54 protein-coding genes (2 of these 54 cut by a window edge) are annotated in these 56,320 nt (G+C 63.3%); 37 read left to right on the top strand and 17 right to left on the bottom strand.

Going from position 1 to position 56,320, the window contains the following annotated elements:
* On the top strand, positions 1-349 hold the 3' portion of the coding sequence (locus F753_RS27180; protein ID WP_013721842.1) for a LysR family transcriptional regulator. Its footprint begins 563 nt before the window's first position; the window shows 349 of its 912 coding nt (coding positions 564-912); the start codon falls outside the window, past its left edge; its stop codon occupies positions 347-349.
* Here F753_RS27180 and F753_RS49455 read toward each other — a convergent pair.
* Positions 319-561 (bottom strand): hypothetical protein, encoded by a 243-nt coding sequence (locus F753_RS49455; RefSeq protein WP_134586898.1) that lies wholly within the window; start codon positions 559-561, stop codon positions 319-321. The genes F753_RS27180 and F753_RS49455 overlap by 31 nt on opposite strands.
* A 342-nt stretch (positions 562-903) precedes the next feature.
* On the opposite strand from F753_RS49455, the gene F753_RS27175 reads away from it, so the two are divergent.
* The 7 genes from F753_RS27175 to F753_RS27145 all read left to right on the top strand — a co-directional run bounded on the left by F753_RS27175 (position 904) and on the right by F753_RS27145 (position 6,549).
* A complete protein-coding gene (locus F753_RS27175; protein WP_023443926.1) occupies positions 904-1,659 on the top strand; it encodes a hypothetical protein in 756 nt (251 codons plus the stop codon).
* A gap of 124 nt (positions 1,660-1,783) precedes the next feature.
* Positions 1,784-2,002 carry an AlpA family transcriptional regulator gene (locus F753_RS27170; protein ID WP_004255100.1) on the top strand — a complete coding sequence of 73 codons (219 nt, stop codon included), beginning with the start codon at positions 1,784-1,786 and terminating at the stop codon, positions 2,000-2,002.
* A 40-nt stretch (positions 2,003-2,042) separates the two neighbouring features.
* On the top strand, positions 2,043-2,909 hold the full coding sequence (locus F753_RS27165; protein WP_023443925.1) for a ParA family protein: 867 nt from the start codon (positions 2,043-2,045) through the stop codon (positions 2,907-2,909).
* On the top strand, positions 2,893-3,129 hold the full coding sequence (locus F753_RS27160) for a hypothetical protein (protein WP_023443924.1): 237 nt from the start codon (positions 2,893-2,895) through the stop codon (positions 3,127-3,129). The genes F753_RS27165 and F753_RS27160 overlap by 17 nt, the downstream gene beginning before the upstream one ends.
* Positions 3,122-4,765, top strand: coding sequence for a ParB family protein (locus F753_RS27155; RefSeq protein ID WP_023125208.1), 1,644 nt, complete (start codon positions 3,122-3,124; stop codon positions 4,763-4,765). The genes F753_RS27160 and F753_RS27155 overlap by 8 nt, the downstream gene beginning before the upstream one ends.
* A gap of 17 nt (positions 4,766-4,782) precedes the next feature.
* Positions 4,783-5,343 (top strand): DUF2857 domain-containing protein, encoded by a 561-nt coding sequence (locus tag F753_RS27150; RefSeq protein WP_010792177.1) that lies wholly within the window; start codon positions 4,783-4,785, stop codon positions 5,341-5,343.
* Between the two features lie 3 nt (positions 5,344-5,346).
* Positions 5,347-6,549, top strand: coding sequence for an STY4528 family pathogenicity island replication protein (locus F753_RS27145; RefSeq protein ID WP_023125207.1), 1,203 nt, complete (start codon positions 5,347-5,349; stop codon positions 6,547-6,549).
* Positions 6,550-6,600: 51 nt separating this feature from the next.
* On the opposite strand, the gene F753_RS27140 is transcribed toward F753_RS27145, so the two are convergent.
* Positions 6,601-7,818: a phospholipase D family protein gene (locus tag F753_RS27140; protein WP_023443923.1), complete on the bottom strand. Its 1,218-nt coding sequence runs from the start codon at positions 7,816-7,818 to the stop codon at positions 6,601-6,603.
* Positions 7,819-8,054: 236 nt separating this feature from the next.
* Between F753_RS27140 and F753_RS27135 the strand changes: the two genes are divergently transcribed.
* The 4 genes from F753_RS27135 to F753_RS27120 all read left to right on the top strand — a co-directional run bounded on the left by F753_RS27135 (position 8,055) and on the right by F753_RS27120 (position 12,078).
* A complete protein-coding gene (locus F753_RS27135) occupies positions 8,055-8,843 on the top strand; it encodes a PFL_4669 family integrating conjugative element protein (RefSeq protein WP_023125206.1) in 789 nt (262 codons plus the stop codon).
* Positions 8,840-9,388 carry a DUF3158 family protein gene (locus F753_RS27130; RefSeq protein ID WP_004362273.1) on the top strand — a complete coding sequence of 183 codons (549 nt, stop codon included), beginning with the start codon at positions 8,840-8,842 and terminating at the stop codon, positions 9,386-9,388. The genes F753_RS27135 and F753_RS27130 overlap by 4 nt, the downstream gene beginning before the upstream one ends.
* Positions 9,385-9,768 (top strand): single-stranded DNA-binding protein, encoded by a 384-nt coding sequence (locus tag F753_RS27125; RefSeq protein ID WP_004362284.1) that lies wholly within the window; start codon positions 9,385-9,387, stop codon positions 9,766-9,768. Before F753_RS27130 ends, F753_RS27125 begins: the two co-directional genes overlap by 4 nt.
* A gap of 294 nt (positions 9,769-10,062) precedes the next feature.
* Positions 10,063-12,078, top strand: a complete 2,016-nt coding sequence (locus F753_RS27120; protein WP_023443922.1) for a DNA topoisomerase III — start codon at positions 10,063-10,065, stop codon at positions 12,076-12,078.
* Between the two features lie 545 nt (positions 12,079-12,623).
* On the opposite strand, the gene F753_RS27115 is transcribed toward F753_RS27120, so the two are convergent.
* A complete protein-coding gene (locus F753_RS27115; RefSeq protein ID WP_162839967.1) occupies positions 12,624-13,682 on the bottom strand; it encodes a hypothetical protein in 1,059 nt (352 codons plus the stop codon).
* Positions 13,683-14,162: 480 nt separating this feature from the next.
* Here F753_RS27115 and F753_RS27110 point away from each other — a divergent pair, with 480 nt between their 5' ends.
* From F753_RS27110 to F753_RS27020, 19 genes are all read left to right on the top strand, one after another.
* Positions 14,163-14,414 carry a hypothetical protein gene (locus tag F753_RS27110; protein ID WP_023443920.1) on the top strand — a complete coding sequence of 84 codons (252 nt, stop codon included), beginning with the start codon at positions 14,163-14,165 and terminating at the stop codon, positions 14,412-14,414.
* 24 nt (positions 14,415-14,438) lie between these two features.
* On the top strand, positions 14,439-14,831 hold the full coding sequence (locus F753_RS27105) for a hypothetical protein (RefSeq protein WP_023443919.1): 393 nt from the start codon (positions 14,439-14,441) through the stop codon (positions 14,829-14,831).
* Positions 14,832-15,081: 250 nt separating this feature from the next.
* A complete protein-coding gene (locus F753_RS27100) occupies positions 15,082-15,798 on the top strand; it encodes a DUF5983 family protein (protein WP_023443918.1) in 717 nt (238 codons plus the stop codon).
* A 290-nt stretch (positions 15,799-16,088) separates the two neighbouring features.
* The gene (locus tag F753_RS27095) at positions 16,089-16,886 is read left to right on the top strand and encodes a hypothetical protein (protein WP_023443917.1); all 798 of its coding nucleotides are present in this window, start codon (positions 16,089-16,091) and stop codon (positions 16,884-16,886) included.
* Between the two features lie 65 nt (positions 16,887-16,951).
* The gene (locus tag F753_RS27090; RefSeq protein WP_023443916.1) at positions 16,952-17,317 is read left to right on the top strand and encodes a DUF3085 domain-containing protein; all 366 of its coding nucleotides are present in this window, start codon (positions 16,952-16,954) and stop codon (positions 17,315-17,317) included.
* Positions 17,318-17,660: 343 nt separating this feature from the next.
* Entirely contained in the window at positions 17,661-18,212 is a 552-nt protein-coding gene (locus F753_RS27085; RefSeq protein ID WP_019751268.1) for an STY4534 family ICE replication protein, read from the top strand.
* A gap of 55 nt (positions 18,213-18,267) precedes the next feature.
* Positions 18,268-18,879 (top strand): DUF3275 family protein, encoded by a 612-nt coding sequence (locus F753_RS27080; protein ID WP_023443915.1) that lies wholly within the window; start codon positions 18,268-18,270, stop codon positions 18,877-18,879.
* Between the two features lie 89 nt (positions 18,880-18,968).
* Entirely contained in the window at positions 18,969-19,334 is a 366-nt protein-coding gene (locus tag F753_RS27075) for a hypothetical protein (protein ID WP_020308045.1), read from the top strand.
* Positions 19,335-19,418: 84 nt separating this feature from the next.
* Entirely contained in the window at positions 19,419-20,069 is a 651-nt protein-coding gene (locus F753_RS27070; protein ID WP_023443914.1) for a hypothetical protein, read from the top strand.
* A gap of 65 nt (positions 20,070-20,134) precedes the next feature.
* Positions 20,135-21,244: a DUF6094 domain-containing protein gene (locus F753_RS27065; protein ID WP_016851995.1), complete on the top strand. Its 1,110-nt coding sequence runs from the start codon at positions 20,135-20,137 to the stop codon at positions 21,242-21,244.
* Positions 21,245-21,345: 101 nt separating this feature from the next.
* Positions 21,346-21,651: a hypothetical protein gene (locus F753_RS27060; RefSeq protein WP_023443913.1), complete on the top strand. Its 306-nt coding sequence runs from the start codon at positions 21,346-21,348 to the stop codon at positions 21,649-21,651.
* 99 nt (positions 21,652-21,750) lie between these two features.
* The gene (locus tag F753_RS27055) at positions 21,751-24,024 is read left to right on the top strand and encodes a helicase-related protein (RefSeq protein WP_023443912.1); all 2,274 of its coding nucleotides are present in this window, start codon (positions 21,751-21,753) and stop codon (positions 24,022-24,024) included.
* 198 nt (positions 24,025-24,222) lie between these two features.
* The gene (pilL2, locus tag F753_RS27050) at positions 24,223-24,792 is read left to right on the top strand and encodes a PFGI-1 class ICE element type IV pilus protein PilL2 (RefSeq protein ID WP_023443911.1); all 570 of its coding nucleotides are present in this window, start codon (positions 24,223-24,225) and stop codon (positions 24,790-24,792) included.
* Complete coding sequence (locus tag F753_RS27045) at positions 24,789-25,436, top strand: hypothetical protein (protein WP_023443910.1); 648 nt, start codon at positions 24,789-24,791, stop codon at positions 25,434-25,436. The genes pilL2 and F753_RS27045 overlap by 4 nt, the downstream gene beginning before the upstream one ends.
* Before the next feature lie 9 nt (positions 25,437-25,445).
* Entirely contained in the window at positions 25,446-26,165 is a 720-nt protein-coding gene (locus F753_RS27040; protein WP_023443909.1) for a TIGR03759 family integrating conjugative element protein, read from the top strand.
* Complete coding sequence (locus F753_RS27035) at positions 26,150-26,770, top strand: lysozyme family protein (RefSeq protein WP_023443908.1); 621 nt, start codon at positions 26,150-26,152, stop codon at positions 26,768-26,770. The genes F753_RS27040 and F753_RS27035 overlap by 16 nt, the downstream gene beginning before the upstream one ends.
* On the top strand, positions 26,767-27,300 hold the full coding sequence (locus F753_RS27030) for an integrating conjugative element protein (RefSeq protein ID WP_023443907.1): 534 nt from the start codon (positions 26,767-26,769) through the stop codon (positions 27,298-27,300). Before F753_RS27035 ends, F753_RS27030 begins: the two co-directional genes overlap by 4 nt.
* 8 nt (positions 27,301-27,308) lie before the next feature.
* Positions 27,309-29,465, top strand: coding sequence for a type IV conjugative transfer system coupling protein TraD (traD, locus tag F753_RS27025; protein WP_023443906.1), 2,157 nt, complete (start codon positions 27,309-27,311; stop codon positions 29,463-29,465).
* Positions 29,462-30,211, top strand: a complete 750-nt coding sequence (locus F753_RS27020) for a TIGR03747 family integrating conjugative element membrane protein (RefSeq protein ID WP_023443905.1) — start codon at positions 29,462-29,464, stop codon at positions 30,209-30,211. Before traD ends, F753_RS27020 begins: the two co-directional genes overlap by 4 nt.
* Positions 30,212-30,268: 57 nt before the next feature.
* On the opposite strand, the gene F753_RS27015 is transcribed toward F753_RS27020, so the two are convergent.
* Together F753_RS27015 and F753_RS27010 are read right to left on the bottom strand one after the other, a co-directional pair.
* Entirely contained in the window at positions 30,269-31,138 is an 870-nt protein-coding gene (locus tag F753_RS27015) for an ImmA/IrrE family metallo-endopeptidase (RefSeq protein WP_023443904.1), read from the bottom strand.
* Positions 31,139-31,140: 2 nt separating this feature from the next.
* Positions 31,141-31,530, bottom strand: a complete 390-nt coding sequence (locus F753_RS27010; RefSeq protein WP_017462926.1) for a helix-turn-helix domain-containing protein — start codon at positions 31,528-31,530, stop codon at positions 31,141-31,143.
* Between the two features lie 286 nt (positions 31,531-31,816).
* Between F753_RS27010 and F753_RS27005 the strand changes: the two genes are divergently transcribed.
* From F753_RS27005 to F753_RS26985, 5 genes are read left to right on the top strand one after another with little or no spacing between them, the layout of a single operon-like run.
* Positions 31,817-32,041 carry a DUF2188 domain-containing protein gene (locus tag F753_RS27005; protein ID WP_010792149.1) on the top strand — a complete coding sequence of 75 codons (225 nt, stop codon included), beginning with the start codon at positions 31,817-31,819 and terminating at the stop codon, positions 32,039-32,041.
* A 6-nt stretch (positions 32,042-32,047) separates the two neighbouring features.
* Positions 32,048-33,049, top strand: a complete 1,002-nt coding sequence (locus tag F753_RS27000; protein ID WP_023443903.1) for a CBASS cGAMP-activated phospholipase — start codon at positions 32,048-32,050, stop codon at positions 33,047-33,049.
* A complete protein-coding gene (locus tag F753_RS26995) occupies positions 33,043-34,185 on the top strand; it encodes a CBASS cGAMP synthase (RefSeq protein WP_023443902.1) in 1,143 nt (380 codons plus the stop codon). Before F753_RS27000 ends, F753_RS26995 begins: the two co-directional genes overlap by 7 nt.
* On the top strand, positions 34,182-35,813 hold the full coding sequence (locus F753_RS26990) for a ThiF family adenylyltransferase (RefSeq protein ID WP_023443901.1): 1,632 nt from the start codon (positions 34,182-34,184) through the stop codon (positions 35,811-35,813). Before F753_RS26995 ends, F753_RS26990 begins: the two co-directional genes overlap by 4 nt.
* Positions 35,801-36,277, top strand: coding sequence for a Mov34/MPN/PAD-1 family protein (locus tag F753_RS26985; protein WP_023443900.1), 477 nt, complete (start codon positions 35,801-35,803; stop codon positions 36,275-36,277). Before F753_RS26990 ends, F753_RS26985 begins: the two co-directional genes overlap by 13 nt.
* Positions 36,278-36,393: 116 nt before the next feature.
* Here F753_RS26985 and brxL read toward each other — a convergent pair whose 3' ends face one another.
* From brxL to F753_RS0124595, 4 genes are read right to left on the bottom strand one after another with little or no spacing between them, the layout of a single operon-like run.
* Complete coding sequence (gene brxL, locus F753_RS26980) at positions 36,394-38,487, bottom strand: BREX system Lon protease-like protein BrxL (RefSeq protein WP_023443899.1); 2,094 nt, start codon at positions 38,485-38,487, stop codon at positions 36,394-36,396.
* 5 nt (positions 38,488-38,492) lie between these two features.
* On the bottom strand, positions 38,493-41,102 hold the full coding sequence (locus tag F753_RS26975; protein WP_245218614.1) for a PglZ domain-containing protein: 2,610 nt from the start codon (positions 41,100-41,102) through the stop codon (positions 38,493-38,495).
* Positions 41,018-42,826: a DUF262 domain-containing protein gene (locus F753_RS26970; RefSeq protein WP_023443897.1), complete on the bottom strand. Its 1,809-nt coding sequence runs from the start codon at positions 42,824-42,826 to the stop codon at positions 41,018-41,020. Before F753_RS26970 ends, F753_RS26975 begins: the two co-directional genes overlap by 85 nt.
* Positions 42,823-44,739: a BREX-1 system adenine-specific DNA-methyltransferase PglX gene (locus tag F753_RS0124595; RefSeq protein ID WP_031297138.1), complete on the bottom strand. Its 1,917-nt coding sequence runs from the start codon at positions 44,737-44,739 to the stop codon at positions 42,823-42,825. Before F753_RS0124595 ends, F753_RS26970 begins: the two co-directional genes overlap by 4 nt.
* Positions 44,740-44,885: 146 nt before the next feature.
* Between F753_RS0124595 and F753_RS26965 the strand changes: the two genes are divergently transcribed.
* Positions 44,886-45,866 (top strand): IS5-like element ISPa52 family transposase, encoded by a 981-nt coding sequence (locus tag F753_RS26965; protein WP_021209969.1) that lies wholly within the window; start codon positions 44,886-44,888, stop codon positions 45,864-45,866.
* 129 nt (positions 45,867-45,995) lie between these two features.
* Here the strand turns inward: F753_RS26965 and F753_RS26960 are convergent, their stop codons facing one another.
* From F753_RS26960 to F753_RS26930, 8 genes are all read right to left on the bottom strand, one after another.
* On the bottom strand, positions 45,996-47,822 hold the full coding sequence (locus F753_RS26960; protein ID WP_023443894.1) for an Eco57I restriction-modification methylase domain-containing protein: 1,827 nt from the start codon (positions 47,820-47,822) through the stop codon (positions 45,996-45,998).
* Positions 47,823-47,832: 10 nt separating this feature from the next.
* A complete protein-coding gene (locus F753_RS49905) occupies positions 47,833-48,384 on the bottom strand; it encodes an ATP-binding domain-containing protein (protein ID WP_245218616.1) in 552 nt (183 codons plus the stop codon).
* Positions 48,385-50,020: 1,636 nt separating this feature from the next.
* Positions 50,021-50,572 (bottom strand): hypothetical protein, encoded by a 552-nt coding sequence (locus F753_RS49800; protein WP_209320141.1) that lies wholly within the window; start codon positions 50,570-50,572, stop codon positions 50,021-50,023.
* Positions 50,573-50,574: 2 nt separating this feature from the next.
* Positions 50,575-54,216 (bottom strand): BREX system P-loop protein BrxC, encoded by a 3,642-nt coding sequence (gene brxC / locus F753_RS26950; protein ID WP_023443891.1) that lies wholly within the window; start codon positions 54,214-54,216, stop codon positions 50,575-50,577.
* A gap of 28 nt (positions 54,217-54,244) precedes the next feature.
* Positions 54,245-54,820 (bottom strand): BREX protein BrxB domain-containing protein, encoded by a 576-nt coding sequence (locus tag F753_RS26945; RefSeq protein WP_021263471.1) that lies wholly within the window; start codon positions 54,818-54,820, stop codon positions 54,245-54,247.
* On the bottom strand, positions 54,801-55,589 hold the full coding sequence (locus F753_RS26940) for a DUF1819 family protein (protein ID WP_031297134.1): 789 nt from the start codon (positions 55,587-55,589) through the stop codon (positions 54,801-54,803). Before F753_RS26940 ends, F753_RS26945 begins: the two co-directional genes overlap by 20 nt.
* A gap of 2 nt (positions 55,590-55,591) precedes the next feature.
* A complete protein-coding gene (locus F753_RS26935; RefSeq protein WP_041207022.1) occupies positions 55,592-56,092 on the bottom strand; it encodes a BrxE family protein in 501 nt (166 codons plus the stop codon).
* Between the two features lie 62 nt (positions 56,093-56,154).
* A protein-coding gene (locus F753_RS26930) for a WYL domain-containing protein (protein WP_021263474.1) crosses the window boundary here: on the bottom strand, positions 56,155-56,320 show its 3' end. It continues 764 nt past the right edge of the window; the window shows 166 of its 930 coding nt (coding positions 765-930); its start codon lies beyond the right edge, outside the window; it ends in the stop codon at positions 56,155-56,157.

Here is a 56,320-nt window from a genome sequence, read left to right as displayed (position 1 = left end):
CTATCCGCTGGTACTTTGTGATCCACGGGCATGCCAAGGTTGCGGTCGGCAGAGCGAACGACTGTTCCGCTCTGTCGATGTCCAACCGATCGTGGCTGAGTATGCCGCTTCTCACGGGCTGATGCTGACGTTGGTGGCCGCAGGGTACGGGCTAAGTTTTTCCACTGCCGCGCACTTGGCAACTTGCCAGCCGGCGGATGTTGTTGTCCGCCCGTTGGCCGGTCAGAGCGCATCGATAACCACCTATCTGTTACGAACCGAGGGTGGCATGACGGAGCCGTTGCAGCGGTTCATCGAACGCGCCGAACGTGTATGTCATCAGGACGCAAGCACATCACGCGCGATCTGACGCAGATCTATCGAAAGGTGCGCGGCTAGTTTTCTCGGATTGCGCGATTCATCTTTGGTCTTGCGGCTGACCCGATCTGCATGGCTCATGCGCTGTACTGATTCCAGTTTCGACGCAATTGCTGCGCCCTTCCGTACTCCGGCACTCGCCTGCGGGCTCGCCGCCGCGGTCATTTCACTGACGCGGAACGCATGAGCTTTTGCTGGTTGCAAACCGGCTCATCCTGTTGACGCATTGGCACTTTACGCCGTTGGAATTCCTACGGAAAACTTTGGCCAGGTTTCGGGTAAAGCGCGGCACCCATGCTTGACCCCAGGGGAGCGCGACCACCAAGCCGCGTGCCGGTCCAAAGGCAAAGCGCCCGCATCATGGTTGAGGAGTTTCAAGCGTAGCAAGATGTAGTTCGCCCTTAGCCGGCCGTCAGCGCCGATGCAACGCTTCCTTCCACGATCCCGGCCGGTCCTGCGCTTCATCCGGATTTCTGGGCAATCGCCTCGCCCACTTGGGCGGTGCGCGTCTGCCAGAGTTCGATCCGACGATGGGACGCACGCGACATGGAGAAATCGAGTTGCCTTGCCTTTGGCGCCAGGATCTACTACCGCCCGATCGAGGCGGCCGTCCGTTGGGCGGGACTGTTGCGCTTTGAGCCGCGGATTCTGGAAACGCTCGGGCCACGTGCCATGCCTGAGCCGAACGACTTTCCGCGCTGGCCCTTGCTGCGCCTTTTCTCCGAGCGCATCTTCGACGCATTGGCACACGATGAGCTTTCTTACGGCAAGGCAGGCATGGCGCAGGAACCTCAGCGCCCCGCACTCGACGATCCTGCGTTGATCGTGCGCCACGTCGACCTGAAGGCGTGGATGTCGCATTACTACCCCGGTGAGCGGCCTCCATTCCTGTTCGACGGCATCGAGCGCGAACTGCATCCTTCGGTGAGCGTCGCCATGCTGAACGTGTTGCTGGCCGATCGCGAGGCCGCCAAGCTGCAGCTTGCCGAACTCGCACAACTACATGCGGCGCTGAAGGCACAGCACGAAGCGTTGGCGAAGGAGCATGCCAGTAGCATTCGTGAGGGCGATGCGAGTGAACCGGGCCTGCGCAGCGAATCGACTTACCTGAACATCATTGGCGGCCTGCTGACATTGCTGTTGGGCAAGTCCCCCGCGGGCTCTGCCTACTCGTCCTTCCGCAACATGGATGCGGTGATCAGTGCGCTACTGGCCCACCATGAAGGGCGGCCCGGCATCAGCGAGCGAACGCTGTGGAGCAAGCTGGCACAGGCGCGTCGCCACCTGGATGCATCGCGCTGAGCCTGTAACAGCAGACTGCAATTGCAGTTGCGTGTTCTGCAGTTGCAGTGAATCTCGCAGCAGCAGCATATGGAATGCGAGGCACTTTCTGAACAACGCCATCGAGCGTCAAGGAGTGCCTCTCATGTCTTCGCAGACCATCGCGCCGGCCTTGCCGCCCGAGCACCGCATCCTGCGCCGCGCCGAGGTCGAAGCCAAGACCGGCTTCAAGCGCGCGCACATCTACAGCCTCATGAAGGAAGGCAAGTTCCCCAAGGCGCTGCGCCTGGGCGTGCGCGCGGTGGGCTGGGACTCGGTGGAGATCGAACAGTGGATCGCCGATCGCCTCAAAGAACGCGCCTGACGCTTCTTCTCGGTTCATGCCATTCGACGAGGAGAAGCCCATGCAGGTGGTGTCCATCATTTCGACCAAGGGCGGCGTGGGCAAGACCACGACGGCGGCCAACCTGGGCGGCTTCATCGCCGATGCCGGGCTGCGCGTGCTGCTGCTGGACCTGGACGTGCAGCCCACGCTGTCGAGCTACTTCACGCTGGACGTTCGCGCGCCCGGCGGCATCTACCAGATGCTGGCCTTCAACGAGCGGCGCATCGAGCAACTGGTGTCGCGTACCGTGATCGCGGGCCTGGACCTGGTGCTCTCCAACGACGACAGCGGCGAACTGAACACGCTGCTGCTGCACGCTCCGGATGGGCGCCTGCGACTGCGCCATCTGCTTCCCGTCTTCCGCACGCACTACGACTTGCTGCTGATCGACACCCAGGGCGCGCGCAGCGTGCTGCTGGAGATGGCGGTGCTGGCGTCCGACCTGGCGCTGTCGCCGGTGACGCCGGAAATCCTCGCGGCGCGCGAGCTGCGGCGCGGCACGCTGCAACTGATCGAGGACATCGCGCCGTATCGGCACCTGGGCATCGAGCCGCCGCCGCTGCGTCTGCTCATCAACCGTGTGCATCCTGTGTCGTCGAATGCGCGGCTGGTCCAGCAGGCGCTGCGACAGGTGTTTCAGGAACAGGCCGGCGTGCAGGTGCTGGGCACCGACGTACCGGCCATCGAAGCCTATCCGCGCGCTGCGACACGAGGATTGCCGGTGCACCGGGTGGAGTACCGGCAGCCGGCTGGGCGCACGGCGCCCGCGGCGTTGGAGACCATGCGCACGCTGGCCGGCGAGCTGTTCCCCGTGTGGCGGGAGCGCTTCGCGCTGGTCACCGGTCGGGCCGACGCGGGAGGGGCCGGCCATGGCGAGCGCGCATGAACTGGCGCGCGGCCGCGAACGGCTGCGCGCGCTGATCGAGTTCGCGCTGGGCGAAGGCTGGCGCGTGGTTCGCACGTCCGGCGGGCACCTGAAATTCACGAAGCAAGGCTGCGCGTCGATCTACACCAGCTCGACGGCGAGCGACCACCGTGCCGACCGCAATGCCCACTCACAGCTTCGCCGCGCCGACCGGCAAGCGCAGGAGAATGGCCGTGGCTGAGCTGACGCCGCAGGACATGGCTGCCAAGCTGCTGGCCACCGGCTTCGAGCGCAGCGGCCCTTCGGCCGCGACCTTGAGCGACCCCATCGCCGACACGCCGATGGTGGTGACGCTGGACCAGTTGCGGCCCTACGACCACGACCCACGCGTGACGCGCAACCCGGCCTATGCGGAGATCAAGGCGTCCATCCGCGAACGTGGGCTGGACGCGCCCCCCGCGATCACGCGCAGGCCGGGCGAGGCGCACTACATCATTCGCAACGGCGGCAACACGCGGCTGGCGATCCTGCGCGAGTTGTGGAGCGAGACCAAGGAGGAACGCTTCTTCCGCATTGCGTGCCTGTTCCGCCCGTGGCCGGCGCGCGGCGAAATCGTGGCGCTGACCGGGCATCTGGCCGAGAACGAGCTGCGCGGCGGCCTGACCTTTATCGAGCGGGCCTTGGGCATCGAGAAGGCGCGCGAGTTCTACGAGCAGGAAAGCGGCCAGGCGCTGTCGCAAAGCGAACTCGCGCGGCGACTGACGGCCGACGGCTATCCGGTGCCGCAGTCACACATCAGCCGCATGAACGATGCGGTGCGCTATCTGCTGCCGGCGATCCCGACGCTGTTGTACGGCGGATTGGGCCGGCATCAGGTGGACCGGCTCGCAGTGCTGCGCAAGGCGTGCGAGCGCACCTGGGAGCGGCGTGCGCTGGGCCGGCCGCTGACCGTGGACTTCGCTTCGCTGTTTCAGGATGTGCTGTCGCAGTTCGACACGCAGCCGGAGGGCTTCTCGCCCCAGCGCGTGCAGGACGAACTGGTGGGTCAGATGGCCGAGCTGCTGGAAGCGGACTACGACACGCTGGCATTGGAGGTCGATGACAGCGAAAGCCGTCAGCGAGTATTGACCAGCGAGCCGGCCGCGCCGAACCCGGCAACGCCTGTCGCACCTGCGGCGCCAGCCATCACGCCGCAACTGTCGCCCGCGGCGCCAACGCCACGGGACACCTCGCCCGTCGCGCCACCGGCAGAGACACCCTCGGCACCACCTGCCGCTGCACCAAACGCCCGGGACGGGCAGCGCGACGAGCGCCTGCAGGGGCACATCGTGACGCCGGCCCCAACCACCGAGCGCCTGCAGTCCATCCAGAGGATGGTCGCGGATCAGCTCGGCGACAAGCTACCCGACTTCGAGGCCGACGCGCTGCGTGCGATCCCGGTGCAGGTTGGCGGGCTCTTTCCCATCTCGGATGTCTGGTACATCGAGCCGGGCCTGGACGTGCCGGATCGCCTGCGCGTGCATATCGCGCAGTTCGCTCGCGAGATCGCGGGGGAAGCGGCGGTGGGCGACCACATCGAAGCCAGCGATGGCGGCATCGGCTTCGTCTGCGTGACGCCGGCCGTGGGCCAGGCGAAGGCGCTCCCGGCGTTCGCGCGTGCGATGCTGACCCTGCTGCACGCGCTGAGCACCGCGCCGGCACCCGCGACCGGGCTGGACAGCGCGCGGCTGGCCGATGACCTTGGGCCGCTGCTGCATGGTCACGGCGGCTTGGTCACGCGCCTGAGCGATGCCGGGCTGGTAAAGCTGTTCCGTCTGCTGCGCCTGGCGCGCCGGCTGCTGGATCTGGAAGCCGGCGTAGCGAGCCAGGATTCCTGAGCGCAGGAGGCTCCCGTATGTCGGCACCGCACCCGCTCAACCAGGCCGTGATCGCCCAGGCCCTGCATGACCTGCGCAACGGCCAGTTGCGCCGCTGCAAGGCCATGGGCTTCGGTGAGGAGGAGCTGGATGCGCTGAAGCACCCAGAACTCGTGAGCATGCTGGTGAATGCCACGGTGTCGTGGTGTTCGGTGTCGGTGAACCGGGAAGTGTTGAAGCGGCTGCTGAGCCAGGTGCACGACGTGGAGCGGGAGATCGCCACGGTGGACCGCATGCTGCGCCTGGGGGCGAGCACGGAGATGGTCAGCAAGTTCTACGGCCTCACGCATCAGGAAGTGGCGCTGCGCCGCGACATCCTCGGGCTGCCCAAGCGTAAGGGTCGGCATCCGGTGCTCGACGAGGCGCAGGACGTGGCCCTGTGGGAACGCTGGAAGGCCGGCATCACGGAGCGGCACATCGCACTGAACGACGACATGGCGATGCTGGCGCTGACCATGGACCTGGCCGAGGCCATGACCCTGCCCATGTCGGTGATCTGGTCGGCGATACGGAACTGGGTCGACCAGGGGCTGGTGTAGGTCATGACGACGGGCGACGCTCCACGGCGTGATGGCCCGGTTGCGCTGTCGGCGTTGTTCGACGAGGCGCTGCGGCACCTTGAGCCGAAGGAACCGGCGCAGGGCACGGCGCCGAGCCAGGACGGCTTTCTCTACAGCGGCAACCGGCACGAGAGCGTGCCGCGCGCGTTGTTCCTCGACCGGCGCCTGACGCCGCTGGAGCGCAATGCCTGGCAGGTGTTCCGCCTGCAGCTCAACGACGACGGCGTGACCGCCTTTCCCACCTACGACCAGCTCCGCCCATATCTGGCGTCCATGCCCTGTGCGGCGCAAGCCTCGCACGAGACCGTGGCGCGCGCCTTGACGCTGCTGCGGCTGACGCGCTGGCTCAGCCTGGTGCGGCGGCGGCGCGATCCCAAGACCGGCCGTATCCAAGGCAACCTCTACGTGCTGCACGACGAACCGCTGTCACCCTTCGAGGCGATGCAGCTCGACCCGGACTACCTGGGCCTGGTGAGCCAGGCGCTCACGCACGCGGCGAAGGCGGTGCAGGTCGTGGGCATGAACACGCTGCGGGAGATCGCCGAAGACCCGCTGCTCAGCGGGCGCACACTGCCGACCCGTCTGCAAGTGCTGGCGCAGCGCATGGCGCGGCATGGCTGGACGACGCCAGGTTATCCACAGGAGGGTGCGGACCACGAATCCGAAGAAGGCCAGGAAGCCCTTCTTCGGAATGCTGCGCGCCCGTCTTCGGAATCCGAAGCAGGGCCGAAACCCGCGCCGGACAGCTCTCTTCGGATTCCGAAGGAGGACCGTACAGTACGTAATGATCGTATAAATGAAGTACGTACAGTACCGCGCGCGAGGGCCTTGCAGAACCTGCGACTGCCCGAGCGTTTCCTGCGCTTGAAGGACGAGCAGCAGGCCGGCGCGCTGGTGGCGCTGCAGCAGGTGGACGAGGCGCAGCGGCAGGCCGTTCTCGACGAGTGGGCGGCACGCTGCCACAACAGCGCGGTGCGCAACCCGGCCGGCTACCTGTTTGGCATCATCCAGAAGGCGATCCGCGGGGAGTTCAAGGCGTGGGCGGGCACCGACGCAGGAGCGCCGCCCGCGCCGCGAGCTGCGGGGCCCGCGTCATCGTCGTCGCCTTCGGCCTCCCGCCCAGCCGACCCCGAGGTGGCGCGCGCCTACCTCGCACGGCTGCGTTCAGCCTTGCGCGATCCCTGAGCTATCCCCAGGGGATAGACGGAACAGGTCGCCTTCCGTGGGGTGATCCAGTCAGGTCGCGGCTTCGTCTTCTTCCGTTTCCCGCCAATAGGCGTAGTTGAACAGTGCATCCAGCTCCGCGAAGTCGTCCAGGCCCAACGATCGTCTGACCGTATCGGCATGCCCGCAGTACCTTGCGTAGCTTTCCGCACTGACGTTCTGCTTGGTTGGATGCAGTGGGTAGTCCCGGATGCCGGCGAGCGCCAGTCCCGACACCGCGTTCTGGTTCATCACGGCGAACCGCTTGTTGTCCAGCGCGTGCAGAATCTCAGTCAGCAGGTTGATGCCTGCTCCGGTGATGGCGCCGAAATGTCGATGTAGAACGGTAAACGCTTCGGCAGGCGAGAGGTTGCGCCGGTCAAGGATGTCCGCCACTGCGGCCACGAACTGCCCTGGGTGGTTGGCGATCCGGCTCTTGCCGCGGTGCAGCCCGCCGGAATGGAACAGGCCGATCAGCGCGTCGTACTTACTCGGAAAGTCCCGCCTGGCATTGCTGCTCAGGGCCGCCAGCTCTGCCAGCCTGCGCCTTGCCTGGCGCAGGTTTCCCTTGCGGCCGGTCTTCTGCGCGGTGAATCCATGCGCTGAATCGTCGCTTTTCATCAGCTCCAGGAGGTCGGCCAGGATCGTGAAGTCCGGCCCCTCGGTTCGGCTCGCCTTCTGCGCACGCTTCTTGGCCACCTTCCGGCAAGTGTCGTGGATGATGTACTCCCGCTCGTAGGCATCAATCCGGGGCTTGGTCGCTGGCACGAGAATCCTGTCCGCGACCAGCGCATCGAGGTGTCGCGTGACAGATGCCATCAGCGCGCCGCTCGCGTCGTCGATGAGGGCCGATGCCTCGTAGTTTCCGTAGAAGCCTCCGTGGGTGAGGTTGGCCGAGCCGACGATCACCGAGCATTGCTTGCCATTCTGGAAGGCGTAGATCTTCGGGTGGAAGGTGTCGCTGGCGTTGCTGAGGTACAGGACGAGCGCGTGCTTCTCGGCGAGCGCAAAGAGCTGTCGGAGTGCTTCGGGTTCGGTCAGGTAGAAGTCCAGACCTATCGCAAACCTGGCCTTCAATCCCCCTTCCAGCGCCTTGCGCAAGGGCTTCAACAAGTCGCCGATGGCCGAGATCTTCGCGAAGGCCACCAAGCATTCCAGGCGTTCCGCCCGCTTCAGCAGCTTCTCGACTACGTGGCCGTGCCCGTGCTCTTCCCCGTTCAACAGCAACTGAACGGCTTTCCCATCCTGCATGTTTTCCCCTCGTTCTTCTGCGCAGCAACCCAGGTGCGATGCACCCCCAGTCATTGTCATGGTTCACGCCCAGACATCAAGCATCGCGGGCTCAAGACCTATCCCCAGGGGATAGCCGGCACACACAGCCTTCCGTGCGGAACAATCCGGGCACGCATGGGCTGCGGTTTGTTGACTGACAGCCTTCCGGCCGATGCCGATGCTGGCGACTCGCCCCTTCACCGCGAGTCGCTCACATGGCCAACGAACGCACAGAACCCCTGCAACTGAATCTGGGATCGCTGCGCAGCGCGATGTCGCTGACGCTGCACACGCACCACGCTTCGCGCATCTGGCACGGCCGCGCGCCGACCGAGGGGCGCCCCGGCATCATCGGTCTCAACGGCTTCATCGGCGCCATGAACAAGATGAAGCGCGGCGCCGAGCAGGACGACCCGTACTCGGACTGGTGGATGTTGCGGATCGAGGACAAGCTCGCCGACACCAAGACCCGCTTGCAGACCCTGCGCGAACAGGTGGATCAGGCCCTGGCCGACGTGCCAGCGGCGCTGTCCCTGGGCGAGAACATGAATGTGCAGCCGGTGAAGCTGCCGCTGTTCGTGAATGCACAACTCGGCTTCATGGCGGTGTACCTGCTGGCCGACTACGACGACCTGGCACGCAAGCTCATCCTGGCCCACCACACGGCGCTGATCGACCGCAGCACCTTGGAGCGCTGGCTCAATGATGGCGCGCACGCGCTGCGCAGCCTGTTCTCGCTGGCCCAGCAGTACCGCTACTCGGGCACGACGCGCGACGACTTCGCGGCGAAGAACGCGGCGGCGCGAGCGGCGCTGGAGAAGTTCGGCGAGTTGCCGCAGGACGTGCTGGAAGGCGCGCGCCGCTCGCGCTTCGCGCCACCCATCGCGCGGCGGTCGAACAAGCCCGGCACGCCGCCTGCTGCGCCTGCCATCGTGCCCGATGCGCAGGCTCCCACGGGTGGCGCAGCCGATGGTGCCGCGGGCGATGAGGGTGTTGGCGCATGACAGCATCACCCCCTATCAGCCACTCCACGCGCTTCGTGGCGCTGGAACAGGCGGACTTCCAGCGGCTGGAACACGCAGGCTACCTAAAAGGCCTTTTACAGCCTTTTAAGGGTAAGGGGAGTCTGGAGACCTGGGCCAGCCAGTGCGCAGCGCTGCGCGACGACGTGATTGGCCTGGCGCAGCGGCGCGTGCTGCCCCAGGCGCGCGCCTATCCATTCAGTCTGCTCGACGTGCAACTGGCCCAGCAGGCCACTGGCGCAGGGACGACCTTCCTGCGCTGGCGCAACCTCGACCGTTCCTCCATGGGCGTGGCGTTGTGGGAGGCCCTGCTGGCCAACCCCGCGACGCCGGCCTCGCTGATCGACGAGCTGTACGCGATCGAATTGCAGCGCATCGTGCTGAACATGCAGATCAGCCTGACCCACAGCATCGCTCGCCAAGCCCTGGAATGCGCCAACAAGGCCGCGCAGGCCGAAGCGGCTTACCTGCGGCGCGTCCACGGGCATACCGCGTCCGTTCCACCCACCACCAAGGAGTCACCATGAGCACGCACTTCGTCGGCGAGGGCAACATCGGTTCTGCGCCGGACTACCGCGAATTTCCGAACGGCAACGACGAGCCGCGCCGGCTGCTTCGCCTGAACGTCTACTTCGACAACCCGATCCCGAAGAAGGACGGCGAGTACGAAGATCGCGGCGGCTTTTGGGCGCCCGTGGAGCTGTGGCACCGCGACGCCGAGCACTGGAAGACGCTGTACCAGAAAGGTATGCGGGTGCTGGTCGAGGGCCGCACCGTGCGCGACGAATGGGAGGACGCCGACGAGAACGAACGGGTGACCTTCAAGGTCGAGGCCCGGCGCGTGGGCATCCTGCCGTACCGCATCGAGTCGGTGGCGCTGAGCGCTAAGCCGGCCGGAGGACAGTAGTTCACCCATCGCCGCTCCCCCGAGGGCGGCTGTAGCAACCGTCATACGCCCGCGATGCACCAGCGAGCTATCCCCGGGGGATAGCTCCAAGGTCGTCCACGGAGTTCCAGCCACCCTCCCCAAACGACGCTCTTGCTGCGCCAGCTCCTGCGGTCCATGCGCACCGCTGCGGCAACGGCCCGCCTGCCGATCACAAAGCGGTGTCTGCATCAATCGGCTTCCTTGCTGTCGGCATCTCCTGGCGCCGCCAAGCTGACGCCCATCCGATGAACCGCACATTTCCAAGGAGGCTTCATGCGCGTGTTCCTGTGCGAGAAGCCGTCCCAGGGCAAGGACATCGCCCGTGTGCTGGGCGCCGTTCAACGCGGCAACGGCTGCTACAGCGGCGCGGGTGTCGTCGTGACCTGGTGCATCGGTCATCTGGTGGAGGCGGTTCCGCCCGAAGGCTACGGCGAGCAATACAAGCGCTGGGCCATCGAGCAACTGCCCATTCTTCCTGAGCGTTGGCGTGTCGAGCCCAAGGCGGCGACCGCAGCGCAATTCAAGGTCGTGCAGCAGCTCGTCGCCAAGGCGGGTGAGCTGGTGATTGCGACCGACGCCGACCGCGAGGGCGAGATGATCGCCCGCGAGATCATCGACCTATGCGACTACCGCGGGCCGATTCAGCGCCTGTGGCTGTCGGCGCTCAACGATTCGTCGATCCGCAAGGCGCTGGGCGCGCTCAAACCGTCCGCCGAGACGCTGCCGCTGTATTTCTCCGCACTCGCCCGTTCGCGTGCCGACTGGCTGATCGGGATGAACCTGAGCCGCTTGTTCACCCTGCTGGGGCGCCAGGCCGGCTATACGGGCGTGCTGTCGGTGGGGCGCGTGCAGACGCCGACGCTGAAGTTGGTCGTGGATCGTGATCGCGAGATCGCGCGATTCGTCTCCATGCCGTATTGGGCCGTGGATGTGCTGCTATCCCATGCCGGCCAATCCTTCACCGCGAGCTGGATACCGCCCGAAGGCAGCACGGATGCAGCGGGTCGCTGCCTTCAGCAGCCGGTGGCGCAGCAGGCTGCGGATCGCATTCGCGCGGCACGCGATGCGCAGGTCGTGTCGGTGGACACCGAGCGCGTGCGCGAGGCACCGCCGCTGCCGTTCGACCTGGGCACGCTGCAGGAGGTGTGCTCCAAGCAGTTGGGCCTCGACGTGCAGGAGACGCTGGACATTGCCCAGGCGCTGTACGAGACACACAAGGCGACAACGTATCCGCGCTCGGATTCGGGCTACCTACCCGAGAGCATGCTGGCCGAGGTGCCGACCGTACTCGACAGCCTGGTCAAGACCGACCCCAGCCTGCGGCCGCTGATCGACCGCCTGGATCGCCAACAGCGCTCGGGTGCATGGAACGACGGCAAGGTGTCGGCTCACCACGGCATCATCCCGACGCTGGAGCCCGCCAACCTGTCGGCCATGAACGAGAAGGAACTGGCCGTCTACCGGCTGATCCGCGCCCATTACCTCGCGCAGTTCCTCCCGCACCATGAGTTCGACCGGACGGTAGCGCAGTTCTCGTGCGGCAGTCAGTCGCTGGCGGCCGTGGGCAAGCAGATCGCCGTCACCGGCTGGCGTGAGGTGCTGGCGACGCCGGGGCCGGACGATGCCGATGGCGAGGATGCGCAGCGCAGCCAGGTGCTGCCCGCCCTGCATGCGGGCCTGTCCTGCCCGGTCGGAAAGGTGGATCTCAAGGCGCTGAAGACGCTGCCGCCCAAACCCTACACGCAGGGCGAGCTGATCAAGGCCATGAAGACCGTCGCCAAGTTCGTGACCGACCCGCGCCTGAAACAGAAGCTGCGAGATACCACCGGCATCGGCACCGAGGCGACACGCGCCAACATCATCAACGGTCTGATCGGTCGCGGCTACCTGGTCAAGAAAGGCCGCGCCGTCCGCGCTTCCGACGCGGCATTCACGCTCATCGACGCGGTGCCCTCGGCCATCGCCGACCCCGGCACCACGGCGGTGTGGGAGCAGGCGCTCGACATGATCGAGGCCGGCCAAATGGCGCTGGACACCTTCATCGAGAAGCAGTCCGTGTGGGTCGGCCAGCTCGTGCAGCAGTACCGCGGCGCAACGCTCTCGCTCAAGCTGCCGCCGGCGCCGGCCTGCCCGCAGTGCGGCGCACCGATGCAGCAGCGCACGGGCAAGAGCGGCGCGTTCTGGTCCTGCTCGCGCTACCCGGACTGCAAGGGTACGTTGCCGATCGAGTCCCCGACGGGCCGGCGCAGCGCACCGCGCAAGCGGCGCGCTGCCTCCAAGGCGTCCTGATCCTCGCTTTCCCCCTGCCGCGCCGGCCACTTCACTGGCGGCGAGGCAAACGTCCCGCACCGCGCGGGACTCCAAAGCGCGCGCCTCCTTCTGCAACGGTGTGCGCGCCCCGTCTGCCCGCCATCGGGCGACGGGGCGAGAAGGTCATTGCTCCCACGAATCGCGCCCGCCGCCATTCCCTTGATCGGTGTGCCTTGCCTCGGTCACGAGGGGCTTCCTGACGCCTTGCCGCCGCGCGAGCCGTGAGGAGGCCCCTTGGGCCGAGGGTACTCCGTGCCGGTGCCCGCCGGCGGAACAACGGGCTCCCTTTGTGCGCGTATGCGTGCCAAAGGATTTCGGCCCCAACCACGACACGGGTCGGGTGTGAATGCTGCGACAGCGGACGGCTCCGACGACGGCCAGGCGCTGTGCCAGCCCACGGGTGGTTTCTTGTTCGATAGCCGAAGACCTGCAGGTCTTCGGCGCCTTTTTCCAGCCTTCCCGAAACCCGAACAGGAAACACCATGACCTCAACGACTCATGGAGATCTGCCGACCTGCCAGCTTTCACTCAAGCGTGCCGGGCTGCTTCTTCAGCAGCAGGCATTTCGCCAGATAGCTGTCCGAGAACGCTCGCAGGTTCGCGCGACGCACCGACTGCTCCGCCACAGTTCCAGGCCCCGCGCGTTTGGGTAGACAGCGGGCGACGACTTCGCCTAGTCGCGCATGGATATGACCGGTTGGATTCAACTCCCAAGCGCCATTGGCTCGACCACCTGGGATCGCCACGACGGCACGGCAACGGATTTCCCCCAGGAAATCCTGCAACAAGTAGTCGCGGGTGGCGATGTATGGAAACACGATCGTGCCCTCGACACCGGCAGGAAAAATCGCTACCGCAGGCAGCATCACATCGTGCGCAAGATTCAGCACCGCCTTCTTCTGCTCCTCAAGGCTGGCCATCAACTTGGTGTCACTCTTCACCTTGCGGATGACCTTGTTGCGGAACAGCGCAGGTTGTTCCTTCACGAGAAACAACAACGCAGCAAGATAGAAGGGCAATTGCAGGAATGGCAGATCCACCGCCTGGATCAGGCCACTCAACCACTCCAGCTTGGATTCCGCACTGCCAGGCTGGTGGTAGATGTACAGAATGGCTGGCAGGTAGCCCGACAGCAGGGCTATGTTCTGCGCAAGCTCAGGCTTGCCGTCCTCCAGCAACCTGTCGAAGTATCCGGCATTTTGCTTGGCCGCCCAGGCACCAAAGCGCTGCCCCAGCAACTCGGCAAAATCATGCAGTGCCTGGCTGGCGCCTCCAAACTTCTGCCGCTGTTCGAGCATGGCCATCACCGGGTTCAGCTCCAACGGCTTCGAGCGCAGAAGGTTCTCCAGATAGTCGGTGTTGGCCGAACGACGGCCTTCGACCATGTCGGTCAGCACATTGTTGTCGAGCACCAGTGAATGCAGCACCTTCGAGCCCGATGGCACCGATCCCCATTGGTGCAGCATCGGCCGGATATACAGCGCATCGATCTCGCCAGGTGGTGAGGCCGCCACCTTCCCATCCACCACCCATGTCTCGCCGATCAGCGGCTCCACTAAGTCGAAGTCTCTCGTTGTGTCCATTCCGCTCCATGTGCCCCCATCGCCGTAATGGTGCAACGCTCGCAGTGTAGCCATCTCATCCCGTCAGGCAGTGACTTTTCGGTGCATTCAAGCACTGGAGCATCTGGCGCAGCCTTCATACGCAATACGCAATACGCCATCGCTTCGTCGCAGCACCAGTCGTACCCAACCGGGTCCTGGTGCATAGGGCACTAGCCGGATTCGGCGGCATTGCGGTGATGACGGATTTCTGTTTCTTGGACCACAGCGACCCTCCTCGCGCCGATCCTCCCATCATGCGTCGCTGACTCGTCAGCACCATGCCAGCAGCCAGGGTCATCCGGCTGCCGCGGAGCTCCTCCGTGCGACCCGCCCAGTCCGCTTCGCATCGACCACCGCGGACGCACGCCCTCGCGGCGCCGATGCCTGCTTTGTTCCATCCACCGGGAGGTTTCCGCTCCCGTTCGGGATGTGGCCTCCGACCTTCGCCAGGAGATTGCCATGCCCCGTCCGCCCCCAGCGGTGCTTCCCAGCCCCGCACAGGCCTGTGCCGATTCCATCGGCCATCTGGCCCTGGTCCACATCGGCAAGCGCCTGCCCCTGCAGGTCTGCCACAGCGCCGCCGGCCACTACATCGGCACCACCGATGCAGAAGGTCCGGTCTCGCGTGAGTCCGTCCAGTACTTCCGTTCGTACCAGGCCGCCCGCCATGCCCTGGAGACAGGCCACTGGCAACAGCGGCTTAAGCCTTGAAACCCTCTCGCCAGGAGATTCCTCATGAACCAGTCCTTGCCCCAAGACGTACTCGACCTGATCGCTCTGGAGGATCTGCATTTTTCCCAAGCGCCCGAAGCGTTCTTCCAAGCATGGAAGCGCGGCGCCGAAATCGCCGGCCACGAGTGGTTCGGCGACGGCACACGCGAAGGTCTGCAGCGTGCCACCACCAAGTGGGACCTGCGGCCCAACATGCTGATGCTCAACGACGCCCTGGGCGTGCTGAGCAGCGGTCAACGCATGTTCCTGTCCGCGATGGTGAGCTTCTACAACTCCCGCGAGGGCGGCGCGATGCTCAAGCGTTGCGGCTTCGAGGGGCTGTCCGACTTCGGCGGCCTCGATCTGGAACGGCGCCAGGTCATCGCTGACCTCACGCTGCACTACAACGGCTGGTGAGCCGCGCCTGGCAACCCACCGTCTTTTCATCCCACCCCACGAGGGACATGCGTCCTCGTTCGGGGCCATGTCCCTCCTTCTTTTCGCAGGAGCGGCCATGTCCCGAATCACCATCTTCCACTGACCTGCACCGCCCGCCACCAGGGCGGCCCGACGCCGCGGCCGGCTGACCGGTTGCCACTTCATCCACTCGCTGGGGTTCAATCCCCGGCAGGGGATTGCCTCGGCCATCCTCTGCTGGAGGAATCCCATGTCCCATTCCAACAATCCCTTCGCCCGCGGCTACGATGGCCTGTCCGTGCAGCGGCTGCTGGCGATTTCCTACGACGACGACTGCCCGCTGAGCTACCTGCCGCTGCACGTCTCGCAGTCGCACCTGCCGGACAGCCAGGTCGAGCGCCATGCCTGCGTCTTCTGCGACGACTTCGCGCTGATCACCGAGGGCCAGAACGTGCCGCCCGAGCTGGACGCGCAGTGCCCCAGCCACGGTATCGCCCGAAACCTCGTCTACGCCGTCATGGCCGAAGAAGCCGGCCAGCCGCTGCACGTCGGCGATACCTACTCCGAGGAAGCCGCGCGCGAGGTGGTGCGGCGCCTGCGCTTCGAGACCGGCTTCTACAGCCGTGCCTGGGAAATCAGTTCGGCGCACATCACCGAGGAGGCCGGCCGCTTCCTCGCCGAACTGGCGGACGTCGCCACGCCGAGCGGCTTTCTGTTCGTCGCCTTCCGCATTCCCTACAGCCCGGCGGTCGGCGTGAAGCTGATCGCCACCCCCTGGACGGATGCGAACCTGCAGCATGTCGAGGGCATCACCGCCGAAGAGCTGCGGCAGGAGCACCGGGCCAAGGGCGTGCCGGAGTCCCTCGTGGAAGTGTTGCACCTGGCTGCGCTCGCCGACGTTCGCATGTTGGTGTTCGATGCCGACGCGCCCGTGCTGGACGGGCTGACGCTCTACGACGACGAGTAACCCGCAACCCATTCGAGCCCCCACGTCGGGGCTCTTCTTTTTCGCGGAACGCGGTGCCGGCGCATTGCCGATTCCCAACGGACGGTCGCCGCCATGTGCCGCACGCTGGCCGCATGTTCGCTGGCGTTGCCGGCAGCATGCCCAGGCAGTCGAGACCTTCAAGACTGCGGCGCGGTTCGCCGTGCTGGTTGCTTCGTTCTCCGGGCGCACCCGCGTCCATCCACCTCACCCTCAAGGGACAGACCTCCCTTGCGGGCGGGAGTCCCTTGGTTGCCACAAGGAGTCTCCCCATGGATACCCAAGCCATCCGCGCACAGATGCCGACGCTCGTTGTCGGTCATGTGCCTTCCAACGTCCGTTCGTTCAAATTCAACATCTTCGACGGCCAGCCCAAGGTTTCGACGCTGGGCTTTCACATCGACCCGAAGCCTTTCGAGGGCAAGGTCATCGCCACCACCGACGAGGCCATCGTCGTCAAGACGGGACGGGCCGAGTTCGCGGTACTCGATCGCACGCTCGTGACCGAAGTGCCCGACGAGGGCGCCAAGGTGCAGGTCGAACCCTATGTCAGACGCCGCTTCGACGGTCAGCGGGCGGACACGCCCGAGGAGCAGACCGAGTTCACCGCCGACGGCCAGCCCTACACGGTGAAGCGGTTCGTGCTCGGTTCCGCACCGGCGAAGCTGCCGATTCCCAAGCCCCGCTGCCCCGAGCTGCAGGAACTGGTCGACCAACTGGAGCAGTTGCCCGCTCCCGACGGTTTCCGGCGCGTCACCCACATGCTGGTGGATGCCGGCGCGCGGGACATCACCTGGGTCGATCCGCTGCCCGCCGACATCATCCGCACGCCGCCGGCCATCGGCTTCACCGTCGCCACGACGAAGTTCCAGGGTCGCGTCACCGTGCTGTATGAGCGTGGCCTCGACCTCTACGCGGTGGAGCTGCGCCGCGACGGCGAGCTGGTCGAACGGGTCGATGAGGTGTTCTTCGACACCCTCGGCGAGACGCTGGAACGGCTGATCGACGACGGGAGTTGGCGGCGCATCCGCGTGCAGTGCCTGTCGTGTCGTAAGGCTATCCGGCACTGATCTCACAGCAGCTTCCCGCCCTCGCGGCGGGAAGCCTCTTTTCCTGCCCCCTGGAGATCACACTCATGACTGTTCGATTCAAAGGCACGGAGCTGCGGCCCGTGCTCGCCGAAGCGGTGGCGAATCAATGCCGCGTCATCCTGGTCAAGGATCAGGGCGTGTACTTTCTGGCCGAGTGCGGCGAGCGCCGACCCGATGGTCGCCAGAAGACCATCGCCTATGCCGCCGGTTGCAACCCGGATGTCGAGGCCTTCGACGACTGGTGGGAACTGGCGCGTGCCGAGTTCGGTGGCGACGACTTCGGCGAGTTCTTCGATCCGCAGGAGGGCGTGTTTGCGCGCATCCTGCGCAGCGAGGACGACCTCGACGTGTCCGCCACCGCGACACACCTGTCGCTGCAGGCGGTTCCTCCCACGCCCAGCGGTAACTGACCGCCCATCCCTGGCCCCCGCTCCGGGGGCCTCTTTCTTCCCGGCAATGCGGACAGCCGCGAGTGCCGATTGCCGCTCGCCTGCGCGCCGTCCCGGCGCCACGCTTCCGGCCATGTTCCGCTGACGTCCGTCAGCGACATGCCCAGGCAGCCACGATCTTCAAGGCTGCGACGCGGTTCCGACCGCGTTGATCACTCCAGTTCGCACCGGCATCCATGCGCGAACGGCCATCGGTTCTCGATGGCGATGCCACCAAGCTGTTCCATCAACCCACGCGGGGGTTCCACACCTTCCCCGCCTGGGTCGGGTGTGTCTCCGCCTCATTGTTCTCAGGAGATTCACCATGACCACTTCCACCGAAAAGTCCTACTTCGATCTGCACATCACCGGCCTCGGGTATCTCAATCGCATCCGCGAAGTGAAGCCCAAGAAAGGCGATGCGTTCCTGGCCTGCGACATCGCGGCTCTGAACGGTCCCAGCGACGACGTCTCGTATGTGCGTTTCGACACGCGCGTATCGGGTTCGGAAGCGCAGCACCTGGTGCGCCGCTGCATTCAGGCGGTCGACGCCGAGAAGAAGGTGATGATCGGCTTCCGCTTGGGCGACCTGTGGACCGACACCTTCACCTACTCCAAGGGCAAGCGTGCCGGCGAGCAGGGTGTGAGCCTCAAGGCCCGCCTGCTGTTCGTCAGTTGGATCAAGGTCGACGGCAAGCTCGTCTACAAGGCCGAACCCAAGCCGACCGAGACCGACGAGCGCGACCCGGAAGTCCCTGTGACGTCCGACGCGCCCGCTGCGCAGCAAGCCTCGGCACCGGAGCCTTCCGAGCCCGTCGCCGATGCTGCCGACGACGCAGCCGATGCCCCCGCATTGGCCGTTGCCGAGTCGTTCTGATCCGCAAGGCCCCATCCCCGGGGCCTTGTCTTCTCTTCGTCAGCAGGAGACCTTCATGATCACCATCCCCGGCCAACTGGCCATCAAGACCATCCACGGCAGGAACGGCGACTTCAACGTCGGCCGCCTGGCGACCTCGATCGGCGAGTTCGTCGTGAAGAACGCCGAACTCGATCAGTACCGCGAGGGCAAGTACGACGGTGATTTCGCCATCGTCGAGATTCGCCCCTCCACGTACAACGCCAACGGCCGCATGGTCATCGAGATCCGCGCCCATCTGGGCGGGATGACGCTGTCCAACATCGACGCCCTGAGCCGCGACGAAGCCCGCCGGCTGAGTCCGCAGGAAGTCGATCCAATCGACGAGGAAGCGCAGGCGCCCGCGCCGGCAACGCCCCCGGCCAAGCCGAAGGCGAAGCCGCGCAGTCCGCGCGATCCCCTGGTCGATACCACGCCGTTCGGCAGCGAACCGGCTCCCGTGTCCGCTGCGGCCTCGGCCGAGGCAGACGACGCGGCGCTGTTCGGTGCCTTGTGGCCCCTGGGCGAGACCGTGAAGCTCGATGCGACCGTGGATCGTCGTGTGCTGCGTCAGCAGCGCGACCGTCTTGACAAGCTGGGCTACGAGTTCGCTCCGTTGTCCCAGGACTGGCACCTCAAAGCTGCCTGATCCATCCGCCGCCTTGCGCGGCATTCCGCCACCCGCCGGGGTTCTCCCCCGACGGGGAGGGCTCCGGCCATTTCTTCAAGGAGACCTTCATGGGCTGGACCTTCGTTCGTCAGACGCGCGATCAGTTGATCCGCGAGCTGATCGCTCCGCAGGCGTCCGAACGCGCTTGCTGCGAAGTCATCGACCACACGCTGGACGGCGACGTTCTGTGGACCGTGGTTCGCGTCACCGCCAGGCAGGCGGGCGTCATGGGCCTCGCGGCCGGTGAGTCCGTCTGCTACATCGGCTGCCACCTGCTGGAAAGCTCGGGCGGCGATTGGGGCTACAAGTCCCTCGATGAGTCCGTGCATCCGTACTACTACTCGTGCCCGCTGCGCTATCTCGACATGGCGCCGGTGCAAAGCTCCGAGTGGCGCGAGCGGGTTCACCGCTTCCACGCGGGACGCGCTGTCTAGCGGCACGCATCTTCCTTCACCCAACCGGGGCGAGCATGGCCCCGCGGGCTGTGGTTGCTCCTTCATTTTCAAGAGGACATCACCATGCCTGCACCTTCTTCCGCGAAACCGCTGTACCGCATCGACGAATGCCCCGACCTCATGGCCGACGGTTGCGTCGGTGACGAGCAGGGCAATCTCGTCTTTCTCTCGATCTGGGCGCGCGACACCGCCGTTCAGGAGTTCCTCGCCCGCCTGACCCTCGGCCGGGATGAACAGGGACTGGATCAGTTCCACGTCATCACCGAGCAGGGCGCATCCATCCCGGTCTTCGTCGGCAACGTCGAGAACCTGGAAAAGCGCATCACCCGCGCCTATCGGCGAACGCTGTTCGGTTCGCTGACGAATGTGTGGCTGTTCGATCGTCGCTGCGTGAAGCCAGACAAGGCCAACGCCAGCGCGCTGGCGCTTCTGCCCAGGGATTCCGCTCACCGGCTCGACCGGCTGTGGACGCTGGTGCAGGACACCTGCCCGCTGCCACTGCTCGACCACTGGCGCGGCACCGTGCTGGAGCTGTTGCAGACACGGCGGATGCTGACCGGTCTTCCCTTGGCCCTCGGGCCGCTGGAAGGCCATCGGCTGGCCCTCGATGTCCCGGCGCTGACGAAGGCGTTGGGCGAGCTGATCCGCAACGGCACCCTCGGCGCCACGCAGTACGAACTGGCCGCGAACGCACCGCTTCGGCGTGTGGCGTGAGCCATCCCCACGGGCATGCGCGCCGCGCGTGCCCGCCTTCCCTCATCCATCACCAGGAGAAATCCATGGCACTCATGTTTCCGCGCCTGGCGCGCAATTTCATTCGTAACGGCTACTTCCCCACCGACGAGCCGACGCTGGAGCGGGCCTTGTCCGCACTGGCGCCGTCTCCCGGCTCCATGTCCATCCTCGATCCCTGCGCCGGCGAAGGCGTGGCGATTGCCGAAGCCGCCCACGCCCTCGGGCGCGAGCAGGTCCAGGCCTTCGTCGTCGAGTACGACGCCGAGCGTGCCCGCCACGCACGGCAACTGGTCGATCGCTGCATCCACGGTGACCTGATGGACACGCTGATCTCGCGCCAGTCCTTCGGGCTGCTGTGGCTGAACCCGCCGTATGGCGACCTGAGCAAGGACGTGAACGGCAACATCGGCTATCAGGGCCAGGGCCGTGCGCGGCTGGAAAAGCTGTTCTATCAGCGCGCGCTGCCGCTGCTGCAGTACGGCGGCGTGCTGATCTTCATCGTGCCGTCCTACGTGCTCGACGCCGAGCTGGTCGGATGGCTGACGCGCCACTTCGCCGACCTGCGCATCTACCGTGCGGTGGAAACGCAGTTCAAGCAGGTGGTGATCTTCGGTCGCAGGATTCGTCAGCGCGACCAGGCATCGGATTCGGTCAAGGCCACCCGCGGTCTGCTGCTGCAGATTGGACAGGGTGACGCCGAAGCCGAGGAACTGCCGCTCGAATGGCCGTTCCTGCCGTACACCGTCCCTGCCAGCCCGGCCGAGCCGGAGCACTTCTATCGCGTGACGATGGAGCCCGAGCAGTTCGCCGATGAAGTCGGCCGGCTGCAAGGACTCTGGCCGGCGCTCGATACGCACCTGGGGGCCGCGCAGCAGTCGCTGCGTCCGCCCGCGCGGGCCTTGTCGCACTGGCATCTCGCCCTGGCCCTGGCCGCGGGCGCGATTTCCGGCGTAGTGACGTCCAAGACCGGGCGCGTGCTGGTAGTCAAAGGTGACACCCACAAGGAGAAGACGCTCCAGACGGAATACACCGAACGCGACGACGGCTCCGTGGCCGAGACGCGCATCCTCACCGACAAGTTCGTGCCGGTCATTCGTGCATGGGACTTGACGCTGGGATCGCCCACGTGGGGCGAAGTGCTGACCATCCGCTGATCGCTGTTCCCTGACGGTTCGCCGTCGCTTTCATCCACCCACCGGGGTCACGTTGCCCCGATGGGGTGCCGTGGCCCCTTCTTCCAGAAGGAGAAACCACCATGGCACTCGCAGTCCTCAACCTCGGGTCACAAGCACGCTTTTCGCCAGGGCAGGTGGTCATGACCGCCGGCGTCGACGAGCTGGTCCGACAGGGCCGGCTCAACCCCTCGCCGTACCTGCGCCGCCATCTTCATGGCGATTGGGGCGACCTGAGCGACAGCGATCGGCGGCAGAACGACGCCGCGCTGAAGTCCGGCGAGGATCGTCTGTTCTCGTCCTACCAGGTCACGCCCGGCCTGAAGCTCTGGATCATCACCGAATGGGATCGCAGCGTCACCACGCTGCTGTTGCCCAGCGAATACTGATCCGCATCCAGCGGCCTCGCGCCGCTTCTTTCTTCCCACCCAGGGGCATGTCACCGCCCCGTGGGGGAGGTGCATGCCCCATTGCTTTGGAGCATCACCATGTCCCTCGATCTCGAAACCGTTCCCGAAACCGCTGTGCAGGGCGACCTGCTCGAAACGGCTGCTTCACCCCTCACGCTCAGCCTGCAGGACTTCGTATCGGAGTTCGGCGACGAGTTGCTCGATTCGCTGAACCGCGCCAATCCTCCGGTCTACACCGGCCAGGTGCGGGTGCATAGGCAACTGATCCTCGCCGCGCTCAAGCGCAAGCTGTTCCCGGCGCAAGCCGATGTGGTCCACGCCGTCACCGAGCTGTTGGTCGATCGCGGCGAACGCGCCGCGATCGTCAATGGCGAGATGGGCTGCGGCAAGACGACCGTCGGCATCGCCACGGCCGCCGTGCTCAACGCCGAGGGCTACCGCCGCACCCTGGTGCTCTCGCCACCCCACTTGGTCTACAAGTGGCGGCGCGAAATCCAGGAGACGGTGGCCGGTGCCAAGGTCTGGGTGCTCAATGGCCCGGACACGCTGGTCAAGCTGCTGAAACTGCGCGAGCAGTTGGGCGTGCCGGCCCAGGGCCAGGAGTTCTTCGTCCTGGGCCGCGTGCGGATGCGGATGGGGTTCCACTGGAAGCCTGTCTTCGTTCGGCGGCGCACGCCTCACGGCGACGTGGGGGCCTGCCCGGATTGCGGGCATGTCATCACCGACCTCGACGGCGAGCCGATCAACCCGGTCGAACTCGAAGCCGAGGAGTCCCGCCGCAAGTGCAGCCACTGCCGTGCACCGCTGTGGTCGTTGATCCGTCCCAGAGGGCTGTCCGCCAGCGACCAGTCCTCGACGGTGCTCAAGGCACTGAAGCGTATTCCAACCATTGGCGAAGTCACCGCGCAGAAGCTGATGCAGAAGTTCGGTGACGCCTTCCTCGCGTCGATGCTCGGGGACAACATCCACGAGTTCATCAACCTGATGGATGGCAACGGCGAGCTGGTCTTCTCGGACCGGCAAGCCCATCGCATGGAACGTGCGATGGCCAACATGGAGTTCGGCTTCGGCGAGGGCGGCTACCAGCCGTCCGAGTTCATCAAGAGGCAGCTTCCCCAAGGCACGTTCGACCTGCTCATCGCCGACGAGGCGCACGAGTACAAGAACGGCGGCTCCGCACAGGGCCAGGCCATGGGGGTGTTGGCGGCCAAGGCGCGCAAGACGCTATTGCTCACCGGCACGCTGATGGGCGGCTACGGCGACGACCTGTTCCACCTGCTGTTCCGCGCCCTGCCGGGGCGGATGATCGAAGACGGCTACCGGCCGACGAAGAGCGGCAGCATGACCTCGGCCGCGATGGCGTTCATGCGCGATCACGGTGTCTTGAAGGACATCTACTCCGAGAGCACCGGCACGGCGCACAAGACGGCCAAGGGCACCAAGGTATCGGTGCGCACGGTCAAGGCGCCGGGTTTCGGTCCCAAGGGCGTACTGCGTTGCGTCCTGCCGTTCACGGTCTTCCTCAAGTTGAAGGACATCGGTGGCAACGTGCTGCCGCCCTACGACGAGGAGTTCCGCGAAGTCGCGATGGACACGGCGCAAGCCGCGGCCTACCGCGATCTGGCGGGTCGCCTGACCCAGGAGCTGAAGCAGGCCCTGGCGAAGCGCGACACGACGCTGCTCGGTGTGGTCCTCAACGTGCTGCTGGCCTGGCCGGACTGCTGCTTCCGGTCGGAAACCGTGGTGCATCCGCGCACGCGCAACACCTTGGCGTTCGTACCGGCTCAGTTCAACGAGCTGGAGGTGATGCCCAAGGAGCGCGAGCTGATCGAGATCTGCAAGCAAGAGAAGGCGGAAGGTCGCAAGACCCTGGTCTATTCGGTCTACACCGGCACGCGCGATACCACGTCGCGTTTGAAGGTGCTGCTGGAGCAGGAAGGCTTCAAGGTTGCGGTACTGCGCGCGAGCGTGGATGCCTCCCGCCGCGAGGACTGGATCGCCGAGCAGTTGGACCGTGGCATCGACGTGCTCATCACCAATCCCGAGCTGGTGAAAACCGGCCTGGACCTGCTGGAGTTCCCGACCATCGTGTTCCTCCAGTCCGGCTACAACGTGTATTCGCTGCAGCAGGCCGCCCGGCGCTCATGGCGCATCGGCCAGAAGCAGCCGGTGCGCGTGATCTACCTGGGCTATGCCAACTCCTCGCAGATGACCTGCCTGGGGTTGATGGCCAGGAAGATCATGGTCTCGCAAAGCACGTCGGGAGACGTACCCGAGTCGGGCCTGGATGTTCTGAACCAGGATGGTGATTCCGTCGAGGTCGCACTGGCCCGGCAGCTTGTCACGGTCTGATCCATGTGCCCATGCCGGTGGCCCCTCGGGGTCGCCGGCTTCTTTCCACGGCCCTTCGGGGCCGTTTTTCTTGGGCGTATGACAGTCCATGGCGCTGCCCAGCCATGTATTCGGGCGGGCGTCAGTGCGTTTTGTTTGCTGCCCGCAGGCCAAGCGGCGGCGATGGTGAGCGCTCCGTGTTCCAGGGAAGCGCCCTCCATGCAACCATCCATCCGCGCTGTTCACCGCCTGGCCCTCGCCGCTGGCTTGCTGGCCGGCAGCCTGTTGGCCGCCGGCTGCGCCACGACCGCCGCGTCGTCTGCGCCAGCGGTGCCGGCCGCATCGCCAACCGCCGTCGCGCCGGAGCCGGGTTTCGTTCCGGTGGCCCGCTACGGCCGCTACACCCTGGTCGAGCTGGTGCCGGAACCTGCGCAGCGTGATCTCTTGCAGCAGGCGGTGGAGGTCTCGATTCCGCCCATGTTCGATGCCAGCGTGGGCGATGCCATGCGCCATGTGTTGCTACGCTCCGGCTATCGGCTCTGCGATGCGGCCGAGGCCGCCACGCTCTACGCGCTGCCGCTGCCCGCCGCACACCTGCGCCTTGGCCCGCTGATGCTGCGCGATGCCTTGCTGACCCTTGCCGGCCCCGCCTGGGAGCTGTCGGTCGATGGCTTGACCCGCCAGGTCTGCTTCAGCCGGCACGGTACTCCCACCTTCCTTTCCGCCAACCCGCCCGGCGCCGCCACGCCCGTGCCGGACGCCGACCGGCCCGAGGAGATGCAGCCATGACTTTTCCCCAGGCGCCATCCGAGCGCAATTCCCGCACGCGCTGGCTCAAGATCGCCGCGGCCTTCTGGCTGCTGCTCATCAGTGCCGTGGCACTCATCAACAGCGTCGGCCTGTCGCGGCTCGCCGAACAGACCCAGAGCAGCGCACAGGATGCGCAGGTCAGGGCGCTGGGCCTGCGCGTGGCCGATCTCGAACAACAGGCCGATGCGGACAAGCGCCGGCCGGTGCCGGTCAGCCAGCCCGAATTCGCCACCGCGCGGCAGGCGCTGGACGAACGGATGACGCGCCTTGAAGAGGCCGATGAGGCGAGGGCCTTGGCGATCGACCTGCAGACGCTGCAGGCGCGCGTGAACGGAATCGAGACCCGTCTGGAGAAGACCCGGCAGGTGGCATCCGCCGCTCGCCCGCGCGCTCCGGTTGCGACGAAGCCCAAGGTGCCGGAGCCGCCGTTCCGGGTGCTCGGCGTGGAGCTGCGGGGAGGCGAGCGCTTTCTGTCGATCACCTCCACCGCCGCGGCCTCGCTCGCGGGCGCCCGGCTGCTGCGCGAGGGCGATGCCGAGGGCGGCTGGCAACTGCAGTCCATCGAGGCGCAGGCGGGCGTGTTCCAGGTGAACGGTCAGACGCAGCGCGTTGCGGTGCCGTAGGAGGTCGCCATGAACCTGCGGCCGTCGCTCGCTGCCGTCGTCCTGTTCGCCGCTTTCGGCGCATCCGCCCAGCCGGCCCCGGTGACGAACTCGCGCATGGTGCCCGCCCAGGTGCAGCCGGACGCCGAGGCCGCGCTCGACGAGAGGCAGGCGCGGGAGTGGGGGCTTCGCCCCGAGGAGTGGGCGCGTTACCGGCAACTGATGGAGGGGCCGCTCGGAGTCTATTCGCCCCAGCTCGATCCGCTCACGGCGCTGGGCATCGAGGCCCGCAGCGAGGAGGAGCGCAGGCGCTACGCGGAGTTGCAGGTGCAGGCCGAGGCCCGGCGCGTCGGCAAGACGCTGGCCTACCAGCGGGCCTACGACGCGGCGTGGCAGCGCCTGTTTCCCGGCCAGCCGCGCGTGAGCCTGCTCGGCGCCAAGGCGCAGGGTGCCGGCAACACCGGCTCCGGGCGCCTGGCGGTCTTCGTCAAGGCCGACTGCGCGCCGTGCGCGCAGCGCGTGCAGCAGTTGCAGGCGGCCGGCACGGCCTTCGATCTCTACATGGTCGGCAGCCGTCAGGACGACGCGCGCATCCGGCAGTGGGCCACCCAGGCGGGCATCGACCCGACCAGGGTGCGCGCCCGCACCATCACGCTCAACCACGATGCGGGGCGCTGGCTGTCGCTCGGCCTCCCCGGCGATCTGCCGGCCGTGGTGCGCGAGGTGAACGGCCAATGGCAGCGGCAGTAGGTACGCCGGGCCGGGAGCGTCGGCCGTCCCGCGTCGCCATCCGCTGCGCCAGCGCCGCGCTGCTGCTCGCCACCGGCGGCTGGGCGTTGGCCGCTCTGGCGCGGGAAGTGCCGCCGCCGGCCTATCAACTGGCGGCGCATCGTGCAGACGTGCCGGCGGCGGTGCTGTACGCGGTGGCCTTGCAGGAGAGCGGCGCCAAGCTGCGCGGGCGTCTGATCCCCTGGCCGTGGACGCTCAACGTCGCCGGCACGCCGCAGCGCTATGCCACCCGCGCCGAGGCCTGCGCGGGGCTGCATCGTGCGCTCGCCCACACGCCGGCCAATCGCATCGACGCCGGCCTCGGCCAGGTCAATCTCGGCTACCACACGCATCGCTACACGCAGCCCTGCGAGCTGCTGGACCCGTACCGCAACCTCGCCATCGCTGCGGAAATCCTGCGCGAACAGCACACGCCGGGCGAGGACTGGCTGCTTGCCATCGGCCGCTACCACCGGCCCGCCGGCGGGGCACCCGCGGCGCGCTACCGGCGCAGTGTGCATCGGCACCTGACCCGCGTGCTCGACCCCGGCGTTCCCGTTCCCACCCTCCAGGCCACCACGCCATGAACCACATCGTTCTCATCGCCGCCATCGGGCTGCTGCCCACGACCACCGTCTTCGCCCAGACCGTCTCCGCGCCGCTGATCGTCGTCGAAGACCGCGGCGGCGACTCCGCGCTGCCGTACTACCAGTCGCTGAATCCTCAGCCGGATCAGGCCACGCCGCCGGCCCAGATGCCAGCCCTTCGCGCGGGCAACGCGGCCGACGCCGAAGCCGCCATGCTGCCGGTGCGCTCGACGCAACTGTCGCCGGGCGAGGTGCAGCGCCGCGTCATCCGGGCGCCGGGCCTGACGGCGCTGTTCCTGATCGGCGACGACGAGCGTTCGCGCGCCTGGCTGCGGCAGCGGCAGGCGGCGCTGCGCGAGCTGGGGGCCGTGGGCCTGGTGGTCAACGTGGAGTCGATGGCCGCGCTGACGGCGCTGCGCAGGCTGGCGCCCGGCCTGATCCTGTCGCCGGCCTCCGGCGATGACCTGGCCCAGCGCCTGGGCCTGCGCCACTACCCGGTGCTCATCACGGCCACCGGTGTCGAGCAGTAGGTGCGCAAATGGCCCAACCGCATGCGGTCGAGGTCTTGCTGCGGCCAGCGGTGGAGCTTTATACCGTGGCGGTCTGCACCGGCGCCGCGATTCTGTGCCTGGTGGCACCGTGGTCGCTCGCGCTGAACCCGCTGCTCGGCCTGGGCTCGGCGCTGGCCTTCCTGACCTTCGGCGCGATTCGCCTGCGCGATGCCTGGGCGATCCTGCGCTATCGCCGCAACATCCGCCGCCTGCCGCGCTACGTGATGACAAGTCGCGACGTGCCGGTGAGTCAGCAACGGCTGTTCGTCGGCCAGGGCTTTCGCTGGGAACAGCGGCACACGCACCGGCTGATGCAGACCTATCGGCCGGAGTTCCGCCGCTACGTCGAGCCGACGGCGACCTACCGGGCCGCCCGGCGGCTGGAGGAGCGGCTTGAGTTCGCGCCGTTTCCCGTCTCGACGCTGGCGCGCGCGTTGGCCTGGGACAGCCCGCTCAACCCGGCGCGACCACTGCCGTCGGTCGGCGGACTGCCACGCCTGCATGGCATCGAGCCGCACGAGGTCGACGTCACCCTGCCGCTGGGCGAGCGCGTCGGCCACACCCTGGTGCTGGGCACCACGCGCGTGGGCAAGACGCGGCTGGCCGAGCTGTTCATCACCCAGGACATCCGCCGCAAGGTCCGCGGCGAGCACGAGGTGGTGATCGTCTTCGACCCCAAGGGCGACGCCGACCTGTTGAAGCGCATGTACGTCGAGGCCAAGCGCGCCGGGCGCGAAGGCGAGTTCTACGTGTTCCATCTGGGCTGGCCCGACATCTCGGCGCGCTACAACGCCGTGGGCCGGTTCGGGCGGATCTCCGAGGTGGCCACGCGCATCGCCGGACAGCTCTCGGGCGAGGGCAACAGCGCGGCGTTCCGCGAGTTCGCCTGGCGCTTCGTCAACATCATCGCGCGCGCCCTGGTCGAGCTGGGGCAGCGTCCGGACTACCTGCTGATCCAGCGCCACGTCATCAACATCGACGCGCTGTTCATCGAGTACGCCCAGCACTACTTCGCCAAGAACGAGCCGAAGGCCTGGGAGGTCATCGTCCAGCTCGAAGGCAAGCTCAACGAGAAGAACATCCCGCGCAACATGATCGGGCGCGAGAAGCGCGTGGTGGCCCTCGAACAGTACCTGTCCCAGGTGCGCATCTATGACCCGGTGCTCGACGGCCTGCGCAGCGCCGTGCGCTACGACCGGACGTACTTCGACAAGATCGTCGCTTCGCTGCTGCCGCTGCTGGAGAAGCTCACCACCGGCAAGATCGCGCAACTGCTCGCACCGAACTATTCCGACCTGTCCGACCCGCGGCCGATCTTCGACTGGATGCAGGTCATCCGCAAACGCGCGGTGGTCTACGTGGGGCTGGATGCGCTGTCCGACGCCGAAGTCGCGGCGGCGGTGGGCAACTCGATGTTCAGCGATCTGGTCTCGGTCGCCGGCCACATCTACAAGTTCGGCATCGACGACGGGCTGCCCGGCGCCGCGGCGGGCGCCAAGATTCCGATCAACGTCCACGCCGACGAATTCAATGAACTCATGGGCGACGAGTTCATCCCGATGGTCAACAAGGGCGGCGGTGCCGGCGTGCAGGTGACGGCCTACACGCAGACCTTGAGCGACATCGAGGCGCGCATCGGCAACCGCGCCAAGGCCGGCCAGGTGGTCGGGAACTTCAACAATCTGTTCATGCTGCGCGTGCGCGAGACCGCCACCGCCGAGCTGCTGACGCGACAACTGCCCAAGGTCGAGGTTTACGCCACGGCACTGATGAGCGGCGCCACCGACAGCTCCGACCCGCACGGCAATACCGCGTTCACGTCCAACACCCAGGACCGCATCAGCAGCAACAGCGTGCCGCTGATCGAGCCCGCGCATGTGGTGGCGCTGCCCAAGGGCCAGTGCTTCGCGCTGATCGAGGGCGGCAACCTCTGGAAAGTCCGCATGCCGCTGCCGGCACCCGATCCCGACGAAGCCATGCCGAAGGATCTGCAGGAGCTGGCCGGCTACATGCGGCAGCACTACGTCGAGGCAGGAGACTGGTGGGAGAACCAAGGCATCCCCGGCCTGCAGGACAAGGCGCTGCCCGACGACCTGCTGGACGACTTCAGGCAGATGGCCGCCGCTGAAGAGGCCGAAGCATGAGCGATCCGGCCGTCGCAGCACAGCGCCAGCAGCAACGACAGCAAGGCCTGATCGCCGGCCTGGTCACGCTGCCGTTCCGCTTCTTCGGCGTGCTGTGCGGCGCGCTGCTGCTGTGCATCCTGATCGAATGCGTCGGCATGCACTTCTTCTGGCCCGAGCAGGGCTGGCGCCACGCGCAGGGCATGCTGCACTACGAGCTGGACCAGCTCTCCACGCATTTCACGCGCAGCGCGCTGGTGCAGGAGCCGGGGCGCACCGCGCACCAGCTGGTCGAGCAGGGCTACGACTGGCTGTTCGTGAAAAGCGGTCTGCTGGACTGGATACGCGACGCCTCGGCGCAGGCCAGCGCCGGCAGCCATCGCCCGACCAAAGACTTCCGTTACTACATCGGCCTGGTCTACGTGAGCATGGAGAGCTACCTGATCGCCTCGGCCTACACGACGTTGGTCTTCCTCGTTCGGCTGCTGGTGCTGTGCCTGACCCTGCCACTGTTCCTGATGGCCGCCTTCGTCGGGCTGGTGGACGGTCTGGTGCGCCGTGACATCCGCCGCTTCGGCGCGGGGCGTGAATCGGGGTTCATCTATCACCGCGCCAGGGCCAGCCTGATCCCGCTGGCCGTGCTGCCGTGGGTGACTTACCTGGCACTGCCGGTCAGCGTGAACCCGCTGCTGATCCTGTTGCCCAGTGCCGCGCTGCTCGGCGTGGCGGTGTGCATTGCGGCGGCGACGTTCAAGAAGTACCTGTAAGAACGCGCAAATGGCGCATAAGAGTCACCTCCTTGCGGTCGTGGCCGTGATCGCTTTTCAGCGGCGCCTGCTTCGCCCCGGCCATGGCAGTTCTCCCGTCAATTCTGCCAAGCCTCCATCGTCTTCGACACGTGCGCCGAAGCGGTTCACCTCAACCTCCGGCAAATCGTCGCTGTCGAACCATAGCAAGGAGATGGTGGTATCGGTGCGCTGGTAATGTCTTGAAAGTTCCCAGAGGTCAAGGCCCTTTTCCCAGTTGTCGAACCAGACGTCCTGTGAAACTTCCCCCGTCTCAGTAGCGCTATTCCCTGAAGAGCGGATTCGGTGAGCCACGGAGCCTGCTGGAATGACCGACCTGGGAGGTATCCAGGCCCCTGCTTGCCGCAAGGCCGTTGAGCGTGCGGCATACCGCACCGCACCGCGCTCCATGGTGACGAATGCGCACGGCATATCGCTAAGACTGGCAAACCTTGACGCCGCTGCAGGGAATGATGTGCCGAACAAGTCGGCCATGTGTTGGATGAGATCCAGGGAGGGCTCTTCCTTGGGAACAGCGGAGAGCCATTGCTGATAGGGCATCAGCAGTTCAGCGGCAAACGTGTCGCAGGCGATCTCGTTCGGATGTCGCTTTGCATAGGACCATGACGGCACCTCGTCGTGACTTGATTCCAAGCCAAGCACGATATGAGCTATTTCGTGGCAGACAGTGAAGCGCTGGCGCTCTTCGGTTTCCAGCGAATTCACAGTGATGATGTGCTTTCCGTTCGGCTTGGTAACGGTATAGCCAGACTCCCCCTCGTCAAGCTCATCCTTCTTGACCTTGGCGTTAGCCGCGGTCACATACGGGGACAGGTCTTCTCGGATGTTCGAAACATCGACTCTCGCGGCAAACGCGCGCGCTCTCTGCCTGACATCCGCCTCGTCCATGTTCAGTCGTCCTCGTCGTCGTCGAAGGCCTTCTTGATTCGGGCGATGAGCGTCGCGGGGTCAGGCCTCGCATTTCCCCGATGCCTGACTCCAGCCGCGGCCGAAAAAACATCGATGCTGATCGAGGGATCTTGTAGCACGAATTCAACAAGGCTTGGATCAGCGTCTGCGTGGTCAACCAGCCACATCACGAGTGCGGCATCTCTTTCTCCCGGCTTGAGAACCTTCAACAGCTTCTCAACCAAGTCTTGGGATGGGTTTGTCTTCTCGCCTGTTTCGAGGCGGTGGACATAAGCATGATCAACTGACGATAGCTGGCCGATCTCACGCAGGGAAAGGGTTCTGCGTTCGCGTAGCGTCTTGAGGGCGACGCCTAGGCCTGTTTGCGGCATGAGTTCTGATCCTTGCGGTTGCGGGAAGAAGGGCCAAGCCCTCTGTTGCCCTCCACGTCCGGTTGATGTTCAGAGGTGCACGCCGCACGCAAGTTGCACCGGCACACGCGCTCTGATACATTGTTGTCCAGCCAGACAACGGATGCAGGTTTTACGCCTGCTCCAGGTTGGATTGGCTTGGCCTTCCTGTTGTCTGCGTGAGCAACGAATTGTGCTACAGCGGGCGGCCGTTGACAACCCAGTCGAGCGGCTGGGTCTTCGATAGTTCCACTGTAGGAGAGCCATCATGGCAGGCAAGAATCAGCATGTTGTTCCTCATCAGGACGGTTGGGCCGTCAAGGGAGCCGGCAATCAGCGGGCGACCTCCGTGCACGACACGCAGCAACAGGCCATTGACGCAGCGAGGGGTATCGCACGCAACCAGCAGTCCGAACTCGTCATCCATCGTCCGGATGGACGTATCCGTGACAAGGACAGCCACGGCAACGACCCCTTCCCGCCGAAGGGTTGAAGCGCCATGACGGGCATCCCTACCTACCATGTGCTCGCCCTGTCAGGGGGCGGTTATCGCGGCCTGTACACCGCCACGGTTCTCGCCGAACTCGAAACCGCGCTGGGTCGTCCGATCGCTTCGCACTTTGATCTGATTTGCGGCACATCGGCAGGAGGGATGCTCGCTTTGGGGCTGGCTGCGGAAATTCCGGCCCACGAACTCAAGGCACTGTTTGAAGAACAGGGCAGCCGCATCTTTGGTTGCCGCAGCCTTCCACGGCAGCTTCTTGGATTCTGGTTGACCGCAAAGCATGACCCAGCGGGATTGAAGGAAGTGCTGACCGAGCGCTTCCAAGGGACCACGATAGGCGACCTGAAACATCGTGTTCTTGTGCCGGCAGTCAACTACTCGACGGGACGTGGGCAGTTCTTCAAGACACCGCACCATCCATCCTTTGAGCTGGATCACCGCATGAAGGTCGTTGATGTGGCATTGGCGACTGCTGCCGCGCCGGTCTATTTCCCTCTGGCGCGCAACGACCGCGGTGTCTTCGCGGACGGGGGGCTGGTGGGCAATGCCCCGGGCCTCTTCGGGTTGCACGAAGTCAAGACGTTCCTGGCGCCGAAACAGGATGCGCTGGTTCGGGTCCTCGCCATCGGCACGATGACCATCGGTGCGACCGTTCGCGGCGGCGCCAGCCTCGACCGCGGATTCGGCAAGTGGCGTGGGGGACTCTTCGACCTCGTGATCTCCGCCCAGGAGTCGTCGGTGGACTACATGCTGCGGCAGGCGCTGGGCAACAACTACTTCCAGATCGACGACAAGGCGACACCGGATCAAAGCAAGGACGTGAAGGCGCTGGATCGGGTTTCCATTGGCGCCACGAACACGCTCAAGGATCGCGGCAACCACGCGGCGCAGCGTGCGCTCGGCGATCCTCTTTTCCAACCATTTCGAGCGCACCAGGCCGGCGCTCCCATCTTCTATCACGGCCCCAACAAGAATGTTCCGGAGGCCGCATGCTGAACTTGAGCCCACTCTTCTTCACCACCCTTGATGACGAATCCTGCATGCACGACGAGCTGGATCTGACGCCTGGGCAGCGCGCCTGGATCGCCAGCGCACGCACTGACGTCAGGGACTGCCTGCGCACAGGCATCCCCCGCGTGCTTAGGGCAAACGGATACACGGAAGACGTGCCACAGCCGCGCTTCTTCACGCAAGGGTCGTGGGCATACAAGACGCTGAACGCCCCGGCACAACACCCTCAGCAGGCGGATGTCGATGATGGCTGCTATCTGCCAATGAGTTTCGTCTCGCAGACGAAGCGTCCCAGCACTGCGGCGACGGTGTTCTTTGCCGCTGCGGAAGAAGCATTGAAGCCGCTGGTCGAGGAAAGGCGGTGGAAGCTTGTCACCGACAAGCCGACATGCATCCGCATCGTCATTGCTGCGTATGCCCACATTGATATTCCTCTGTACGCCATTCCCGACGAGGAATTTGTCACGCTCGCAAAGGCTTCGATGGAGCGATATGGCTACGACTCGCTGACGGAAGCGGTGAACATGGCAGAGCGCGATGCCTGGACCGCGCTGCCGGCTGACAAGGTTCTCCTGGCCCATCGTGAATGCAACTGGATGTCCTCTGACCCGAGGCCCGTGAAGGAATGGTTCCTGGGCGAAGTGGAGGCCAAGGGGGAGCAGTTCCGCCGCGTGGTTCGTTACTTGAAGGCGTTCCGCGATTGGAAGTGGTCCAGCGGAGGACCTGCCTCGATCCTGTTGATGGCCGCCGCGGCCCCGCTCTTTGAGAAACGCGATAGGCGCGACGACCTCGCTCTGCTGGATGTCGTCGCGGCACTGCCAGCCCGGTTGCGTGGGGGAGTGAACAACCCCGTGGAAGAGTCCGAATCGCTCACGGAGCGACTTGGCCAAGCGGGTGTCGAAGATGCGGCCATAGCATTCGAAGAGTTTGAGAAGGTGCTTCGCGGAGCAACCGGCGCCGGCAGTCCTTCACAGGCCTGCATCTGGATGCGAGGCGAATTCGGCCCGCGTTTTCCGAACGAGCCGGATCGGGTCAAGGTGGTGTCCGTTGCCGCCACCATTGCCGCGGCTCCCGCTACTGCTGGTCCTAGCGAACTCATCGGACGAACGAAAGCTGGATGAGCAGCGCCGCAGCGGTCGCAGACGTGATCGAGGCCTTCAAGCAGCGAGGCTTCGCGTTTGTTGGCAAGACGGATGACGGCTGGTTCAGGCTGCACGGGCGGTTGACCTCGCCCCAAGCGGACAAGGGTTGTCCGTGCGAAGTCCAGCTCGACCCCACGTTCTTCGACTTGCCTCGCATCCGGCTGCTGGAAATCCCTCCTGAGCTGCCCGCAGCGGTTCCTCATCTTGGCGCAGATGGCGGGCTTTGCTATCTCGCCAAGGGCACCGTCGTTCTGGACATCTACGATCCTGTCGGACAGTCGCTGGCGTGCCTGCAACGCGCGGCCGTCGTGTTCGGGCAGATCATGCAGGGGGAGATGATCGAAGACCTCGCGGAAGAGTTCTTCGCCTATTGGCGCGGCTGGCATTGTTTCGTGGACATGCAAGGCGAGGATCTAGGGCGACAGAACTGCATCGTCGCGCATGCCAATGGGTGCCCCTTGTGGTTCATCACCGACAACGAAGATCGAACAACTGAAAAGCTGAAGTCGCTCGGCTACCAGGTCACCGATAGAACGGTGCTGACTTACCGAGTAAAGACCGGTGCTCAACCGCGCCCTCTGACTAGCAATTGGCCTCCTGAAACAGTCGGGGATATCCTGGCGTGGCAGAGCACTCTTGATCCCCGGTGCCGGCGCAAGATTCACGAGCGTATCAAGGAGGGGGAGAGGAAGAAGGCCAACGGAGTTCTGATCGTCATCGAGTCTCCGCTGATGACCTATGGCTTTGCGGTTCTCTACGACCGCCAAAGTCCTGTCCAAAAGAGCAAGCTCGCAGATCGCAGGGATTCGAGCTATGGGTTGAAGGTGGTGCCCATTTCGGTGATCAGAATTGACGATCGGTACCTTGCCCAGCGGAACATGCCGAACTCAAAGACGCTTGCAGGGAAGAACATCGCCGTCGTTGGATGCGGCACGATTGGTGGCTATCTGTCGGACATGCTTGTCAAGGCTGGGGCGGGGACATGTGGCGGAAAACTCACGTTGGTGGATTTCGATTGCTTTCTCCCGCAAAACATCGGGCGCCATCGCCTCGGATTCCCGGACCTGCTGTCGAACAAGGCCGAGGCTATGGCGAAGGAACTCAAGCGCTTGGCGCCAGGCGCCGAGATTCGCGCGCTGCCCGTGGATGTCAGGCATGCCCAACTGGGAGAGCTGGACCTGCTCATAGATGCCACCGGGGAAGAATCTCTCGGGCATTGGCTGTGCGGCCACTATCCGCCTCCGACGCCCATGCTTTCGGTCTGGATCGAGGGGCCGGGAACGGCTGTCCGTGCGCTCCTGAGGACGAAAGCATCTGATGCGTGCTATCGATGTCTTTGGCATAGCAACAGAAGAGGCGAGTTCCGTTCTATCACTGATCCTCTTCCTGCCATTCTGGCGGGGCATGGATGCGAAGGCTTGTACGTGCCATTCCCCGCTTCGGTGTCGGTGCACGCTGCCAGCCTGGGCGCTGAGATGACCCTCGATTGGGTCAACGGCGTTTATACCCCCGCGTTACGAACCAGGTTGATCGACCGCGCACAGCAGCTTGCCACACCCGATTGCGATCCGCCGCGGGATCGGGAATGTCCCTTATGCAATTCATGAGTTCTTGGGCGGCCGACGACAACAGAACGCTGCTGCATTTTTCGAAGTCCACGCTGGAGACCTTCCGCCAGCATGTCCAGGCCAGTGATTCTGACTGCGAAGCTGGCGGGCTGCTACTCGGTTCGGTCCATGGAACTCACATGCTCATTGAGCATGCAACGGTTCCCACGGCATGGGACAAACGGTTTCGCTACCTGTTCGAGAGAATGCCATTCGGCCACGAAGCCATTGCACTGGCTCGATGGACGGCGAGCCAGGGAACCATCCGCTATTTGGGCGAATGGCACACCCATCCGGAAGACAACCCCAACCCGTCTGGCCTCGATAGATCGGAATGGAACCGTCTGTCGGCCAAGCGTCGGGATAAGCGACCAACGCTCGCTGTCATTGTTGGACGAAGTGCCATGTATATTGAGTTGGTGCCAAGTTCGGGCCAAGGATCAGTATTTTCCCCTGTGGAATAGCGACACAACAAACCAATGTCGTCCCAGCGTGCCGCGATCGGGCTCGCGGGCAACGCAGTCGCTGGGCCTCCGGCAGCTTCAATCGTTGTAGACAAGCTCACCACAGGCCCCAAATCTCATGCTCGAAAGATATCCACCTTGGTTTCAAGGCACTTGCGCAGACTCAGATCGTTTGCACCAACCTCGAACCATCCCCCTGGCTTCTGGTAAAAATCCAGTCCACGGCCAATCTTGATGATCCATCCGTTATCCAGTCTGATTTCGCGGTCATGGATGTTCGGGTTGAGCTTCACCTCTAGCTCGACATCTAACTCCAGCAGACTTTGCTTCAGCTCATCGAGCTTTTCGGCGATGTCGGCCAACTGGGTCTTGTCGTCGTAGCCGGTGATTAGGCTGATCTTCTTCACGGTGCCAGCCTTCAGTACCGTCTCGCAGAAGCGCACGAAGTTCTGAATCTGGTGCTGTAGCCGGATGTACGGGTCTTCGATGACGACGGACTTCGCGCCTTGCAGGTAGGGGCCGAGGATCGACTCATAGCTGTACCCGGTATCGCCATAGAGGATGGTGAAGTGCTGTTCCTTGAGCTCGACCGATGACGGAGCAACCACCGTTGGTGCCGGAGCAGGCTGTACCGGCGCCACTGGAGGTTCCACTGCTGCAGCAGGCGCCGGCTGGGCGACGGGCTGCACTTCGACTGCCTCAGCAGGCTGGCCATCCGCCTGGCTCAAACGACGACGAGCCGGTTCTTGCGTCGCGGGCGCATCCTTCGACTCCGGGCAGAAGACCACCACTTCCTCACCGCTGGCCTTGAAGTAGGACAGGTTGATGCGCGCAAACTCGTCATCCGGCTTGCGCTTGTTCATCTGCTCTTTGACACGACGGCGGCATTCCGTCGCATAGGCCACGTATTCCTCGAACTCTTCGTCGGTCGGTGGCCCATTCGGATGCAAGACCTTCAAGAAAGCGCAGACGGTTTTCTTGATGCCTTTCTCGTCACGCCCCTCAATCGACTTACCGAGCCGGATGCGCTTGCTAACTTCTTCGTAGCGGTTCGTGTGCTTGAACTGGTAGTGGAAGGCCTCGGCCAGGTAATCGGTGATGAATCCGTAATTACTGGTCAGGAACTCGCTGCTGTTCTTGGGCATTTCCCAGCCCGGGATGTACGCGGCGAAGCGGTCCATCACGGCCAGGTCGAGCTCTGGTGGCAAGGGCTGAAACAGGTCGTGCTCGTTGGAATTGACCACCTGCTGCACAGACACATCGATGTTGCCGACAAAACTCAGGCTGGCATCGGCGATGACTTCGGCCCCGCGCGAAAAACGTCCGTTAGCCATGAAGTCTTTCATGATCTGGATGGTGTCCGGGTCTTTGACCTTGATACCGCCAACTTCGTCAAAGGCCACCGTGTCCCAAAAGCCGACCAGGCCCACCTTGCGACGCGCGTTGTTATAGAACAGTGTGGCCTTGGTCGCCTGGCCACCCGAGATCAGCGTGGCGTAGGGCGAAAACTCGCTGAAGAAGTAGGATTTGCCGGTGCCGCGCGGGCCCAGCTCGATGTAGTTGAAGTTGGGCTCCACCAGAGCGGCCAGCCTGGCGATGAAATGCATCTGAACGCGCTTCGAGAGCTTGTTGGGCTCCAGACCCACAGAGCGCAGAACCGCCGCGATCCACTCATCTCGGGTGAAGGCTGCCCGGCCTTCTGCATAGCGGTCAAAGTCGAAACGGGTCAGTTGGATCGGGCGCAGGTCCTCGATGGAAAACGCGTAGTCGTCCTCATCGATGTCGTTGTGCGCCAGGGTGACTTCGGCCCAAATTCCGCCTTCCAGCAGTCTGTCGTTGTCACGGTAGAACTTCTCGCCGATGGCGATGCGTTGCGAGTTGAAGTTCTCCAGCGATGCCCAGTGGCGCTTTTCCTTTTCGACGTAACGGACATGGACCTTGTCGATGAAGCGATGCTTGCCCTTGGTGGCCACCTTGGACTGAGCGGCATTGGCTTCGTCGGGGCGAACGTAGTTCTCCTGCAAGGAGGACAGCACCGCCTCCATGCCGGCATCCATCTCCGCCTGGTCGTTGCTGGCGCAATACTTGGCGAGCAGGAACTCCAGGACGAACGTCGGGACGTTAGTGCCTTTTTTGATCCGATGCAGCAAGTCCTTGCGAAGAACTTTGCCGTCGAACGTGGCGTTTAGTTTTTGGTCGAGTTCGTCCATAGGGCTCACTCCGTATAGTCGGTTTCAAGCGCCAGATTGCTGTAGGCCGCCAGAGTCGTCGGGTTCAGCGCTTTGACTGCGAACTTGCCTCTGAACTCATCATCCATCCGCAGCGCAATCTGCTTGCGCTGGCCTGGCATCAGGGTCACGGTTCTGGTCGCGGGATTCACATCGCCGCCTGGGCGCGGCTCTCCCACCACATTGCCCTTGCCATCCTGCGCTTCCAGCAATATCTCCACGCTCATGTCTTGCGAGAACATATCGTCTGTCACCAGTATCACTTCGATGACCGGCAATCGCGTAGTTATTCGTTTGGCGCCGTTCTTGTAGCTCAGCTCCACCACCACCTTGCGCAATTCCGCATGGGTGGTGGTATCCAGCCTGGCCACCAGCACCGGCACAACGGCCTCGGCCAGGGATGCCCCGCCGTGAAAATACAGGTGCCCCGAGCGATAGGGAGCCATGCTGCGCGGTAGTGCCACTTGCGTGAAATCACCACGAATGCCGACCTTCTCGGCGCTGACGACCAGGCTGTGACCATCGGCGGTGCCGTCGCCCAGCATCATGCGGTCATGGGCATTCACCGGCCATTTCCCTTGCGGTTTCACGCACACATCGCCAGCTTCCGCTTGCGCATTGAGGAAGAAGCCATGGTCGGTGACGATGACCGCCTCTTTGAAGCCCATGCCACGCAGCTTGTGTAGCGCGACGCGGATCAGCTTCAGCGTGCCAGGGATCAGCCCTAGCGTTGTCTCGGGGTTGCTTTCCAGTTGGCTGTCGATTTCCGTGGAGCGCAGCACCAGCAGGTCGACGGTTTCGGCAATCTTTGGCTTACCGCGAACAAAGTCGTTCAGCGGCATTTCAGCGAACCGGTCGCCGTACCGCTTGGCCAGCACACCCATGCGTTGCGGGACATTGCTCACCGGCGCCCCTGCCAGTTTCGGCACCAGGGAATCGTTCTCCAGCGATAGGGTCAGCCCCGTGCGAGCGCCCGGCAGCAAGCTCGCCATGCCCACCAGGGTAATGGTCGGTAGCTGCGCATAGGCCGCTTGGAGCTCGACGGGACCATCCTCCGCCAGCAGCTTTTCGAGGGCCACGCCCAGCTCGTAACGCAGGGCGTCCACCATCAGGTAGGCCACATTGCGTCCGCTTTCCTTGAGTCGATCAGCCACCAGCCGATCAAAGGCATCGGCATTGGCGAGGCGCCCCGTGGGTGGCCAACCGGCGGACTCAACGTGCTTCACAAACACGCCCTGAACCTTCTCTGCCAACCGGCGATAGCGCGCCCGTGCTTGGCTGATCACTTCATGCATCAAGCCATGTGGGTCAAGGAAGTCACCCGCCGCTTGCTCAAACTCGCGCTGCAGACGGTCTGCTTCACGCAGGCTGCCCAGGTAGAAGTCGATCAGATCCGCTTGCGAGCGGGCATGATCCGGTAGCTGGCGCTCAAAATCGTCGCAGGCCTCAACCAGGCTCAAGCCAGACCGCACCAACTCCCACTGGGCCTGGCTTTCGCCCTTGCCGAGCCATACCGAACTCTTGTGACGGGTCAGCACTCGGCGTGTGGCATCGGCGTCGCCGCTGACAATGCCCTTGATCGCCGTGCGCAGGAAAGTCCGTTCCTCGAAGGGGAAGGTGTCGCGCTCGCCCAGGTCTTCAATCGCACCACAAAGATCGGTCAGATTGAGTTCAGCCTCGATGGCCTCGGCACGTTCGATGTATGCCGCGCGTGATTTGGGGTCACTGCGCAGCCGGTCGCACACATCCTCGACGATAGGCCTGGCTTCCATCGGTGCGTGTGGCACACCCTTCAGGGTCTCCGGCAGTGCCACCGGCAAATCAAACACAAACTCGCTGAACAGCACGTAGCGCCACAGCTCATCCGCCAAGGCAGACCACGTCTTGCCGCGCGTCTTCACGCTCAGGCCCAAGGTAGCGCGGAGGAAATCGCGCGCCTCTTGCACCCAGCCTTCCTGCCCCTTGAGTGCTTCGGATTGACTGGTAGTGGGTGCCAGCAGTGCGGCCAGAATTTCGCGCCCCGATTCCACCCGCAAAGTGGCTCGCAACTGCGGCCAGCTCACGCCGCCGCCAATGGCATCGATCACCGCGAAGGTCGGCCCAGAGGGAGAAGTCGCAAACACCTGCCGAATCTCAGTGGCGTGATCCGGCCTCGCACGTAGGCACAGGCTCAAGTATTCATCGCCATCATCTTGCGGGAACACCGCGCCGCATTCTGCGTACAGGGCGAATGGATCAGCTTGCTTCTGCTCGTCGGTTTCCGGGCGTTTGGTCGGCACATAGATCAATACACCTTCCAGCGGCGCCTTGGGCTGACCCACATCGCGCAGTGCCTGCAACGCTGCCTCACGGCTTTCGATGCTGCTTTCAGACGCATCCACCACCCGCACCTTGTCGGCCGCCAAGTCGAAACACTGCTCGCGGTAGCGCCTGTCAGCGTCGTAGACCACCAAGGCGCCTGCCTGTTTCAGGCGCGGCCGCAGCACGCTTTCTCGAATGAATTCCGCAATCGTCATTTGTCCTCCCGCAGGCTCAGGATGGACATCACCTCCTTGAGCATCTTGTCTGTTCGCGCCGTAATGGCGGCCTCGTTCCAATCATCTCGGCTGGCCAAGTCGGCATTCAGGTACAAGCCGTTGCGGTAGCCAATGAAATCACCCTGATCGTTCTTGCGATCGCGCTTCTTCAAGAATTCCATCGTGCCGAGCTTGGAGTTGTAGCCACTCAGGGTCAGGTTGCCGAGCTGGTGCGCACAGCGCTCGCGAATGGCAGCCGCAGTGCCTTTCTGGTTCCCTTCGAGCATCGTCACCCAGCCCGGCCCCAAGTTTTCGGTCTTCGGCAGGATGTGTTCGACGGTAAAAACGGGGCGATCATTGGCGTCATGCACCCACAGGTCGCGTTTGTTTTCACGGGTTTGGTGTGTCTCTTCCAGCTTGCAGAGCATGAACCGCGTGGCGTCGTAATTCTCCAGGTACACATCGCCCTTGAGGCGCGACTCGCAAACATCTTGTGGGGCTGCCCGTCCCAGCAACCAATTACTGCTCTGCTGGATGAAGCCGTCCAGCGCCGTGATCTCGCCACTGCGAATCTGCGTCAGCAGGTGGCTGACCAGTTCCATGAACATCGGGTCGAGTTCACGGGTCGGCGGCATGTCGGTGAGGTTGCGCCAAAAGAACCACTTGGTGAGCAAAGCGGCCAAGCGGCTCAATGCGTCGCCCTCATTCCACTTCTGGCTCTGCGCCACCTGGCTGGCCCACAACAAGAATGCGTAAGCCGGCGCGGCTCCTAGGCGCTGCAGGTCTTGCAAGGCCGCTGCGGCAGCGTCGCCCCATTCCGCGCGCGCCACGGCGGGGTTGAGCAGTGCCGAGTAGGTTTTGCCCTTGGCTTGCAGCGCGCCGAACAGCCAGACCGGGCGCTTGCGCAGCAGGGTGTCGTAGATGGTGATCAGGTTCGAGCGCGTGGCGCGGGTGCAGCCTTTGACCTCGACCCGCTTGAGGTACTTGAACATGTTGTACAGCTGACGCAGAAAGCGCTCCTGCACCGCCGGGTCGGGCAACTGGTCGATCAGGTCTTTCCACTCGTCAAACGCTCGGTCAATGCCGTAGTCCGGGCGCTTGTCCAACTCGGCCAGCAGGTTGTTCTTGATGATGTCGATGGCCGAGAGCGGGATGCCCCGGTTGTTGATCGACTCGAACAACATGAATGCGTCGGAATGGCTACGCACCTCGATCTTGACCAGCATGGCCGCTTTGAGCTTTTCCAGCAGGGCCAGTGCGCTGTCCTGGCTCAGCCCTTCCAGTCGCTCACAGAAGTAGCGGTAGGCGCGCGCAATGCGGCGGTTTCCGAAATTGCTCAAGCCCTTCGGCGTTTTCACCTGCTTGGGAAACAGATCGCTCAGCACCTTCTGGAAATCTGTCTTGTTCTGCGCTTGCTCGCTGGGCTCCAGACGCCACTGGCCAGAAGTGCGGACGAAGATGCGGCTTTCCAGGTTGTCCAGCTCCACCAGCAGACGGCGATCCGGATTCGGAATGGCATTCAGCTTGTCGTAGAACGCACAGAACAACAGGCTGATGGTGGTAAACCGCTGCTGGCCGTCGATCAGCTCAAGTCGGCCACCGGCCATGCCATCTTGCTGAGTGTTCACGCAGATGATCGAGCCCAGAAAGTGCCCACTGGGCGACTCCTCCAGGTCATTGAACAGCGCATCCCAGTTCTTTCCGCCCCACACGTACTCGCGCTGGTACTTGGGAATGAAGAACGACGTCGTTCCATCGGGGCTGAAATAGAAGCTGACCGGCAGCGCTTTGACGTCCTGAATCATTCATCGCCTCCGGTCTTCTTTCTGCCACGTGTCTTCTTCGGTGCTACCTCGGGCTCAATGTATAAATCCTCCAGGCCATGCGCGATGGCGAGCGACTTGTCGGTCTTGCACTTCTCGCGAACGCGCTCGGGCCAGTAGTTCATCGCCAAATGCGCCCAGTCGTAGTCACCTTTTTCCAGCTTGGCCCAGGTGTCCTTGAGCACCTTCTGCCAGGGCTTGTGACGGAACAGCGGCCACAGCGGCGCGGCGCTGATCTGCACGCCGTCGTCGTGGTTGGGCTTGTAGGTGGGCGCAAGCTTGAGCAAAGTGTCGCGCAGCTCGATCAGCTCCAGCTCGAAGGCTTGCAATGCCTCGAACTGCTTTTCGTCGTCGCGGCTGCGGGCAGAGCCCTTGTTGCGCAGCGCCGTCACGTCAGCGCCGACTTGTTTGAGCTTGGGTTCGACGAAGTCGTTGATCGCCGTGTAGAGCGTCTGGCTGGTAAGACTAGGGTAATAGACCCACAGGGTGTAGCTGCCCGACGTGGTGGACAGCGGCCAGTAGATAGGCGCTTTGCGGCGGCTCTTGGAGTAGCGCTGCAGATGGAAGGGGAAGAAGTCGCGCTGCAGCCACCGGCGCACATCTTCCGGCACGGGCACCTCGACGCGAACGAGAACTTCCTCAATCAAGCGAGCAAGATCATGCGGGTGCCCATGGTCGTCAACCAAGATGCCCGGGTGCGCATGGAAAGTTGCAGCACCGTCCGGGAGCATTCCTGGGCTCTTGGCGGGTAAGGGATCAAATGGTTCCGGCTCTGCTGGTGTCGCACGCTCACCAGTGGCCAGGCGCCAGTCGAAGCGTCCAAATGCCACACCGACAGCCCAGCTCAATAAGCCGGTTGTGTGGTCGATGGGCACGACATTTTCTTCGTCATCAGATTCATCGTCCCTGCTGCCATCAGTAGCCTCCTCGCTTGATGAGCCCTGACTGGCCAGCGCTTCGGAACGATCAGCATCGCTGAAACCATATAGGTCAAAAGCAATGGCGTCGATCTTAAACTGGATGGAAGTGAGCTCCGCCTGGATGGCGGGTGGGTCGTAATCACCCAGGCGTGAACGTAGTACCGCAGGAAGCTCGAACGCATGTGATATTTCTTCTGTAACATCAAGCTTTCGCTTTAGTGACCATGCGCTAAAAGCGAGTGTGACGAGCTCTTCTCTCGCTTTCTTGTCATCTTTTGGGACTGGCATTCTTTGAATCGCGCCAACTTCATATTTCCCAAACGAAACAAGAAATCGGACCATGAATCGAAACGCAGAAGAATTGCAGATAGCTAAAAGTAGCAATAAGTCATCGTTGGTGTCATTAGCAACGAAGGCAGATGGACCGACATCTGCAAAGATGCACCCGGCGGGTAACGCACGGACAGAGAGACCAATTTGGCTCCTTCTCGGCCAAGTAAGCCCAGGGCGACCATAGTAGGAACTATTTTTGGCAACAAATTCCCAGTTGCCATTTATATATGGATACCTCCGGCAAATCCCTGCCTTTATTTCTTCACCAGATTTTTTCCAATTTACCGATAGAAAAATATCTTGATAAAAGGCACCAAAAGAACCTCCCTTTGCAAAGCCATGCCAGCCCTTGGCTTCTCCGCCCAGCTCCCAATTAGCGCGCACAAAGCGAAAATCTTCAGCGGTAGATAATCCCTGCTTTGCAGATCGTCCATCATTTTCAAAAGCATTCAACCTTTGAAAGGTTTGTCTAACTGATTCACTAACCCAGTATGCAAATGGCTTTCCAGGCACGCTATCAAAGGCTGAAGCATCAACCAAGAACAAACGCGCGTCAGATTCTCCCATTCGTATTTTGTTGGCAATTTTTTGAAGATCAGTTTGCTTCTCGTTGCTAGTTAGGAGTCTTATAAAATAAGTCATGCCTGTTTCTCCAGAACATACGCAGCAGCCTCAACCATAGCATCATCCATAACGCCAACACCAAGATCAGCAACCACCTTAGGGACACTCTGAAGAAGACTTCCTGATTTGGCAAAATACCCCGATCCTACCCGCCGAGTAGCCCGATGAAGCAGATGACTTTCTCCGACGCCGAGTACGCCGGCAAGCGCAAGCAGACCCGCAAAGAGTTGTTCTTGATCGAAATGGATCGGGTAGTGCCATGGAAGGGTTTGGTTGCCTTGATCGAGCCCCACTACCCCAAGGGTGAAGGCGGACGTCCGGCCTATCCGCTGATGGCGATGCTGCGGGTTCATTTGATGCAGAACTGGTTTGGCTACAGCGATCCGGCGATGGAAGAGGCACTGTACGAGACCACCATCCTGCGGCAGTTCGCGGGGCTGAGCCTGGAGCGTATCCCCGACGAAACCACCATCCTCAACTTCCGTCGCCTGCTGGAGAAACACGAACTGGCTGCTGGCATCCTGGCAGTTATCAATGGCTACCTGGGTGACCGTGGCCTGTCGCTGCGCCAAGGCACCATTGTCGATGCCACATTGATCAATGCACCGAGCTCGACCAAGAACAAGGACGGCAAACGCGACCCAGAGATGCATCAGACCAAGAAGGGCAACCAGTATTACTTCGGGGCCAAGGCACACATAGGTGTCGACGATGAATCGGGTTTGGTGCACAGCGTGGTGGTCACGGCAGCCAATGTCGCGGATGTCACCCAGGTCGATAAGCTGCTGCACGGCGAGGAGAACATGGTCGGCGCAGACGCCGGTTACACCGGCGTCGAGAAGCGTCCCGAACATGAAGGCCGCGAAGTCATCTGGCAGATCGCGGCCCGCCGCAGCACTTACAAGAAGCTGGATAAGCGCAGCGCGCTGTACAAAGCCAAGCGCAAGATCGAGAAGGCCAAAGCCCAGGTGCGCGCCAAGGTCGAGCACCCGTTCCGGGTGATCAAGCGTCAGTTTGGCTACACCAAGGTGCGCTTCCGAGGCCTGGCGAAGAATACGTCGCAGATGGTTACGCTGTTTGCGCTATCGAATCTGTGGATGGCTCGCCGACATTTACTGACCTCTGCAGGAGAGGTGCGCCTGTAATGCGAGGCATAGCCGCTGCGAGGTGCTCGCAGCGGCTCAAGCATCGAATTGAGCCGGCGACTTGATCGTTTTTTGATCATTATCCCGCTTTAAAATCAGCAGTGCCTGAAGTCAGTCAGAAAAACTCGACTACTTCAGACCATCCTTAGGCTGAGCAACGCCAAGAGCAATTTCTTCTCGCCATTTTTTGTAATCGGATAGGTAAAAGCAGGCGCGTGATGTAATTGCACCAATTAACCCCCCGGAGCGGAGCATTCCTATTCCTCGCTCCACCATAATTGCCAGCAGATCGTTCTTGCTGCGCGGATAAGCTTTGGCAAGTTGATCCTTGGTATTTGATGCCAGCGCGCCGAACGGTGGATTCATCACCACCACATCAAACATTTCACGACACAGATCGATAAGCCGCAGGCCCTGGAGAGCATCCTGGGCAAACAAACGTCCTTGATATGTAGATTTCGCTGCTTGGGCGAACTCGGTGAGCGCCGTGCGCAGCCTTGCCTCTGCTTGCTGCCAGTTCTCCTGCTCCTGTTGGGCAAACAGGCCAGTGCCCTTGCCCACATAAACCTGGCGAATCAAGTTTGGTAGCTCGCGTTCAACCTGGAGCAGCACTCCGAGCTCCGGCAGGCCCTTGAGCAGTTGCAGGGTCTTCTCGAATAGCTCGGCGTCGCGCTTGTCGAGGGTGGCGGCAAACTGCTGGCGCAGCTCACGCTCTGCCGGCGGCGCAATGGCGGCAACTACATGGCCTCGCCCAATCGGCGGGCGGTCTTTGGCCTTCACACCGGCATCGTGCCAAGCACGCTGCGCTCGCAGCCACAGTGCCAGCGATGCGATCTGCGCAGCGCGCGGATCGATGTCCACGCCATAGATGTTGTGTTCGATGATCAGACGCGGAGCGTCGCGCAGAAATGCCGCCTCGTCCTCGTAGGTCTGGCTCAATGGCTTGAGCGCAGCCTGGGGCTGAGTCGATACATCTAGCGAGCCGGGGCCCTGCTGTTGTTCCCAAGCCCATGCTTCTCGGTAGATCTCGGCGAACAGATCGAAGGCATACAGGCCGAAGTGCATGGAGCCGCAGGCCGGGTCCAGCAGCTTCAGGGTGCGCGGGTCACGCAGCTTGGTGGCGGCTGGTGGCGTTTCGTCCGGCTTCACCAGCAGGTATTGGCAGCGATCGCGCAGGCCGGTGGCCCCGCCCGTGGCGTTGAACCACAGGCGCCCCAGAGTGTTGTCCACCAGGAACTCGACTACATAGCGCGGCGTGAAGAACTGGTTGCGCACGGCCAACTCGCGGCTGTTGCGCGGCGCCTGTGACGCATCGCGCATCGCCTTGCGCTCTTCTTTGGAGTTGAAGTACTGGTAGATCCAACCGATGGTTTCGTCCTCGCTCCACAGCGGGGCGATGCCGGCATCGTTGATCAGGTTCAGCACTTGCAGCAGCGCGGCTTCGCGCGGGAACAAGCGGCCCTGGGGCGAGTAGCGGTCGAACAGGCCCGGCAGGTCTTGGGCGAGCTTATCAAACACGCTGAACAGGTACACGCGGTAGGCATCGCCGGTTTCGCCCAAGCCGGTGCCGGCCAAGCGCGCATAGAGCTGAAAGCCCTTGGCCTGAAAGCCGTTGCCCACCGACTCGACCAGCAGTCCACGTGCCTCCGCCATACGCAGCGCCGCCAGTCGGTTGAGCACAGTGAAGGCCTGCTCACGCACGATGCGATCCAGCCCCTGCGTGGCGTTCATGTCGCCACTGGCGGTGTAGTGCGCGAGGGTATCGCGCAGGATGCGGGCAGTTTCGCGCTGGGCATCGTTGATATGGCGCAGGCTGACCAGCTCCGCCACGGTGCCCGCGTTCGGGTCCATGCCGTAGTCGTTCTGCAGCTGGCGGGTGAACTCCTCTTCCAGCACCCGGCGCGCGTCGTTGACGAAGCGCTGCAGGCGGTTTCTTGTTGTTTGGTCGAATGCCATCAATCGATTCCTATTGTTCTGTGCCTGCTTGCAGTGAACCGGGTGCTTGCCAATCCTGGCCAAAGTGAGCGCGCAGGCTCTCGATGGCGGGCGGCAAAGCGCCGTCGCAGGTCACGCCCAGGTAGGTGGCCGCACGCGTGGTGCCCACGTACAGGTATTTGTCGAAGAGCGCTGGATGCAGTGCGGCGAGTTGGTCAATGCCCACGAAGAACACCGCTTCGAACTCCAGGCCTTTGATGTGTTGGATGTCGAACACGCGCACGTTGCTTTCCTGGCCCACCGCCTGACCCTCGCGGCAGGCAATGACCTGGATGTTGTGTTCGGACAGGGCTTCGTTCAGCGCCTCAGCCACTGGCGCCACATCGTCTTCGGCATTCACAAAGATGGCGGTGGACGGCAGCTGGCCGACGAAACGCTCAATCTCTCGGATGCGATCTGCCAGCCAACTGACAACGATTGCTGTGTCCGTTGCGTGCTCCAGGAGCGCGGGCGCTACGCCACCACTGTCCACATGCGCAGGCAAGCTGACGTTCTGCTCGGTGCCGCCGACAGCGCGAATCATGGCGCGAGCCAGATCGTTCAGTTGCTTGCTCTGCCGGTAGGAGACAGTGATCTCCTTGATGTCGAAGTCGGCAAAGACCCACTTCATTTCATCGGCGGAGCGGGCACCCCAGGTGGTCAGGCGCTGGTTGAAATCGCCGCAAGCAAAGAACGAGCGCAGCCGTGGATGCGCCAGGGCGGCCATGCAGGCAAGCTGGATAGGCGAAAAGTCGGTCGCTTCATCCACCAAAACCTGGTTGCGGTAGTGCCCCAGGATGGGCTGGAGTGCCGACCAAGCGGGGCTGTCGATATCGCGCTGCACGTTGGGCCGGCTGATCAAGTCGCCTGCGGCGCGCAGGATGGCGAGCAGCACAATGTCCAGTTCGAGCGGATGGATATCGCGGGCTTCGAAGCCTTCGTTGCGATACCAGCTCCCGGCTTGCTGGCGTTCGCGCCGGAACGCGCGGTAGCGCTTGGGAATGCCGTCGAGATAGCGCTTGACCGGGTTCACGAAGCGGCGCGCGTTGGTCTGCACCAGTAGGCTCGCACCCACCTCCGCGCGATCGGTTTCCGTCAGGCCGCGATCGGCCAGCCACTCGATGATTTTGCCGTTACGCGACGTCTTGCTGACCGCACGCTTTGAGGCTGCAGATCGGGCTTGGGCTCTCACCGCTTGCATGTAAGCGGTGAGAGCGGCGGCACGACCGGTGCGCGGTGCTGTGGTGTCTTCTTCCTCATCAGCATCAAGCTCGTCTTGTTCGTCGGCATCGATGGTCTGGGCTTGCTGCAGGCCGTCGATGAAGCGCGCCAACTCATCCAGAAACGCCCGGTTGCGGTTGAGTTGGAGATTGAGCGCGGCTTTGATCTTGCCGTCAGTGTCTTCTTTCAGGCTGGCGACGAGCGCCTGTACTTTGGGGAGCTCGGCTGCCAGCGATCCGAAGGTGGACGCCAGCGCGCCATCGCTTGCTTGCCTCAGGATGCTGTGCAGCCGCTCGCCCAAGCTCTGGACTTCTGGCGCCTTGGCTTCGCGGAGCATATTGGCCGCTTCATGCAGCTCTTGCACGTAGGCGTTGCGCTGCCATGTGTTGAAATCGTCGAACCACTGAATCGGGCGATCCAGCGCCTCTGCGCTCAAGCTTGGCAGGCTGTCTTTCAGGACAAAGGTGCCGCCACCCGATGCGGTTCTGAGGACGCCGAAAGCGTTTCTGGCCAGCTCGCGCCGGTAGTCCTGCCAGGTTCTGATGCGCAGATCGGAGGCTGGAACACCTTCACGGGCAAAGGCCTCTTTGAGGTACTGCTTGAGCAATTCGGTGGGCGTGAACATCAGCCAACTGTTGGCGTGCGCAACGCCCTGGGCAGTAGCCACCATTTCAACCAGACGTTGTTCGCCTTCTTCCAGGAAGGCGGTGTCGAGCTTCTGGCCAAGGCGGCGGATCAGGGTTGTCGTCTTACCCGTGCCGGGCGGGCCAAGAATCAGTAATCGCTTGTCGAGGGGAAGACGGAAAATCTCATCCTGGTATTGATCCAGAACGGGCTGATCGCGCAGCCCCATCTTGGTGATGACGCTGCGGCGCACGCCGTCGATGATGTTGGCCTTGACGGTTTCTTCGGCCAGCAGTTGACCCAGGAGGTCTTCGGTGACTTCTTCTCCGGCAACCTCAGTCAGTAGCGCCCTCAACGACTCGATCGTCAGTGGGCCGAAATGCTCGGCTTCCACCACCGTGTCGCGCGAATCCCAGCCATCGGCTAGTGCGGCGGCCATCGGCTAGTGCGGCGGGTCGGAGTTGGGCGCGCTCCAAGACCTCGACAACGGTGCCATTGGGCAGGGTGAATTCAGCCCCGATCGCCAAAGAGGCCAGACGACCAACTGGGGCGCGATAACTGGCCAGATTCTGAAAACCCGAAACCGGCGTGGTTCGACAGATGTAATAGGTTCGCTCGTCGCCTTCCTCATCCACGACAACGACACGGGCGATCGCAGGCTCAGCCGCCAAAATCTGGTAGCTCTCTCGGTTGGCCTGGCTGATCTGATCCAGTTTCTGGATGGCCGCACTAGACGTCATCGTATTGACGCTCGCCAAGGAATCGGAGCCCAGCGTTCGCCCATCGTGCAGATTGCGTTTTGCAGCTGTAGCGATGCTGTCGAGCTGGGTGAGCGCCTCGCCGGCGACCTGCTCGATGTGTTGCCTGGATTCGGTGGTCAGCTCCATGCTTAGCTCCCACCTGTTCCAGGCTGTTCACCCAGGACAAGAGACACTTCGATCTCGGCATACAGCGCGAGCTGAGCCTTGATTTCGTGGAGCTGTTGAATCAGCGCGTCGATGTCTGCCGCCGAGGTCATCTTCACCGGCACGGCGATCGACTTGGTGAGCTTGGCGGGGCCTTTCTCGCCTGTCTTGGCCCGCTCTTCCTCCATGCGCTGGCGCAGGCGCTCCTGGCCCTGGCGCTGGATCGACCGCTTCAGGTCGTCGAGGGTGCTGTTGATGTCGTAGTCGCGGGCCAACAGCTTCTTGAGTCCAGCCAGATCCTGCGTTGCTGCCAGGGCGAGCCCGTCCAGCCGGTTCACGGCGTTGCCGCGCTCCTCCTGGGTGAGTTCTTCCCACTCGGGGATGCGCTGCAGATCCTCGACACCTTCTTTCAGGCGCAGCTTCTGCTGGTCGGAGAGCGTGATGACTGCATCGCGCACGCGCCCTTTGAGATGGGTGAGCTGTGAATTGAAGTCGGCGGTGTGTCTGTAGAAGTCCTCTTTGCCCAGGCGCTCAGACAGAGTTCCCAGGTCTTCGGCAAGTTCGCGGCGCAGCTCCCCCGGCACGCCGGTGTCCGGCAAGGCCTCAATGTCACGGCGATGGGCTTGAAGATCCCGAAGGGTTGCATCGAGCCCGTTATCGAGTACGCGCTTCACTTCGAGCGCCCACTTGAGGTTGTCGTAAATGGCGGAGGTTTCTGCGCCCAACCGCTGAGGCGCATCGGAAGCGTCTGTGAACAGGACGTCGGCAATGTCCTGGTTCAAAGTACGGATGCGTTCGCTACCCGCCAGCCCAAGGCCGCTGAGCTTTTCGGCCAAGGAGCCGTAGTCGTGCTGGAAGCGCGGGAAGTGCTTGGCCGCCGCCTTGCTGATCTCTTGCTCAAGCGGGATCACCATGTCGCCCACCAGTTCGGTGAGCCTTTCAGCGGCACGTCCGAGCGTTTCGATGGACGGGCGCTCGTCGCGCAGCGCGACGCCGATTTGCTTGAAGGAGTTGTTGGTCTTGAGCGCGTCGATCGCCTGTTGCCCAGCAGCTGTGACCTCACGACCCGAGACCTTGAGCTTGATTTCGCCGGCCATCAGCATGGCGGCCACGATGTAGCGCGTGGTATCGGGTGACCAGCCAAACGGATCGTTGCTGAAATCGTCGAGCAGGCGCTTGCCATCGACGGTACCGCGCTTGTCGATGTAGTCGCGGATGCTGATCATCGCCTTGTGGTCGGTCTTGAACGAGGCGCGACCGGCCACGGTTTGCACCAGGCCGAGCGGGTCCAGCGCACTGCTGATGGCTGCGGGGTTGGCGACCTTCAGGAATTTCTCGGCGGTGTCGGTTCCGGCACGTACTGGGGCTTCTACGTACCGGTCGAACACCTGGTCAGCTACGTCGGAAAGCAGCTTCTTGGCGGCCTCCAACAGGTCGGCATCCAGCGCCGATACCGCCGTTGCCTGCCCACGGAACACAAATGAACCTGCCTGCAGGGTTTGCTTGATTTTGCTCTGGAGCTGGGTAGCCAGCTTGGCAGCACGGTCGAGCTGGCCGGTGCAGTAGTCCTTGACCTCTTGGTCAGGCTCGTTGCGATGCAGTTCGGCGATGCGCTGGCAGCGATAGATTTCGTTTGCCAGATCGTCGAGATCAGAGTTGGAGCGCGCCAACAATCCAATGACATTCCTGCCCGCCCGACTGCGGGAGTCATCCAACATCCGATTCTTGGCGGTCTCGTAGTCGCTGGCGGGCACCAGTTCCACGATGGTTTGAATGGTGCTCTGATCACCGGCCAGGCTGGTGATGGCGCTGCCGGCCTGGACCTTCAGGCCCGTTGCGACGGCCATCGTACCGTGGAGGCTGACGCGAGGCAGCGGATCGAAGGACTCGCGCAGCGCATCGTTGAAAATGCGCTTCACATCCACGGTGCGCAGTGCAATGGCACCGCGCTCCTGCTCGATATCCCGCAGCTTCTCGCTGAGGAACACGAGGTTGCCATCCTTCTCACCCAGCGGCACATGCACGTCGTTCAGCATCTCTTCGACGGCTTTCTTTACCGTATCAAGCTGCGATGCTGCAGTGATGGACGGGTGCATCAAACTGGCGACGTTCTGCACCGACACCGGCAGGTTACCGAGGATCTGCAGTACGGCGACGGACTTGGCAATGTCCTGATGGAGCTGCGAATCCGGGAAACGAATCTGTACCTTGCCAACCGCCTGGTGAATGGACGTGAAGGCGCGGCGGATGTCTTTTTCCAGTTCGTCGTACAGCGTGACCGTGGTGGCCAGCCAGCCCACAGGCTGATCGGCCATGGCCTTAGAGCCGCCTTCGCCTTTCAGGACATCCTGGATCACCTTGATCGCGGAGCGCAGGCCGATGCCGCCAGTGGACTTGGCGAGCGCGCCCAACAGGTGCAGCAGGATGTCGAAATGCGCCGGCAGGAACGGGTAGAGATTGGTGAAACTCTCTTTGCTGAAGTCCGCGTCGTAGTACTTGGCGTCTTGCAGCTTGGTGTTGTGTCGCAGTGCCTGGCCGTGGGCGTCGAACAGCTTGCCGAGTTCGGTTTCACCCGCTGGTGATTTGCCGAGCAGACGGCGATAGCAGATCTCTTTGATGTCGCTCGATTCGAGGTCGATCTGGATCGGGAAGCGGTCCTTGAGCTTGTAGAGCTTGTCGGAGTTCAGTGCGGCGCGTGGGTCGTCCTCAGTGAGGGTCTGCTGCGCAGTGGAGATGATCCAGACCTTGCCATCGCCGAGCCGCTTGAGGTTCTTGGCCAGGCCATCGAGGTTAAGGATAAGGTTGTCGCGCGAGGCCACGTACTGCCCCACTTCGTCGACGATGAAGATGATGTTCTGCTTGCCGCTCTTTTCGCGGACGATGTCGATCATCTCCTGCACGCGCTGGTCTTCGAACTGGAAGAAGCCCTCGGTGCTGGACGAGAATGACTTGGCCTCCGGGAAGAGGGCCGGGTACATCTCATGGGCGATCTTCGGGATCAAGCCATCGATGGCCAGTGGGTTGTTCTGCACGCGAGCCCAGGTGGCACCTGGCAGCGCCTGGGCTATGCGCTCATGGAGTTCGGGCGTGCGGCCGTCCTTCTCGACCATGCGCTCAAAAGCGGCAACCTTCAGGTTGCGCGAGTAGCCGGCCCACTGCAGCACCTTGAAGTAGAGGACGGTGGAGACGTCTTCCATCGTGGCGCCGGCAAGCATTTCACTGGCCAGATCCAGCATGACCACAGCAGCCGGGAAGCGCTTCGCTACCGTGCTGAGGAGCGCCTTGGTCTGTGGCTTGTGCAGGCGGTCCTGCAGGTAATTGATGAACGGCGTGCCGTCGATGGTGCGCTGATCGTCAAACGCCAGGCCGAGGTACTTGGTGAACGAGCTCTTACCGGAGCCGTAGAAGCCTGAGACCCAAACGCCCACCTCATTTTCGCCACCGGACTCCATCGCGATCTGCATGCGATCGAGAAGCTTGCGGAACTGCTCCTCAATACTCTCGGTGACCACATATTCGGAGATCTCAGCCTTGAGGCGGCCTTCTTGCGAGGCGCCATAGGTGATGACCTTCTCGATGGTCCGGTAGATGTCCTTGCTTGGATCGAAGAGTGAGCGAATGGTCATAGGTTTATCCCAGGGTTCTTTTGTCTGTTCAGCCGCCGACGTGGACGGAGCGGTAATTGCCGTCTTCCGGGTAGAAGCCGAGAAACTTCAGGCGCGTCTTGCCGGTTCGCACGCCGGGGTACAGAAAAATCGTCGGCACATGAAACTTGCCCTGGAGCTGACTCTCGATGGCACCGATCCGCATAAAGGGATGCAGTGCCTCAAGGTCCGTTACCAAGAGCAGCGCGTTCTGCTGGCCTTCGAGCGGCTGCAGGGCATCCTCAAGTCGCTTCAGCAGGCCGTTATCCGCCGTCAGGATGTCAGCCAAGGCTTTGTTGGTACGCGGCCAATCCAGTGGTGCTGACTTGTCTTCCATCACGCAGAGCGACCAGAACGGGTCGTCTTTGAGCAGCGCCCAGAGCTGTTCGGCGATGGAGAACGTGTGCACGTCCCAGCCTTCCTGGTGCAGTTTGGCCACCCATGCGGGTGTTTGCCGCTTCACCTCGAGGATTTGCTCTGGCGGGAAAACCAGGTAGTAGATCGGCTCGAAGCTCGCATGGCCGAGCTCGCGCCCATGCCGAATGCGCTCGCGCAACTCGTCAAAATCAGCTTTGAGTGAGGACATCGCAGAGCGCCTCCATGTCTTGTTGTTTCCAGCTGATGCGAATCACGTCACCCGCCGCCTGGACGATGAGCAACCCCTTCAGCGAAAGTCGCTTGAGCTCTTCCAGCACGTCTTCCCGTGCCAGGCCAAACAACTGCCAGTCTTCGTGGGTCAGCAGCGCGTTATCACCGACGCCGGAAAAGTGCAGCTCATAGGCTAAGTAAGCGGCCGCAGATGGTGAGATGCGGAACGGCAAGATGCGACGACTGGAACGCAACCCACGCTCAAGCATTCCGTAGTCGGCGCAGCATCCTGTCAAATAGGCGGAGACGCGCCGCACAGTTGTTTCAGACCATCGTTTGACTGTCTTGCCATCATCGATACCTCGTTCGACAAAGGCGCGCGCATCTTCATTGGTGATTTGTGTGTATCCACCGGCGTATCGAGCCCAGTAAACGTGGCGCACGAAGTCACCAAGAATGGGATTGGCGCGGCTCGTGAAAACCAGCATGAGCTGCGTCAGATCAGCAGTGGAAATCGTTGCCGACAGCCGCTTGAGGTGAGCAGCCGGTGCACCACCATTGACTAGATAGCGCGGGGCAAAGCATTCGACGACGATGTTGCGGAGTCGACGCGCGGTAACGGTTGGGAATCGACCGGATTCCAGCGCGACTTGATGCAACTGATTCGCCGACATGCCGGGCGACCACAGGTCGAGCAGCGTCTTGGTCTCGTTGACGAGCCCAAGGCCTGCTTGTAACTGAGTCGTGTAGGGCTTGTTGTCGGCCACGATCACCCCACCAGATACGGATAAGCTTTGGTGTTCTGCGTGAACGCCGATAGATAAGCCGCCGCGATGGCCTTCAGGGTGTCGGTGGAATCAATATCCTTGATGCTTCCGACCGCCGTTGGGCCCACGCTGGACGTGCCGCTCGTCGATGCCAAGCGCTTCAACGCATCCAGCGCAGCCTCTTTACTCGGCGGTGCCTGGCTGGCGAGTTCTTCCCCCGCGCTGCTTTGCACGATCGCATGCAGGTCTTGTTCGACTTCTTCAGGCAGACGGAACAAGTGGTAGCTACCCACGCTCAAATGCTCGTCGTGCAATCGTCTGGCTGCTTCCAGCACACCGTGATACTGAGCAAGGCGAGATGTTTTCGAGAAGACCGGCTCTAGGAAGAGCCGGCTTGATGCCTCATAGAAAGCCGTTGGCCACCAGGCGCACTGAGCACGCTCTCCGAGGAAGCCGACAAGCATCCTCATTTGCAGCAACGTGGGTAGGTAGGATTCTTTCATCTCAACTCTCGTCATTCGTTTGTTCTACCAACGCGACCGGCGCAGGCAGTGGTATTCATTGCTCAGTCACATTCCGCCCCCGAGCGAGCCGCATCCAAGGGCGCATACCCCGGCGCCAGCACGGCGTTCTTAACGCCATACAAAGCCAAGTGATCCTTAAGCCAAAGTCTGTACTCATGCCCGCGCAGGCTGTGGTCAGGGGAGCAGTCGACGCTCCATTTGCGCAGG

It is taken from the genome of Stutzerimonas chloritidismutans AW-1 (assembly GCF_000495915.1).
GTDB lineage: Bacteria > Pseudomonadota > Gammaproteobacteria > Pseudomonadales > Pseudomonadaceae > Stutzerimonas > Stutzerimonas chloritidismutans.
Note: the sequence above shows the minus strand (reverse complement) of the source record. Positions and strands in the feature narration are given on the sequence as shown.

What these genes read in the sequence shown, in the direction of transcription:
- F753_RS27035 (WP_023443908.1), top strand. Translation starts at nt 26,150, where the DNA reads ATGGCAGCGGCAGTAGGTACGCCGGGCCGGGAGCGTCGGCCGTCCCGC.
- pilL2 (WP_023443911.1), top strand. Translation starts at nt 24,223, where the DNA reads ATGCAACCATCCATCCGCGCTGTTCACCGCCTGGCCCTCGCCGCTGGC.
- F753_RS27090 (WP_023443916.1), top strand. Translation starts at nt 16,952, where the DNA reads ATGACTGTTCGATTCAAAGGCACGGAGCTGCGGCCCGTGCTCGCCGAA.
- F753_RS27020 (WP_023443905.1), top strand. Translation starts at nt 29,462, where the DNA reads ATGAGCGATCCGGCCGTCGCAGCACAGCGCCAGCAGCAACGACAGCAA.
- F753_RS27095 (WP_023443917.1), top strand. Translation starts at nt 16,089, where the DNA reads ATGGATACCCAAGCCATCCGCGCACAGATGCCGACGCTCGTTGTCGGT.
- F753_RS26945 (WP_021263471.1), bottom strand. Translation starts at nt 54,820, where the DNA reads ATGTCCTCACTCAAAGCTGATTTTGACGAGTTGCGCGAGCGCATTCGG.
- brxL (WP_023443899.1), bottom strand. Translation starts at nt 38,487, where the DNA reads ATGGACGAACTCGACCAAAAACTAAACGCCACGTTCGACGGCAAAGTT.
- F753_RS27005 (WP_010792149.1), top strand. Translation starts at nt 31,817, where the DNA reads ATGGCAGGCAAGAATCAGCATGTTGTTCCTCATCAGGACGGTTGGGCC.
- F753_RS0124595 (WP_031297138.1), bottom strand. Translation starts at nt 44,739, where the DNA reads ATGACTTATTTTATAAGACTCCTAACTAGCAACGAGAAGCAAACTGAT.
- F753_RS26960 (WP_023443894.1), bottom strand. Translation starts at nt 47,822, where the DNA reads ATGGCATTCGACCAAACAACAAGAAACCGCCTGCAGCGCTTCGTCAAC.
- F753_RS27110 (WP_023443920.1), top strand. Translation starts at nt 14,163, where the DNA reads ATGCCCCGTCCGCCCCCAGCGGTGCTTCCCAGCCCCGCACAGGCCTGT.
- F753_RS26990 (WP_023443901.1), top strand. Translation starts at nt 34,182, where the DNA reads ATGAGCAGCGCCGCAGCGGTCGCAGACGTGATCGAGGCCTTCAAGCAG.
- F753_RS27120 (WP_023443922.1), top strand. Translation starts at nt 10,063, where the DNA reads ATGCGCGTGTTCCTGTGCGAGAAGCCGTCCCAGGGCAAGGACATCGCC.
- F753_RS27130 (WP_004362273.1), top strand. Translation starts at nt 8,840, where the DNA reads ATGACAGCATCACCCCCTATCAGCCACTCCACGCGCTTCGTGGCGCTG.
- F753_RS27075 (WP_020308045.1), top strand. Translation starts at nt 18,969, where the DNA reads ATGGGCTGGACCTTCGTTCGTCAGACGCGCGATCAGTTGATCCGCGAG.
- F753_RS27040 (WP_023443909.1), top strand. Translation starts at nt 25,446, where the DNA reads ATGAACCTGCGGCCGTCGCTCGCTGCCGTCGTCCTGTTCGCCGCTTTC.
- F753_RS27115 (WP_162839967.1), bottom strand. Translation starts at nt 13,682, where the DNA reads ATGGACACAACGAGAGACTTCGACTTAGTGGAGCCGCTGATCGGCGAG.
- F753_RS27065 (WP_016851995.1), top strand. Translation starts at nt 20,135, where the DNA reads ATGGCACTCATGTTTCCGCGCCTGGCGCGCAATTTCATTCGTAACGGC.
- F753_RS27160 (WP_023443924.1), top strand. Translation starts at nt 2,893, where the DNA reads ATGGCGAGCGCGCATGAACTGGCGCGCGGCCGCGAACGGCTGCGCGCG.
- F753_RS27175 (WP_023443926.1), top strand. Translation starts at nt 904, where the DNA reads ATGGAGAAATCGAGTTGCCTTGCCTTTGGCGCCAGGATCTACTACCGC.
- F753_RS26995 (WP_023443902.1), top strand. Translation starts at nt 33,043, where the DNA reads ATGCTGAACTTGAGCCCACTCTTCTTCACCACCCTTGATGACGAATCC.
- F753_RS27010 (WP_017462926.1), bottom strand. Translation starts at nt 31,530, where the DNA reads ATGCCGCAAACAGGCCTAGGCGTCGCCCTCAAGACGCTACGCGAACGC.
- F753_RS26970 (WP_023443897.1), bottom strand. Translation starts at nt 42,826, where the DNA reads ATGATTCAGGACGTCAAAGCGCTGCCGGTCAGCTTCTATTTCAGCCCC.
- F753_RS27135 (WP_023125206.1), top strand. Translation starts at nt 8,055, where the DNA reads ATGGCCAACGAACGCACAGAACCCCTGCAACTGAATCTGGGATCGCTG.
- F753_RS27015 (WP_023443904.1), bottom strand. Translation starts at nt 31,138, where the DNA reads ATGGACGAGGCGGATGTCAGGCAGAGAGCGCGCGCGTTTGCCGCGAGA.
- F753_RS27060 (WP_023443913.1), top strand. Translation starts at nt 21,346, where the DNA reads ATGGCACTCGCAGTCCTCAACCTCGGGTCACAAGCACGCTTTTCGCCA.
- F753_RS27165 (WP_023443925.1), top strand. Translation starts at nt 2,043, where the DNA reads ATGCAGGTGGTGTCCATCATTTCGACCAAGGGCGGCGTGGGCAAGACC.
- F753_RS26965 (WP_021209969.1), top strand. Translation starts at nt 44,886, where the DNA reads ATGAAGCAGATGACTTTCTCCGACGCCGAGTACGCCGGCAAGCGCAAG.
- F753_RS27000 (WP_023443903.1), top strand. Translation starts at nt 32,048, where the DNA reads ATGACGGGCATCCCTACCTACCATGTGCTCGCCCTGTCAGGGGGCGGT.
- brxC (WP_023443891.1), bottom strand. Translation starts at nt 54,216, where the DNA reads ATGACCATTCGCTCACTCTTCGATCCAAGCAAGGACATCTACCGGACC.
- F753_RS27150 (WP_010792177.1), top strand. Translation starts at nt 4,783, where the DNA reads ATGTCGGCACCGCACCCGCTCAACCAGGCCGTGATCGCCCAGGCCCTG.
- F753_RS27140 (WP_023443923.1), bottom strand. Translation starts at nt 7,818, where the DNA reads ATGCAGGATGGGAAAGCCGTTCAGTTGCTGTTGAACGGGGAAGAGCAC.
- F753_RS27030 (WP_023443907.1), top strand. Translation starts at nt 26,767, where the DNA reads ATGAACCACATCGTTCTCATCGCCGCCATCGGGCTGCTGCCCACGACC.
- F753_RS27055 (WP_023443912.1), top strand. Translation starts at nt 21,751, where the DNA reads ATGTCCCTCGATCTCGAAACCGTTCCCGAAACCGCTGTGCAGGGCGAC.
- F753_RS49800 (WP_209320141.1), bottom strand. Translation starts at nt 50,572, where the DNA reads ATGGAGCTGACCACCGAATCCAGGCAACACATCGAGCAGGTCGCCGGC.
- F753_RS26935 (WP_041207022.1), bottom strand. Translation starts at nt 56,092, where the DNA reads ATGAAAGAATCCTACCTACCCACGTTGCTGCAAATGAGGATGCTTGTC.
- F753_RS49905 (WP_245218616.1), bottom strand. Translation starts at nt 48,384, where the DNA reads ATGATTCGCGCTGTCGGCGGCACCGAGCAGAACGTCAGCTTGCCTGCG.
- F753_RS27045 (WP_023443910.1), top strand. Translation starts at nt 24,789, where the DNA reads ATGACTTTTCCCCAGGCGCCATCCGAGCGCAATTCCCGCACGCGCTGG.
- F753_RS27085 (WP_019751268.1), top strand. Translation starts at nt 17,661, where the DNA reads ATGACCACTTCCACCGAAAAGTCCTACTTCGATCTGCACATCACCGGC.
- F753_RS27100 (WP_023443918.1), top strand. Translation starts at nt 15,082, where the DNA reads ATGTCCCATTCCAACAATCCCTTCGCCCGCGGCTACGATGGCCTGTCC.
- F753_RS27125 (WP_004362284.1), top strand. Translation starts at nt 9,385, where the DNA reads ATGAGCACGCACTTCGTCGGCGAGGGCAACATCGGTTCTGCGCCGGAC.
- F753_RS27070 (WP_023443914.1), top strand. Translation starts at nt 19,419, where the DNA reads ATGCCTGCACCTTCTTCCGCGAAACCGCTGTACCGCATCGACGAATGC.
- F753_RS27145 (WP_023125207.1), top strand. Translation starts at nt 5,347, where the DNA reads ATGACGACGGGCGACGCTCCACGGCGTGATGGCCCGGTTGCGCTGTCG.
- F753_RS27170 (WP_004255100.1), top strand. Translation starts at nt 1,784, where the DNA reads ATGTCTTCGCAGACCATCGCGCCGGCCTTGCCGCCCGAGCACCGCATC.
- traD (WP_023443906.1), top strand. Translation starts at nt 27,309, where the DNA reads ATGGCCCAACCGCATGCGGTCGAGGTCTTGCTGCGGCCAGCGGTGGAG.
- F753_RS27080 (WP_023443915.1), top strand. Translation starts at nt 18,268, where the DNA reads ATGATCACCATCCCCGGCCAACTGGCCATCAAGACCATCCACGGCAGG.
- F753_RS26985 (WP_023443900.1), top strand. Translation starts at nt 35,801, where the DNA reads ATGCAATTCATGAGTTCTTGGGCGGCCGACGACAACAGAACGCTGCTG.
- F753_RS27105 (WP_023443919.1), top strand. Translation starts at nt 14,439, where the DNA reads ATGAACCAGTCCTTGCCCCAAGACGTACTCGACCTGATCGCTCTGGAG.